At 61.0% G+C, this 55,493-nt stretch carries 57 protein-coding genes, 1 tRNA gene and 1 pseudogene (1 of these 59 only partly in view); 27 read left to right on the plus strand and 32 right to left on the minus strand.

The window, feature by feature from the left end; genetic code table 11:
* The first annotated feature begins 288 nt into the window (after positions 1 to 288).
* Both QA644_RS08685 and QA644_RS08690 read left to right on the plus strand, forming a co-directional pair.
* Positions 289 to 1,443, plus strand: coding sequence for an MFS transporter (locus QA644_RS08685; RefSeq protein WP_283071999.1), 1,155 nt, complete (start codon positions 289 to 291; stop codon positions 1,441 to 1,443).
* Positions 1,444 to 1,898: 455 nt separating this feature from the next.
* A complete protein-coding gene (locus QA644_RS08690; protein WP_074070265.1) occupies positions 1,899 to 2,708 on the plus strand; it encodes a methyltransferase domain-containing protein in 810 nt (269 codons plus the stop codon).
* Positions 2,709 to 2,734: 26 nt separating this feature from the next.
* Here QA644_RS08690 and QA644_RS08695 read toward each other — a convergent pair whose 3' ends face one another.
* Genes QA644_RS08695 through metG form a run of 3 tightly spaced genes read right to left on the minus strand, consistent with a single transcriptional unit; the run spans position 2,735 to position 5,909 of the window.
* The gene (locus tag QA644_RS08695) at positions 2,735 to 3,562 is read right to left on the minus strand and encodes an MBL fold metallo-hydrolase (protein ID WP_283072002.1); all 828 of its coding nucleotides are present in this window, start codon (positions 3,560 to 3,562) and stop codon (positions 2,735 to 2,737) included.
* 4 nt (positions 3,563 to 3,566) lie between these two features.
* A complete protein-coding gene (locus QA644_RS08700) occupies positions 3,567 to 4,349 on the minus strand; it encodes a TatD family hydrolase (RefSeq protein WP_283072004.1) in 783 nt (260 codons plus the stop codon).
* Between the two features lie 9 nt (positions 4,350 to 4,358).
* Complete coding sequence (gene metG, locus QA644_RS08705; protein ID WP_194729710.1) at positions 4,359 to 5,909, minus strand: methionine--tRNA ligase; 1,551 nt, start codon at positions 5,907 to 5,909, stop codon at positions 4,359 to 4,361.
* 238 nt (positions 5,910 to 6,147) lie between these two features.
* Between metG and QA644_RS08710 the strand changes: the two genes are divergently transcribed.
* On the plus strand, positions 6,148 to 6,948 hold the full coding sequence (locus QA644_RS08710) for a sulfite exporter TauE/SafE family protein (protein ID WP_194729711.1): 801 nt from the start codon (positions 6,148 to 6,150) through the stop codon (positions 6,946 to 6,948).
* Here the strand turns inward: QA644_RS08710 and QA644_RS08715 are convergent, their stop codons facing one another.
* From QA644_RS08715 to QA644_RS08730, 4 genes are all read right to left on the minus strand, one after another.
* Positions 6,949 to 7,974: a DNA polymerase III subunit delta' gene (locus tag QA644_RS08715; RefSeq protein ID WP_283072008.1), complete on the minus strand. Its 1,026-nt coding sequence runs from the start codon at positions 7,972 to 7,974 to the stop codon at positions 6,949 to 6,951.
* Positions 7,967 to 8,650: a dTMP kinase gene (gene tmk, locus QA644_RS08720; RefSeq protein ID WP_283072351.1), complete on the minus strand. Its 684-nt coding sequence runs from the start codon at positions 8,648 to 8,650 to the stop codon at positions 7,967 to 7,969. The genes QA644_RS08715 and tmk overlap by 8 nt, the downstream gene beginning before the upstream one ends.
* A gap of 135 nt (positions 8,651 to 8,785) precedes the next feature.
* Positions 8,786 to 9,979 carry a D-alanyl-D-alanine carboxypeptidase family protein gene (locus QA644_RS08725; protein ID WP_283072010.1) on the minus strand — a complete coding sequence of 398 codons (1,194 nt, stop codon included), beginning with the start codon at positions 9,977 to 9,979 and terminating at the stop codon, positions 8,786 to 8,788.
* A 72-nt stretch (positions 9,980 to 10,051) separates the two neighbouring features.
* Entirely contained in the window at positions 10,052 to 11,137 is a 1,086-nt protein-coding gene (locus QA644_RS08730; protein WP_283072011.1) for a septal ring lytic transglycosylase RlpA family protein, read from the minus strand.
* Positions 11,138 to 11,409: 272 nt separating this feature from the next.
* On the opposite strand from QA644_RS08730, the gene QA644_RS08735 reads away from it, so the two are divergent.
* Positions 11,410 to 11,499 (plus strand) — tRNA-Ser (locus QA644_RS08735).
* 276 nt (positions 11,500 to 11,775) lie between these two features.
* On the plus strand, positions 11,776 to 12,060 hold the full coding sequence (locus QA644_RS08740; RefSeq protein ID WP_074068146.1) for a hypothetical protein: 285 nt from the start codon (positions 11,776 to 11,778) through the stop codon (positions 12,058 to 12,060).
* Positions 12,061 to 12,168: 108 nt separating this feature from the next.
* Here QA644_RS08740 and QA644_RS08745 read toward each other — a convergent pair.
* Positions 12,169 to 12,633 (minus strand): annotated as a pseudogene (locus tag QA644_RS08745) (ATP-dependent DNA ligase); the annotation flags it as partial.
* A gap of 140 nt (positions 12,634 to 12,773) precedes the next feature.
* Between QA644_RS08745 and QA644_RS08750 the strand changes: the two are divergent.
* A complete protein-coding gene (locus tag QA644_RS08750; protein WP_239598784.1) occupies positions 12,774 to 13,244 on the plus strand; it encodes a cupin domain-containing protein in 471 nt (156 codons plus the stop codon).
* A 115-nt stretch (positions 13,245 to 13,359) separates the two neighbouring features.
* Here the strand turns inward: QA644_RS08750 and QA644_RS08755 are convergent, their stop codons facing one another.
* The gene (locus tag QA644_RS08755) at positions 13,360 to 13,647 is read right to left on the minus strand and encodes a DUF1236 domain-containing protein (protein ID WP_074068150.1); all 288 of its coding nucleotides are present in this window, start codon (positions 13,645 to 13,647) and stop codon (positions 13,360 to 13,362) included.
* A 488-nt stretch (positions 13,648 to 14,135) separates the two neighbouring features.
* Between QA644_RS08755 and QA644_RS08760 the strand changes: the two genes are divergently transcribed.
* From QA644_RS08760 to QA644_RS08775, 4 genes are all read left to right on the plus strand, one after another.
* Positions 14,136 to 14,285 carry a DUF982 domain-containing protein gene (locus tag QA644_RS08760; RefSeq protein ID WP_283072352.1) on the plus strand — a complete coding sequence of 50 codons (150 nt, stop codon included), beginning with the start codon at positions 14,136 to 14,138 and terminating at the stop codon, positions 14,283 to 14,285.
* 319 nt (positions 14,286 to 14,604) lie between these two features.
* Positions 14,605 to 15,183 (plus strand): hypothetical protein, encoded by a 579-nt coding sequence (locus tag QA644_RS08765; protein WP_283072016.1) that lies wholly within the window; start codon positions 14,605 to 14,607, stop codon positions 15,181 to 15,183.
* Between the two features lie 121 nt (positions 15,184 to 15,304).
* Positions 15,305 to 15,832, plus strand: a complete 528-nt coding sequence (locus QA644_RS08770; RefSeq protein ID WP_283072017.1) for a hypothetical protein — start codon at positions 15,305 to 15,307, stop codon at positions 15,830 to 15,832.
* A gap of 285 nt (positions 15,833 to 16,117) precedes the next feature.
* Positions 16,118 to 16,372: a GlsB/YeaQ/YmgE family stress response membrane protein gene (locus tag QA644_RS08775; protein WP_074068156.1), complete on the plus strand. Its 255-nt coding sequence runs from the start codon at positions 16,118 to 16,120 to the stop codon at positions 16,370 to 16,372.
* Between the two features lie 66 nt (positions 16,373 to 16,438).
* Here QA644_RS08775 and QA644_RS08780 read toward each other — a convergent pair whose 3' ends face one another.
* The gene (locus QA644_RS08780) at positions 16,439 to 16,720 is read right to left on the minus strand and encodes a hypothetical protein (RefSeq protein WP_039844924.1); all 282 of its coding nucleotides are present in this window, start codon (positions 16,718 to 16,720) and stop codon (positions 16,439 to 16,441) included.
* Between the two features lie 218 nt (positions 16,721 to 16,938).
* Between QA644_RS08780 and QA644_RS08785 the strand changes: the two genes are divergently transcribed.
* From QA644_RS08785 to glp, 5 genes are read left to right on the plus strand one after another with little or no spacing between them, the layout of a single operon-like run.
* On the plus strand, positions 16,939 to 18,831 hold the full coding sequence (locus QA644_RS08785; protein ID WP_283072019.1) for a peptidylprolyl isomerase: 1,893 nt from the start codon (positions 16,939 to 16,941) through the stop codon (positions 18,829 to 18,831).
* A 12-nt stretch (positions 18,832 to 18,843) separates the two neighbouring features.
* Positions 18,844 to 19,860, plus strand: a complete 1,017-nt coding sequence (gene trpD, locus QA644_RS08790) for an anthranilate phosphoribosyltransferase (protein ID WP_194729721.1) — start codon at positions 18,844 to 18,846, stop codon at positions 19,858 to 19,860.
* Positions 19,861 to 19,869: 9 nt separating this feature from the next.
* Entirely contained in the window at positions 19,870 to 20,682 is an 813-nt protein-coding gene (trpC, locus tag QA644_RS08795) for an indole-3-glycerol phosphate synthase TrpC (protein ID WP_239598776.1), read from the plus strand.
* 1 nt (position 20,683) lies between these two features.
* On the plus strand, positions 20,684 to 21,184 hold the full coding sequence (gene moaC / locus QA644_RS08800) for a cyclic pyranopterin monophosphate synthase MoaC (protein ID WP_194729723.1): 501 nt from the start codon (positions 20,684 to 20,686) through the stop codon (positions 21,182 to 21,184).
* Positions 21,181 to 22,404 (plus strand): gephyrin-like molybdotransferase Glp, encoded by a 1,224-nt coding sequence (gene glp, locus QA644_RS08805; RefSeq protein ID WP_283072023.1) that lies wholly within the window; start codon positions 21,181 to 21,183, stop codon positions 22,402 to 22,404. The genes moaC and glp overlap by 4 nt, the downstream gene beginning before the upstream one ends.
* Before the next feature lie 38 nt (positions 22,405 to 22,442).
* Here glp and QA644_RS08810 read toward each other — a convergent pair whose 3' ends face one another.
* From QA644_RS08810 to QA644_RS08835, 6 genes are all read right to left on the minus strand, one after another.
* A complete protein-coding gene (locus tag QA644_RS08810) occupies positions 22,443 to 23,093 on the minus strand; it encodes a 50S ribosomal protein L11 methyltransferase (RefSeq protein WP_239598768.1) in 651 nt (216 codons plus the stop codon).
* A 35-nt stretch (positions 23,094 to 23,128) separates the two neighbouring features.
* A complete protein-coding gene (locus QA644_RS08815) occupies positions 23,129 to 23,560 on the minus strand; it encodes a GNAT family N-acetyltransferase (protein ID WP_074070268.1) in 432 nt (143 codons plus the stop codon).
* 55 nt (positions 23,561 to 23,615) lie between these two features.
* On the minus strand, positions 23,616 to 25,514 hold the full coding sequence (locus QA644_RS08820; RefSeq protein WP_283072027.1) for a DEAD/DEAH box helicase: 1,899 nt from the start codon (positions 25,512 to 25,514) through the stop codon (positions 23,616 to 23,618).
* Positions 25,515 to 25,623: 109 nt separating this feature from the next.
* The gene (locus tag QA644_RS08825; protein ID WP_283072029.1) at positions 25,624 to 27,483 is read right to left on the minus strand and encodes an adenylate/guanylate cyclase domain-containing protein; all 1,860 of its coding nucleotides are present in this window, start codon (positions 27,481 to 27,483) and stop codon (positions 25,624 to 25,626) included.
* A gap of 7 nt (positions 27,484 to 27,490) precedes the next feature.
* Positions 27,491 to 28,018, minus strand: a complete 528-nt coding sequence (locus QA644_RS08830; RefSeq protein WP_133940448.1) for a FecR family protein — start codon at positions 28,016 to 28,018, stop codon at positions 27,491 to 27,493.
* A 141-nt stretch (positions 28,019 to 28,159) separates the two neighbouring features.
* Entirely contained in the window at positions 28,160 to 29,305 is a 1,146-nt protein-coding gene (locus tag QA644_RS08835; RefSeq protein WP_283072032.1) for a citrate synthase, read from the minus strand.
* An 83-nt stretch (positions 29,306 to 29,388) separates the two neighbouring features.
* Between QA644_RS08835 and QA644_RS08840 the strand changes: the two genes are divergently transcribed.
* Positions 29,389 to 30,474 (plus strand): citrate synthase/methylcitrate synthase, encoded by a 1,086-nt coding sequence (locus QA644_RS08840; RefSeq protein WP_283072034.1) that lies wholly within the window; start codon positions 29,389 to 29,391, stop codon positions 30,472 to 30,474.
* Between the two features lie 511 nt (positions 30,475 to 30,985).
* Here QA644_RS08840 and QA644_RS08845 read toward each other — a convergent pair.
* From QA644_RS08845 to QA644_RS08860, 4 genes are all read right to left on the minus strand, one after another.
* On the minus strand, positions 30,986 to 32,614 hold the full coding sequence (locus tag QA644_RS08845; RefSeq protein ID WP_022715652.1) for a CTP synthase: 1,629 nt from the start codon (positions 32,612 to 32,614) through the stop codon (positions 30,986 to 30,988).
* Between the two features lie 141 nt (positions 32,615 to 32,755).
* A complete protein-coding gene (gene secG / locus QA644_RS08850) occupies positions 32,756 to 33,232 on the minus strand; it encodes a preprotein translocase subunit SecG (RefSeq protein WP_039844937.1) in 477 nt (158 codons plus the stop codon).
* A 104-nt stretch (positions 33,233 to 33,336) separates the two neighbouring features.
* A complete protein-coding gene (gene tpiA / locus QA644_RS08855) occupies positions 33,337 to 34,107 on the minus strand; it encodes a triose-phosphate isomerase (protein WP_283072036.1) in 771 nt (256 codons plus the stop codon).
* Between the two features lie 135 nt (positions 34,108 to 34,242).
* Complete coding sequence (locus QA644_RS08860; RefSeq protein WP_283072038.1) at positions 34,243 to 35,127, minus strand: alpha/beta hydrolase; 885 nt, start codon at positions 35,125 to 35,127, stop codon at positions 34,243 to 34,245.
* Between the two features lie 216 nt (positions 35,128 to 35,343).
* On the opposite strand from QA644_RS08860, the gene parE reads away from it, so the two are divergent.
* Positions 35,344 to 37,401 (plus strand): DNA topoisomerase IV subunit B, encoded by a 2,058-nt coding sequence (gene parE / locus QA644_RS08865; protein WP_039844940.1) that lies wholly within the window; start codon positions 35,344 to 35,346, stop codon positions 37,399 to 37,401.
* 151 nt (positions 37,402 to 37,552) lie between these two features.
* Complete coding sequence (locus tag QA644_RS08870) at positions 37,553 to 38,689, plus strand: esterase-like activity of phytase family protein (protein ID WP_283072039.1); 1,137 nt, start codon at positions 37,553 to 37,555, stop codon at positions 38,687 to 38,689.
* 19 nt (positions 38,690 to 38,708) lie between these two features.
* Here QA644_RS08870 and QA644_RS08875 read toward each other — a convergent pair whose 3' ends face one another.
* Positions 38,709 to 39,164: an OsmC family protein gene (locus QA644_RS08875; protein ID WP_283072040.1), complete on the minus strand. Its 456-nt coding sequence runs from the start codon at positions 39,162 to 39,164 to the stop codon at positions 38,709 to 38,711.
* 233 nt (positions 39,165 to 39,397) lie between these two features.
* Between QA644_RS08875 and QA644_RS08880 the strand changes: the two genes are divergently transcribed.
* On the plus strand, positions 39,398 to 40,591 hold the full coding sequence (locus tag QA644_RS08880) for an AI-2E family transporter (protein ID WP_039844943.1): 1,194 nt from the start codon (positions 39,398 to 39,400) through the stop codon (positions 40,589 to 40,591).
* Here the strand turns inward: QA644_RS08880 and QA644_RS08885 are convergent, their stop codons facing one another.
* Complete coding sequence (locus QA644_RS08885; RefSeq protein ID WP_283072041.1) at positions 40,592 to 41,050, minus strand: GNAT family N-acetyltransferase; 459 nt, start codon at positions 41,048 to 41,050, stop codon at positions 40,592 to 40,594.
* A gap of 121 nt (positions 41,051 to 41,171) precedes the next feature.
* Between QA644_RS08885 and QA644_RS08890 the strand changes: the two genes are divergently transcribed.
* Positions 41,172 to 41,597, plus strand: coding sequence for a hypothetical protein (locus tag QA644_RS08890; protein ID WP_283072042.1), 426 nt, complete (start codon positions 41,172 to 41,174; stop codon positions 41,595 to 41,597).
* 1 nt (position 41,598) lies between these two features.
* Here the strand turns inward: QA644_RS08890 and QA644_RS08895 are convergent, their stop codons facing one another.
* The 3 genes from QA644_RS08895 to QA644_RS08905 all read right to left on the minus strand — a co-directional run bounded on the left by QA644_RS08895 (position 41,599) and on the right by QA644_RS08905 (position 44,047).
* Positions 41,599 to 42,738, minus strand: a complete 1,140-nt coding sequence (locus QA644_RS08895) for a DUF2336 domain-containing protein (RefSeq protein ID WP_283072044.1) — start codon at positions 42,736 to 42,738, stop codon at positions 41,599 to 41,601.
* A gap of 92 nt (positions 42,739 to 42,830) precedes the next feature.
* Positions 42,831 to 43,463 (minus strand): flavin reductase family protein, encoded by a 633-nt coding sequence (locus QA644_RS08900; protein WP_283072045.1) that lies wholly within the window; start codon positions 43,461 to 43,463, stop codon positions 42,831 to 42,833.
* Entirely contained in the window at positions 43,463 to 44,047 is a 585-nt protein-coding gene (locus QA644_RS08905; protein WP_074068193.1) for a nitroreductase, read from the minus strand. The genes QA644_RS08900 and QA644_RS08905 overlap by 1 nt, the downstream gene beginning before the upstream one ends.
* Positions 44,048 to 44,161: 114 nt before the next feature.
* Between QA644_RS08905 and QA644_RS08910 the strand changes: the two genes are divergently transcribed.
* Positions 44,162 to 45,259, plus strand: a complete 1,098-nt coding sequence (locus tag QA644_RS08910) for a hypothetical protein (RefSeq protein ID WP_074068195.1) — start codon at positions 44,162 to 44,164, stop codon at positions 45,257 to 45,259.
* Between the two features lie 4 nt (positions 45,260 to 45,263).
* Here the strand turns inward: QA644_RS08910 and QA644_RS08915 are convergent, their stop codons facing one another.
* The 5 genes from QA644_RS08915 to QA644_RS08935 all read right to left on the minus strand — a co-directional run bounded on the left by QA644_RS08915 (position 45,264) and on the right by QA644_RS08935 (position 49,844).
* The gene (locus QA644_RS08915; protein WP_283072046.1) at positions 45,264 to 46,091 is read right to left on the minus strand and encodes a lysophospholipid acyltransferase family protein; all 828 of its coding nucleotides are present in this window, start codon (positions 46,089 to 46,091) and stop codon (positions 45,264 to 45,266) included.
* A gap of 68 nt (positions 46,092 to 46,159) precedes the next feature.
* Complete coding sequence (gene thrS, locus QA644_RS08920; RefSeq protein WP_283072048.1) at positions 46,160 to 48,163, minus strand: threonine--tRNA ligase; 2,004 nt, start codon at positions 48,161 to 48,163, stop codon at positions 46,160 to 46,162.
* A 123-nt stretch (positions 48,164 to 48,286) separates the two neighbouring features.
* Entirely contained in the window at positions 48,287 to 48,823 is a 537-nt protein-coding gene (locus QA644_RS08925) for a DUF1697 domain-containing protein (protein ID WP_283072049.1), read from the minus strand.
* A gap of 10 nt (positions 48,824 to 48,833) precedes the next feature.
* Positions 48,834 to 49,277, minus strand: a complete 444-nt coding sequence (gene yidD / locus QA644_RS08930; RefSeq protein WP_283072050.1) for a membrane protein insertion efficiency factor YidD — start codon at positions 49,275 to 49,277, stop codon at positions 48,834 to 48,836.
* Positions 49,278 to 49,397: 120 nt separating this feature from the next.
* Positions 49,398 to 49,844: an iron-sulfur cluster assembly scaffold protein gene (locus QA644_RS08935; protein WP_283072052.1), complete on the minus strand. Its 447-nt coding sequence runs from the start codon at positions 49,842 to 49,844 to the stop codon at positions 49,398 to 49,400.
* A 306-nt stretch (positions 49,845 to 50,150) separates the two neighbouring features.
* Between QA644_RS08935 and folE the strand changes: the two genes are divergently transcribed.
* From folE to QA644_RS08950, 3 genes are all read left to right on the plus strand, one after another.
* On the plus strand, positions 50,151 to 50,765 hold the full coding sequence (gene folE / locus QA644_RS08940) for a GTP cyclohydrolase I FolE (protein WP_022715673.1): 615 nt from the start codon (positions 50,151 to 50,153) through the stop codon (positions 50,763 to 50,765).
* A 23-nt stretch (positions 50,766 to 50,788) separates the two neighbouring features.
* Positions 50,789 to 51,241: a phosphoribosyl-AMP cyclohydrolase gene (gene hisI / locus QA644_RS08945; protein ID WP_039844956.1), complete on the plus strand. Its 453-nt coding sequence runs from the start codon at positions 50,789 to 50,791 to the stop codon at positions 51,239 to 51,241.
* Between the two features lie 116 nt (positions 51,242 to 51,357).
* Positions 51,358 to 52,329 carry a patatin-like phospholipase family protein gene (locus QA644_RS08950; RefSeq protein ID WP_283072054.1) on the plus strand — a complete coding sequence of 324 codons (972 nt, stop codon included), beginning with the start codon at positions 51,358 to 51,360 and terminating at the stop codon, positions 52,327 to 52,329.
* 16 nt (positions 52,330 to 52,345) lie between these two features.
* Here the strand turns inward: QA644_RS08950 and QA644_RS08955 are convergent, their stop codons facing one another.
* Both QA644_RS08955 and QA644_RS08960 read right to left on the minus strand, forming a co-directional pair.
* The gene (locus QA644_RS08955) at positions 52,346 to 52,780 is read right to left on the minus strand and encodes a CBS domain-containing protein (RefSeq protein WP_022715676.1); all 435 of its coding nucleotides are present in this window, start codon (positions 52,778 to 52,780) and stop codon (positions 52,346 to 52,348) included.
* 103 nt (positions 52,781 to 52,883) lie between these two features.
* Positions 52,884 to 53,654 carry a rhomboid family intramembrane serine protease gene (locus QA644_RS08960; RefSeq protein WP_283072056.1) on the minus strand — a complete coding sequence of 257 codons (771 nt, stop codon included), beginning with the start codon at positions 53,652 to 53,654 and terminating at the stop codon, positions 52,884 to 52,886.
* Between the two features lie 267 nt (positions 53,655 to 53,921).
* Between QA644_RS08960 and QA644_RS08965 the strand changes: the two genes are divergently transcribed.
* From QA644_RS08965 to pip, 3 genes are all read left to right on the plus strand, one after another.
* Positions 53,922 to 54,569 (plus strand): PAS domain-containing protein, encoded by a 648-nt coding sequence (locus QA644_RS08965; RefSeq protein ID WP_283072353.1) that lies wholly within the window; start codon positions 53,922 to 53,924, stop codon positions 54,567 to 54,569.
* A 123-nt stretch (positions 54,570 to 54,692) separates the two neighbouring features.
* Positions 54,693 to 55,307, plus strand: a complete 615-nt coding sequence (locus tag QA644_RS08970; RefSeq protein WP_283072057.1) for a PilZ domain-containing protein — start codon at positions 54,693 to 54,695, stop codon at positions 55,305 to 55,307.
* Positions 55,308 to 55,370: 63 nt separating this feature from the next.
* Positions 55,371 to 55,493, plus strand: the start of a protein-coding gene (pip, locus tag QA644_RS08975; protein ID WP_283072058.1) for a prolyl aminopeptidase. It continues 846 nt past the right edge of the window; the window shows 123 of its 969 coding nt (coding positions 1-123); its start codon is at positions 55,371 to 55,373; the stop codon falls past the right edge of the window.

Consider the following 55,493-nt stretch of genomic DNA (forward strand, 5'->3'; position numbering starts at 1 on the left):
TTGCGTTAGCCGACACTGCGGGCGAACACGAACTACAAGCATCGATCGCTGCGGCCATTCACCGAAAGCGCGCTTAGTCCTCGGTTCCACAGCCACACCCAGAAGCCTCGGCAGTCGGCGGCAACGCTTCTTAGCGTCGCTCGCTTGCCTCTGCGTTTGAGATGCGTCGTGGCAACTAAACGCCACAAACCGTGCCTACACCACTTACGAGCGAGCATTCATGTTGTTATCGGGGGGCAGTTCTCCTAAAAGGAGGTCTCCCACCGTTCTAGACTCCGGAGCCACAACATGCACATCGGACCGCAGCAGCGGATTTATGTCTGCTTCTTCCTGTTCGCTGTTTCGATGGGCGCTATGCTGTCGCGTCTTCCGGACATTCAAGACGCTCTCCAGATTGACAAATCTGAGCTCGGTTTGACGCTGATTGGAGCCGCGGTCGGCGCGTTGGTTTCACTAACGTTTTCGTCCCCCATCGTTGCCCGCCTCGGAGCACGTACCACCGCTTTTCTTACCGTGTTGGCAACGTCCGCGTGTCTTGCTCTTGTGCCTTGGGTGAGTGCTGCTCCTTTGGTTTTCGGCATTCTTTTGTGCGAAGGACTGCTGGCAGGAGCGCTGGAGATCAATCTCAACGTCGAGATTGACCGCATTGAGGCGCAGCTTGGACGGGGCGTCATGAACCGGGCACATGGATTCTGGAGCCTTGGCTTCTTCGTCACAGCCCTGGTTTCGGCCGCAGTCCGCCAGGCCGGCGTATCAACGCAGCTTCATCTAGGATTGACGTTCGGGTTTGTCCTGATCGCCGGTACGATAGTAATCGCTGGCATGCGCAATGCCCCTGCAAGAGTGGCGCTTGATCATTCAGACGCGGGGCGTATCGCGCTTCCGACAGTTGCACTGCTTCCTCTGTGTGTCATTGGTATCGCCGCATTCCTGGTCGAGGGCGCGGGCATTGATTGGTCGGCGATCTATATGCGCGACGTCTTCCAATCCGAACCGTTCGTCGGAGGGCTGGGCCTCACGTTTTTCACCTTCTTCATGGCTTTGACGAGGTTATTTGCAGATCCGTTTGTCGATCGCTTCGGCTCCCGAACGGTCGCTTTGACACTGCTCCTCGTGTCAGCCGTTGGGCTTTGCGCGGTGTGGCTTGCTCCGCATCAATACATCGCCCTTGTTGGATTTGCGCTCATGGGCGGCGGTTGTAGCGTGGTATACCCCCTTGCCGTTTCTGCAGCGGCGCGGCGCTCGGACCGAGCCTCCCATCTCAATGTCGCGGCATTGGGCCAAATGTCGTTTGTCGTGTTCTTCCTCGCTCCACCGCTCCTCGGTTTTGTGGCGGAGCACGCTGGTATCAGGACAGCGTACCTTGTATGCCTGCCAGTCATACTTTCCGCTTTAATATGTGTTCGGTCCCTCTCCGCTCGCCGCCGACTGGCTGCTGCATAAAGCACTATGGAAACTGCTCCGTTGGCATTCACTGGGATATAAACACCTGTCCAGCCATACGGCCACAAACGGCGCGGCCGCCGCTCCGTCGACATCCCCTCTCCACGCCGGCGAATTCGTACGGGGCACCAAACGCAAGTCCCCGCCTGGTGGTGCGCTCATCGATCTCGGAGACACTAAACGGCAGAATGACCTTTGGGTCGTGTTGCCCTGCTGTCGAGACTTTGGATGCGTGGATCCGACCAGGATGCCGCTGCGAAGGACAACCCTCACAGTGTGGGACGTCCCGGTTGACCGTCGAGGTGTGGTCCTTACTAGGTCTTTTGGGCTAGTTGCCTTGGCTGTCGAGTGTGACACTTTACTCGGAACAAGGAAAGTATCGAGAGACAGCGCTCCGCTGTGTCATGCGTCGCTCGCTCGGCGCGATGCGCCGGCAAGCCAAGGAGAAGAAGATAATGACCGCGACCGATGCGCATTTCCAAGGAGACATTCCCGCGATCTACGAGCAGTTCCTCGTGCCGATCCTGTTCGAGGGATACGCCTCGGATTTGGCGGCCCGCGTCGCGGACTGCCATCCTGAACGCGTTCTGGAAGTCGCCGCAGGATCGGGTGTGCTGACACGGGCGATGGCGACCAGGCTTGCGCCGGAGGTCCAAATCGTCGCTACCGATCTGAACCAGGCGATGCTCGATATCGCAGCGAAGAAGGGCGTTGGCCGTCAGGTCGAGTGGAAACAGGCGGACGCACTCGAGCTGCCCTTTGACAGCGCAAGTTTCGATGTTGTCGCCTGCCAGTTCGGCGTGATGTTCTTTCTGGACAAGCAGCGCGGTTATGGGCAGATACTGAGGGTGCTGAAGCCTGGAGGGACGTTTCTTTTCAACACTTGGGCCTCGCTTGCCGAAAACGAAATTGCCCGCACCGTTTCCGAGGCAATCGTCGCGGCTTTTCCTGACGACCCCACGCGTTTTCTCGAACGAACGCCGCATGGCTATTACGAGCGAGAGACGATCGAGAATGATCTCAGGCACGCGGGCTTCCGGAAAGTGACGATCGATACGATAGACATGGCCGCGCATGCCCCCTCGCCGCGCGACGTCGCAATAGCATTCTGTCGGGGTACGCCATTGAAAATGGAGATCGCCGCGCGCGCTGCCGATGACGAAAAGGCTGTTCAAGCGGTCGCCGCAGCGTTCGAACAGCGCTTTGGCAGCGGACGGATTCATGGAAACCTACGTGCTCATGTCGTTGTCGCTGAGGTTCGCTAGCCGGTGCCGACCGTTCCCAGGTCGTGCTAGTCTGCTCGGAGCTCATCCACTTTGACCTCGAACTGCATCTGATCAAAGGCGGGTTCGACGTGTTCGGGCGTCTCGGCCATCACGGTGTCGTAGTCAAGCGGCGTATGCATATGCGTCAGGATCGCCCGCTTCGGCTTCAGCCGGCCGATCCAGTCGAGTGATTGCTCAAGCGACAGGTGGCTTGGATGATAGCGGTATTGCAGAGCGTCGATAATGAGGATGTCGAGATCCTGAAGCTTTGCGACAGTCTCGGGCGGGAAGTCACTGATATCGCTGCAATAAGCGACATCACCGATTCTAAAGCCAAGCGAATGTATGTCGCCGTGCTGCTGCAGATGCGGCCGGAATGAAATCGAGCCTCCAGCGCCGCTGATGGCGATAGGCGTCATATCCTCGATCAGGATCGGCTCGACGATCGGCGGATAATTGCTGCCGGGCGGCGTTTCGATGCAATAGCTGAAGACCTGGCGGATGCGGTCCATCGTGAACGGATTGGCATAGATCGGCACGCGCTGCTGTGCGTTGTGGAAATAGCCGCGCAGATCGTCGATGCCGTGAATGTGGTCGGCATGCGGATGCGTGTAAAGCACAGCATCGATGTGCTGCACCTTGGCGGCAATCATCTGCTCGCGGAAATCCGATCCGGTGTCGATGACGACGGTCGTGACCCCGCCGTTGTCGTCGTATTGCTGCACCATGAAGGCTGCGCGCGTACGGCGGTTCTTCGGATTGGCGGGATCGCAGGCGCCCCAATCGCCGGTAATGCGCGGCACGCCGGGCGACGACGCGCAGCCGAGAATGGTGAAGCGCCGCCGGTAGCTCACGCGGCTAGACCTTCGGCATCTTCGAGAAGAGCCGGAAAGCATTCTCGGTAGTGATCCGCGCCATCTCGGCATAGCTTGCGCCGAGCGTTTCAGCGAGAACCTCGGCGGTGTTCACTACATAGGACGGCTCGTTGCGCTTGCCGCGCCAGCGCTTCGGCGCAAGGTAAGGCGCGTCGGTTTCGACCAGCAACCGGTCGTGCGGGACTGTTTTTGCGATCGCCCGCAACTCCTCGGATTTCGGAAAGGTGAGGATGCCAGAGAAAGAAATGTAGCCGCCGAGTTCGACGCCGGTTCGGGCAAGCGCGGGACCGGCCGAGAAGCAATGGAGAATGAAGGGGAAGGCCCCCTTCCCAGTTTCTGACGTCAGGATTGCCGCCATGTCTTCGTCGGCACTGCGGCTATGGATCACCAGCGGCAACTGTGTTTCGCGAGCGGCAGCGATATGGCGCAGAAAGCCTGTCGTCTGGTTCTCCGGCGTCTGCGTGTCGTAGAAGTAATCGAGCCCGGCTTCGCCGATCGCGACGACCTTCTCATGTTTCTTGGCGAGGCGCACGAGATCTTCGGTCTGAATGTCGAGCTCCTCATCCGCATTGTTCGGATGCGTGCCGACCGAGCAGAAGACCGAGGGATATTTCTCGGTGATCGCGAGCAGCTTTTCGAGTTTCCGCACGCGCGTCGAGATCGTCACCATCTGCTTCACACCGGCCTGGTGAGCGCGCGAGACGATATCGTCTCGCTCCTCCTCGAAATCGGCGAAATCCAGATGGCAATGCGTATCGATCAGCATGGCAGACCCTCAGGTTTCCGGCGCCACATAGCGCGGGAAGACAGGCTTTGGTGCCTCCAGCGGCGTTCCGGGAACGAGGCGTCCGGCTTCGCCCAATGCCGCGAAACCGCGCTCATCGGCTGGCGCGGCAACGAGGTCGAGCAGCTTGCCCGCCGATTCCGGCATGAACGGCTGGAGCAGGATCGCGATCTGGCGGACGACTTCAGCGGTGACATAGAGCACGGTGCCCATCCGCGCCGGATCGGTCTTCTTCAGCGCCCACGGCTCTTGGCTTGCAAAATAACGGTCGGTTTCCGAAACGACGGCGATGATGGAAGCGAGCGCCCTGTGGATCATCTGCTTGTCCATGTCCTCGCGCGTCGACGCGAGCAGCGCATCGGCCTGCGCCAGCATCGCCTTGTCCTCGTCGGTCAACGGTCCGCATTCCGGTATCTTGCCGTCGCAATTCTTGACGATCATAGATAACGAACGGCTCGCGAGATTGCCGATGCCGTTCGCAAGATCGGAATTGATCCGCGTGCCGATCGCCTCTTCGCTGTAGCTGCCGTCCTGGCCGAAGGAGACTTCGCGCAGGAAGAAATACCGCACCTGATCGAGACCGAAATGGTTCACCAGATTGACGGGATCAACGACATTGCCGAGCGACTTCGACATCTTCTCGCCCTTGTTGAGCAGGAAGCCATGCGCAAAGACCCGCTTTGGCAGTGGCAGCCTGGCCGACATCAGGAAGGCGGGCCAATAGACCGCATGGAAGCGGATGATGTCCTTGCCGATGACATGAATGTCGGCCGGCCAGTACTTCGCTCTTGGGCCGTTCGGATCCTGGAGATAGCCGGTCGCTGTGATGTAGTTGGTCAGCGCGTCGACCCAGACATACATGACATGCGACGGATCGTTGGGCACCTTGATGCCCCAGTCGAAGGTCGTGCGCGAAATCGAAAGGTCCTTCAAGCCGGACTTGACGAAGGAAACCACTTCGTTGCGCCGTTCGGCAGGACCGATGAAATCGGGATTGTCCTCATAGTGCTTGAGGAGCTTGTCCTGGTATTCGGAAAGCCTGAAGAAGTAGCTTTCCTCTTCTACCCATTCGACGGGCGTGCCCTGCGGCCCGTAGCGCACGCCGTCGGCGCGGAGCTCCGTCTCGTTCTCCTGGTAGTAGGCCTCGTCGCGCACAGAATACCAGCCGGCGTAGGAATCTTTGTAGATGTCGCTGTTTTCCGCCATCAGCTTCCAGATGTCGCTGGAGGCTTCGTGGTGGCGGGGTTCCGTGGTGCGGATGAAATCGTCGTTCGAGGCATTCAGCAGCTGGGCCATCGCCTCGAACTCGCCGGAGTTGCGGTCGGCAAGCTCCTGGGCGGTAATACCCTCCGCGCGCGCCGTCTGCTGCATCTTCTGGCCGTGCTCGTCGGTGCCCGTCAGAAAGAAGACATCACGGCCATCAAGACGCTGGAAGCGCGCCATGGCGTCCGTCGCGATCAGCTCGTAGGCATGGCCGATATGCGGCTTGCCGTTCGGGTAGGAAATCGCGGTGGTAATGTAAAAGGGCGTCTTGTCTGTCATGGCGGCCATCGTGTCCGGCTTACTCTCTCGAAATATCAGCCGCTCTTAGCGCATGTCATGAAGAAGAGAAACACTAAGTTTCGAAAGCGCTTATGATTTGGCGGTTTGCCGAAGCGCTGAGCTTGACTCGCTTTCTGCCACATTCTAGGCCTTGCGAAACTGAAGAACAGGGCGCAACCGAAGTGAGATTTCCAGCAGCGGGCAAAAGCCGTTTCTCTGTCTGTCAGAGGTCCGTCGCTTGACGTTTCTCGAAAATTTTCAGCCTCTCTATTCACTTTCCGGCTTTTTCGTCGGCGCGCTTGTCGGCATCACCGGCGTGGGCGGCGGCTCGCTGATGACGCCGCTGCTCGTCCTGTTATTCGGCGTCCATCCGGCAACCGCGGTCGGAACCGACCTGCTCTATGCCGCCGTCACCAAGACGGCGGGCACGGCGGTCCATGGCATGCATGGCCGTATCAACTGGCGAGTTGTCGGTGCGCTCGGGGCGGGAAGTGTTCCGGCAGCGCTCCTGATGCTCTGGCTGATGGCAGGCGTCGACCGCAAGAGCGTCGAGGTTACCCATACGATTACCGCAGCGCTTGGCTGGCTGCTCGTCATGACGGCCGTGATGCTTGTCTTCCGCGCGCAGATTCTCCGCTTTGCTCGCCGGGTCACTGGCGAGCGCGCCCCGCCCCGTCCGGCGACGATTGCCGTTCTCACCGTCATCCTCGGGCTGGCTCTCGGCATCCTTGTCACACTGACATCGGTCGGTGCCGGTGCACTCGGGGTAACGATCTTGCTTGTGCTTTATCCGCGACTGGATGTCCGCGAAATCGTCGGCTCCGATATCGTCCACGCGGTGCCGCTGACGCTCATCGGCGGCATGGGCTACTGGATCATCGGCGAGATCGACTGGCTCCTGCTTTTGGCACTGCTGGTCGGCTCGATTCCGGGCATCATCGCCGGCAGCCTCCTGGCGCCGAAGCTGCATGAACGCACCATTCGCATCGTGCTTGCGCTCACGCTCGCGATCGTCGCCTGGAAACTGCTTGCCGGCTGATCAGAGGCCCGGCTGCTTGATGTCGCCGAGAATGCTGAGGATCGTCTGCTTGCGGTCGAGGTTGTAAGCGTCGGAAACGGCAAGCCGCTCGTTGATATCGGATTGCAGGCGTGCCAGCCGTTCGGCGGCGGAAAGCTCGCCTGCTTGCGCCGCGTGGCGCGCCCGGTGCATCAGGTCGTCACCGACATGGCTCACGAAGAATTCGAATATCGTGTCGCTATCCTTGCCGGACAAGGCCTCCGCCAAACGATGCATTGCCTTTCGAGCCGTCGGGCCTTGAGCCGACACGACCTCGTTGTATGCCGCGATGATCTCGCCGCCGCCGTAGTTCAGGAGCTTCAACGCCTCCCCGACGCTGCCTTTCGCGATCGATATCATCGAGGCATCGCTGCCGGTTACGCCGAGATTGGCGAGTGCCGCGCCCAGGGCGCCATTATCCAGCGGCGAAAGCTTAAGCGGCAGGCACCGTGAACGGATCGTCGGCAGAAGCTTTCCCGGCGCATGCGACAGCACGAGGAAAAGCGCGCGTTTGGGCGGCTCCTCCAGAATTTTCAGGATGGCGTTGGCCGCATTGCGGTTCATGTCGTCTGCCGGATCGATGATGACGATGCGCCAGTTTCCTGTTCCGGAGGTCTGCGAGAAGAAGCGTCCGGCGCGCCGCACCTCGTCCACCGTGATCGCCGACTTCACTTTGCCTGTCTTCTCGTCAACGGGACGCGAAAGATAGAGCAGATTATGCGACGCCCCGGAAGCGATCTGGCGGCTGACGGCAGAGGCCGCATCAGGATCGCCGATCGTTGCAGGCGCCGTTGCCGGATCGGGATTCGACAGAACGTAGTTTGCAAAGCGAAAAGCAAGGGTTGCCTTCCCGATGCCCTCCGGCCCCTCGATCAGGACCGCGTGATGGCCCTTGCCGGAGCGATAGGATTGGGAAAGAAAAGCCTGGGCTTCGTCATGCCCAAAAAGTTTCGTGTTTTCGGCCGGCCAGATGGCGCCGTCCAGAAGCCCCGGCCGCTCGTCACTCATGCGCGGCCTCCGGCATCTTGGCGACGGCAACAGGCCCAAGAAGCTGATTGACGATCGCAAGAATTTCCGCGGCAATCGGCTCTTCGTCCTGCGTCGCGTTGACGACGTGGCACCGCTCCGGTTCGCGCGCGGCTATGTCGAGATAGGCTTCGCGGCGTTTTTCGTGCGTCTCAAGTTCTTCCCTTTCGAAACGGTCCGGTCGGTCCGCCGTCGCCGCACTGCGCTTCTTTGCTCGCTCCAGACCAAGCCTTGCCGGAATGTCGAGGATCAGCGTGCAATCTGGTACGACGCCGTTGACGGCGATCCGCTGCAGCGTCTCGATGAAGTCCGCCTCGAGATTGCCCGTCACGCCTTGATAGACGCGCGAGGAATCCATGAACCGGTCGCACAGCACGATCTTGCCCTGGAGAAGCGCCGGGCGAATGACCGCTTCGACGTGATCGTTACGGGCTGCGGCGAAGAGAATGGCTTCCATGCGCGTGCCGAAGGCTTCCGCGCTACCGGACAGCAGCACGTGGCGCACGGCTTCCGCACCAGGCGACCCGCCGGGTTCCCGCGTCAGCAGAACCTCATGGCCGCGCGCCCTCAGCGCTTCCGCCAGCCGGCGGATCTGCGTGGATTTCCCAGCCCCTTCCCCGCCTTCAAACGTAACGAACAATCCCGTACCGGATGACAATGACACATTCCCGTATTCTTCAGCGCCCGCGCCACCGGGCTTTCTTCCTATCTATCCGAAGACAGGGCCAAGCGAAACCTTCAGGCTAGGCGCCTTCCGGTCCTTCCCCGGCAATTTAGGCAATGAATATGGCGATCAGGTGGGCTCGGCATTGTCCCAGAGCCACGAGAAGAACAGCGATTCGCCGAGTTCCAGAAGCGCGTCGACCGCCCGGCTCGTCAGCGAACCCTGCTCGACGCCATGCGCGGTGTAAAGTGGCACCTCGCGCAACACGCGGCCGCCCGCCGATATGACCAGCGTGCCCGCTTTGGCATCGGCAGCAACGGGCGCCATCAGCGGCCAGCGGTAAACGATCCGCGCCGAGAGCCTGTCAGGATTGCTGACCGGAATGTAGACGCTGACAGCCCCCTTCGCGACGAGGTCCACTTTTCCGGCCTGGCCGCCATAGACGCTGGCCGCGCCGACGATTTCCTCGTCCGCGAAAAGCTGCCGGTCCTCGAAGGCCGTCTGCCCCCATTCCAGGATGCGCTTTGCCTCCTCGGTCCGTTCCTTGTCGGAAGCAATGCCGCCGAGCGCCAGGAAGAGCCGCTTTCCATCTCGCTCCGCCGAGGCGACGATCGAATATCCCTCGCCCTCTGCAAAGCCGGTCGCCAGTCCGTCCGCGCCGAGTCCAAGGCCGAGCAAAGGGTTGCGGTTGCGCTGGAAAATCCTGTTCCACTCGAAATCGGGCTGCGCGAAATAATGATAATATTCGGGATAGGATTGCTGCAGATCGATCGCAAGCGTCACCAAGTCACGCGCCGATACCTTGCTCTTGCCGTCCGGCAGGCCGGTCGAGTTTCCAAAGACCGTTTTCGGCATGCCGAGCACCTCCGCCCGCCCCGTCATTGCGGCGGCGAAATTGCCCTCCGTGCCGCTCATGCCCTCCGCAAGGATGATGGATCCGTCGTTGGCACCCTGGATGGCGACGCCCTTGATCAAGTCCTCGACACGGATGCGGGATTTCAGCACGGCAAACATCGTTGCCGTCCGCGACGGAGCACCTCCCGTTCGCCAGGCATATTCGGAAACCGGATATTCGGTGTCGAGCGTGATCTCGCCCTTCTTCAACGAGCCGAAGACCAGATCCATCGTCATCAGCTTTGCGAGCGAGGCGGGTGAAAAACTCTGCTCCTCGTTCTTTGCAAGCAGCACCGTTCCGGTGGATGCCTCGATCATGTAGGCCTGTGCGGCCTTGGTTACAAAGCCGGCGGGCGCGGTTTCGGCAGCGTAGGATGGCGAAGCGAATGGCAGAAGGCACGCACAAAGACGAAGCAGACGCTTCAACATCGAGGCTCCATAGGATCGAAGGTTCGACTCCGGACGTTAGAGGCAGCGCGCGCTGCGCGCAATCGCTTCCAATCAGGGCGCGATCTGTTTTGCCTGCTGGCGCTTGAGGGAGGCGAGGATCGAATCCTGCGTCAGCCCGTCATTGCGGACCATGACGGCGTCGAAAGCAAGCTCTACGGTCACCGTCTTCACGTCCTCGTCCTGGTAGCCCATCGCGAGCGAACCGTCCTGCCCGTAACCATATGGACGCTCATAGGGAACGGGCCCGATTTCCGGAAGCACGACCATCTGCCCGAAAGCCTGTCCTGAATTTCCGAGAACGGGAGCTGGTGTCGCCACCGGTGCCGCATTGTAGCGAGCGCTCGGCGTCGAGCCGCCATAGGCCGTCGCAGACATCGGCACCGGCACACGCGATTGATCCACGGTCAAAGTCCCAAGGCTCTGCAGCTGATCGCCGGTGATCCGCTTGCTGTTCGACGCCACCATCACCCCGGTTGCGATCTGACCTCCCGGATTGACGCCCGGAATCCGGCTTCCCTTCGGCACGTAGGACGCCATCAGGTAAGGCATGTCGTGCCCGTCCATGCGCGCCTTGCCGACATACTGCACGCGCACCTTGCCGGTGCCGCTGTGCTGCAGGTCGATCATGTCCGCCGTTTTGTTGGAAAGATCGATGATGCGGCCTTCATGATAAGGGCCGCGGTCGTTGACGCGCACGACCACCGACGAGCCGTTTTCGAGATTTGTGACACGTGCGTAGCTCGGCAAAGGGAAAGTCGGATGCGCCGCGGAAAGATGCATCTGGTCGTAGACTTCGCCGTTTGCCGTCAACCGGCCGTGAAATGCGGAGCCATACCACGAGGCTACGCCCACCTTGTTATAGGCGAAGTCCTCCTTGGGATAATACCACTTGCCCTTGACCTCATAAGGGTTGCCGACGATGTAGCGCCCGCCCCCCTTCGGTATGTTGGCGCCACTGGCAACGCGCGGACTGGCTTTGACGCCATATTCTTTTTCGGAGAAATATTCCTTGCCGTGAGCGCGCTTCTTTGGCGCCTGCGAAGTCGTACCGCAAGCCGTGACGGTGGCGCACATCAACGCCAACGCCAGCCACCGCGTACCCGTTGCGAAAGAGGTCGCCCCGCATTCCAGTCTCATATGTCCCACGCCGCCCAAGATCGTATGGTTAAGAACCTGCCCGACAACGGGCCAGTCATGCCTACGCCCACTCACCTAACGAGACTTTAACTCGGCGGCCATCATGGCGAATTTGCGAATGATTTCGCGGTGATAGAAACAATTTTAATGATCATGGTTTACAAACCCCTAACGGCGCATCGCGCAATCGTCATCCAGCCGGGTCTTCCGGCGGCAGATTTTTACGCCCGACCCTTGCATTGGCCATATCCTTTGCGCCATAAGGCGCGCAAGGAAGAGTGTCCGAGTGGTTTAAGGAACCGGTCTTGAAAACCGGCGTGCGGGAAACCGTACCGTGGGTTCGAATCCCACCTCTTCCGCCATGAGCACTGTTTAGGCATTGCACTTGCCGGAAACGAGCGAGGCTGGATTCTCACCCGGAAATACCTACGAAACCGTTGCCAAAACCGCTGGTGACGTGTCGCCCATGCCGACCACAATGCTGCAATCAACATCCTGCGTCGGAACACGGCGTCTATGATCGTGGAGGAAGGGCAGCGGCTCTCCGTTGAAGCGATAACGATCGGCGGAGCTTCGCGCCCCCTCGGAAATCCCCCGCTTTCAAGCGGGGGAAGATGTTAAAGATGGAGAAAACTGCCATGACTCACGACCCGGAATTCCCTGATCGCAGATCAGACCCACGCACTACTCCGGTCCGCAGTCGCTCTTCGTGGGGCGCATGGGTCGCCATTATCGCGGTGGTTCTGGTGGCTGGCGTTGTATGGTTCGAGTGGGGTGGCTCGCCCGACACCGATCCGATCTCGACATCTTCGACGACGCCCTCCACGCAGCCTGCTCCAGCACCGGCAACGCCGACTGCGCCGACCAGCAACAATGTAACCCCGGCGCCGGCTTCTCCTCCTGCAGCTCCGGCGCAGCAGTAGAGCCTGTCTCTAGGCCACGCCTGCAAGACCGTTGTTATTGAGACGGATCGAGAAAGGTCGTTGCGAGTTTCGCTTGGCCTTTTTCGCCCTCTCGATCGGTGACCAGTCCTTGAGCATATGGCGCCGCGAAGAAGTTCGACTGCCTCGGGTCGCGCCCGTCGAAATAGAGGAGGTCGAAGGCCATGAAGATCGCTTCGCCGGAGGCCCGCTTGCCTTCCCGGCCGCCGAGCGATTGCTGCAGCAGTCCGAAATCGGACCGGCCCTGCTCGTCGAGCATGACCGCCTCGCCATCGAGAACCGCCGTCGCCACGCCGAGCTGCTTGGCGGGCCTGACCGATCGCCGGAAAGCGATGCGTCCAGTCATGCCCGCCCCATTTGATTTCGTAAACCCGCTGCTCGCCCCTCGGCGGCTTGATGCTTGAAAAGCGTCAGGCATAGGTCGATGCGGTCCGGCATGGGATCGAGGGGAAGGTTCGGCTGGGCCGGATCGCGTGGTTTTGTGGCTCTGGTACGGACACTTGCGGCCTCTTTGGCGAGGAGAGACTTCGTCGGCTTCCGAGGAGCTCTTGCCATCCCTCAGTCCATTAGGCAATTCTCAACTCCATTAGGGTAGAGCTTGCTTAGACGTGGTCCGCGGACGTACTATCTACGTTTCGCGAGCCTGCCCCTGCGCTCAGCCGAGGTAAAGGCCCGGCGAGAGAGGGAGGTTTGTCATGAGAGTTGCATCGATATTCGCAGCCGGCTTCATCGGATTATGCGGGATGGCCTCCTTTGCTGCGGCAGAGGGTGGACACACAATGGTCACTCCCGATGATGTTAAGTGGGGGCCGGCCCCCAAGGTGCTTCCTGCTGGAGCAGAGGCGGCGGTCCTGTTCGGCGATCCCAGTAAGGAAGGCCTGTTTGCCCTCCGGCTCAAGGTGCCGTCGGGCTATGCGGTCCCGCCGCACACGCATCCTGTGCATGAAGTGGTCACAGTCGTATCAGGGACTCTCAAACTCGGAATGGGCGAAACCGCCGATCCGAGCGCCACGAAGGCACTGCCTGCAGGCAGTTTCATCGCGTTGCCGCCCGGCATGGCGCATTTCGCTCGCGTCGACGAACCGACGGTCATCCAAATTACGACGACTGGCCCATGGGCCATCAAGTATGTCAACCCGGCGGACGATCCTCAGAAGTCGCAATAGCCAGCCGCTGCATCGATGTCTCAACAGCGGAAAGGACGACTAGTCTTTGAACTGGGAGGAAGGTGGATTGATGGAGAGGAATCGCAGGCCCGGGGGGGCCCGCAGTGCTTTCAAGTTATTCGACGACCTCAATCACCGCGCGGGTCTTCGGATTGACGAGCACGCGCTTTTTGTTGACGACCACATAACCGTAATCGGGCTGATCGGGGATCGTGTGGATCTCGACCGTGTCAGGAAGTGCCGTACCGATTGCAACATCACCTTCAAACGTGACCGATGGCGATTGCTGCTCAAGAACATAGGTTCTGACCTCGCCGGGAACGGTAACCGTCGCTGTCTGCGCGACCGCCGCCCCCCCGAGCGTCAGAAACAGCGATACGGCAGAGATGACCACTTTCTTCATGTTATCCTCCAGGATTTTCAGTGTGCCGGTAAAACGCTGCCGGCTAAGATATAGTTGCCCCGCTGCACGGAATGGAGCTACTATGGCTTGAGGAAAACAGCGCGATCACGCTCTGGTATTGTCGGAAGCATCAGCCGGCGGCACCCTCCGCTGGAGGTGCGCGACGGTGAAGGCAGGGGCTATTTCCACGTTACTCCGCCCAAGGAGCATGGCTGCCCTTCGCCGCGGTCATCAGCCGTTGGTAGGCGGGTATTCCCGTTTTAGCTATCTCACTGAGATCATGCCGCGCCCTGTTTCCGTCGTAGGCGCCTGTACACTTTTTCTCGGAACAGATTCTCGGAACAGACTTCATGGCTATCCGTTGACATGATCGCCAACGGAGATTGCATTACATGAGCTCGGACATCTGGGAACGCAGCATCGAGTTGATCGACTGCGACGATCATTTCCGCACCGTAAAAAATACGAGAGAAGCTGTTGAGTTTCTGATGACGTCCTGGCCCGGTCACAAGGGCCCCGCATATGCGGCAGCTCGGAAGGCCTGTCTGCGAGCCCTCGAGGGCAAAAAGCCGGACATAGATCCTCAGGCCGCTTTCATCGCAGCAGCAGCGGAATCTGGTATTCTGAGGGCCAACTGAAATATTCGCCCCCTGCTGCTCACAAGCTCCGGCGTGCAGTTCCGCGTATCGCTGGTGCATCCATTCGATTTCAGGGGATGGCGCGCAATTGTACCAACAGCTGCAGAGGCGCGCCAATCGCCTCCGGGGCGGCATGGCGGGGCAACACCATTTCCGGCGCCCGCCGCAGACGACGAAATCAGCGCCATTACGGTTCGCCGCTCCAGGATGAAACCGAACAGCGCGGCTGCCCACCGCGCCAGTCGCCGCGAATATCCACCGGACAGTTCATTCACTCGACCGGATCTCCGGCAGAAAGCGCGGCTTCAGGACGTCGCGTATGAAGGCGGCAGCGGCCGCGACGATGGCCCGCTTCTCCGTCCGGACCCATTTGCTGCGGACACACGTCGAACGTCGCCATGTCGTCAATCGTTTCCGAACCATTGCTGAACCCCTCTCGCAATACTGTTTTCCGCGACATCCGGAGCCAGAGGATTATGGCGTAGACACAGGACTCATATTGACCATTGGTGGTCGGCCAGAAACGACATTGTCCGACCCGAAGGCACGCCGTGGCGGGTATTGTCTGCTCTGGGTTTTCAGCAGACAGCAGAAACATCGATCTGCTTTGCCACGCCGCCCACATCCCTATATCTTACGATATCCGGACTCATTGACGCCCTATAAGGGTTGTATGTCCTTGAGCGCCTGGCGGGCGCTCGGATTTGGAGCGGGTCGTAGCATCGGCGGGGGCGCAAGCTTCGACCCGCTCTTTACTTTCCATCAACGGAGCGCGCCTATGTTTTGGGATTTCATCACGATCGCAGCGATCTTCGGCGCTTTCTTTTTTGTGCGAGAGGCACAAACCGTGCTCGCGAAAGCCCGCCTGTCGAACTGGCGCACCTTCACCTTCCGGTAAACGGACAAGGAAGCGACAACTTTCCTGAAACAGGATTCTGGAGGGAGCAGGTTGCTTTTCGGCCCATGCCGCGTGCAATCTGCTTGTATTTTCCAAGCTCCTGCTGCCTTCCGGATATACCATGATCAAGCGACTTGCCGCACTGCCGGTGATTTTCCTCGTTTCACTACCTGCGGCCGCCGGCAACTACCGGCCGGACAATGGCTGCACACTGGATTATCCGCAATCTGTGCTGAAGAATGGCAGCTTCAAGCTCGACAAGGAGAAAGGCTCCGGTTCGGAGAGCATAGCGCTCACCCCGAATATCGACTTGAGCGTCGAAAGCGGCGGCTGCGAATATTCGACGAGGACTTACCGCTTCTCGATCGTCCTGACAGCCGATGAAAATCAGACGTCAGGCATTGAATATGTGAAAGCCGTCGAGCTGCTTGCCGTGCTGGAGCGTCGCAAAGAACTGGCGCTGGATTTTTCCGGCGCCCGTAAAGCGCTCCAATCCTATATGGCGCTAGTTGTAGAGCCGAAGCTGGGAGAACAGCTGTATATTCGCAACGACACCGAGAATCAGTCTTCAGAGAAAGTCTGGATCGATGCCGATCGCGGCGCAGAGCCCGCGCGTATCGCGGTGACGTTATCCAGCGGTCCCTATTAGAGACAGCCGTTTTAATTCAAACTTCGCAGTTAACCGCCTGTTAATATTTAGCTTGCCCCGCAAAGCGAATGATCTATCCTCCAGAATCACAGGGCTGCATAGAAATGTGCAACGAGAGTTCCAGAATGCCGCCGGGTTTTGCTGTTCCTGCCCTCCCCGGCCTGTTTCTTTGTTGATAGCTTGTCCATTTCACAAGCCGGTAACACTGCTGCTACCCTGATCCGGCAAGGAACGTTTCTGCAGGTTTTGCGTTCATTTTGTTGCTTCTCTAGGAGGGAGATCACCATGGAAGGCGAAGGCGTAGGTTGGATTGCGGCGATCATCATCGGCGGTATCGCCGGCTGGCTCGCGGAAAAATTCATGCACAGCAATATGGGGCTGCTCATGAATATCGTTCTCGGCATTGTCGGCGCGATCGTTGCCAATTTCATTCTCGGCGTCCTGAACATCCATCCGCTCGTAGGCTGGCTCGGATACCTGATCACCGGTTTCGTCGGCGCCTGCATTCTTATTGCGCTCGGACGCCTTGTGCGGCGCTGATTTCAATCGCGCAAAAGCCGGGACTACAGCTCCCGGCTTTTTGCTGTCTTTTGTTGCCGCGTCGCTTCAGCGGCGGCTCATCAGGCCGAAGACGTAGGCAATGCCGGCGGTTACGGCGAGTGCGAAGATCGGCTCTTCACGCACTTTCTCGCGCACACGCTCGGTCATGACAGAAGCCTCGTCGGCAACGGCGGTCTTTGCGCCCTGCCCCAAGGCAACGACGCTCTCGGAAAGCCGTGCCAAATCCTCGCGCAATGCGGTGACTTGAGCCGAAAGATCGTCTGCTGCGATTTCCGCCTTCACGCGTGCGCCCGTCGTTTGTCCGGAGGCGGTCTTGAGTTCGGCCATTGTCTGCTCCTCTTTTTGCGGATGCGGCTTCAACGACGTGAGGGCCGAAAGGTTCCCTGAACCGCTTCATTTCTTAAACGTGGTCGCCTTCCGGGACCTTCGCCGGCACCTGCTATGTTTTCGCGCGCGGACGCTTCATTTCCTTACGCGTTTGTTCTAAGGAACGTCGAAAGCTTTGCCCGTGAAAGGGCGAAATATAATGCGAGGTTTGCGTTTCGATGTTCCATTTCCTGAGAAGAGCCGCCCGGACCTGGGTCGCCAAGCTCCTGATGCTTCTCCTGGTCGCTTCATTCGGTATTTGGGGCATCTCCAGTTCGCTGCTCACTGGCAGCAGCAGCACGGCCGTCGTCACCGTCGGTGACCAGCAGGTAGACGCCACCGAATTCCGCCTTGCCTACCAGCGACAGGTCGCAAGCCTCAGCCAGCAGTTCGGCATGCGTCTGACGCCCGAGCAGGCCAAGGCCTTCGGCGTCGAGCAGCAGGTGATCGCCCAGCTCGTGGCCGGCGCCTCGCTCGACCAGCTTGCCGCCGACATGAATCTCGGCCTTTCCGAAGATCGTCTAGCCCAGCTGATCGCTGACGATCCAGGTTTCAAGGCAGTCAACGGCCAGTTTGATCGCACGCTCTTCACCTCGCGCTTGCGCAACGCCGGCATCCGTGAGGCGGATTATATCAGCGAGCGCAGCAAGGTCGCTGTGCGCAGCCAGATCGTCGATGCGGTGTCGAACGGCTTCACCGCTCCTAAGACGCTCGTCGACGCGCTGAAGCTCTACCGTCAGGAAAGCCGCGACATCGACTACTTGCTGCTGACGAACGCGAACATCGAGCCCATCAAGGCTCCGGCCGAGGATCTGCTTTCGAAGTGGTTCGACGGCGTCAAGAGCCGCTTTCGCGCGCCGGAATATCGCAAGATCGCCTATCTGAAGCTCGAACCTGCCGACATTGCGGATGCCTCGACCGTCACGGACGATCAGATCCGCGAGGATTTCGACAAGCGTAAGGACAGCTATCGCACGCCGGAAACGCGCACGATCGAGCAGCTGACCTTTGCCAGCAAGGATCTGGCGACGGCTGCCGAAACGGCGCTCAAGAGCGGCACCAGCTTCGATCAGCTCGTGACCGACCAGGGCAAGACTGCAAGCGACGTGCTGCTCGGCGATTTCACCAAGGACAAGGTTCCGGACCAGGCCATCGCCGATGTCGCTTTCGCAGTCGCCAGGGACGGCGGCACGACGCCGGTCGTCGACGGTACTTTCGGCCCAGTCATCCTCCGCGTCTCCAACATCAAGCCGGAGAGCGTCAAGAACTTCGACGAGGTGAAGGAAGACATCCGCAAGCAGTTGGCGCTCGTCAACGCGTCGCAGGAGGTAATCAACGTGCACGATCGCATCGAGGATCTGCGCGGCTCCGGCCAGACACTTGAGCAGATTGCCGAACAGCTGAAGCTGAAGGCCGTCGTGATCGACGCCGTCGATCCGAGCGGGTTGGACAAGGACGGCAACGAGGTCAAGGACATCCCCGCGAAGCCGCAGTTGATCGGTGAAGCCTTCAAGACCGAATCCGGCATTCAGGCGCCGGCGCTGTCGCTCGGCAATGACGGTTATGTCTGGTTCGACGTGCGCGAAATCACGCCGGAGCGCGACCGCCCGCTGGCCGAAGTGCGCGACAAGGCCGTGCAGGATTGGACCGCCGAACAGCAGAAGCTCGAACTTGCCAAGAAGTCCGGAGAGCTGAAGCAGGAAGCGCAGAAGGGCAAGACGCTTGCCGACATCGCAGCTCCGCTCGGAATTGCCGTCGAAAGCAAGAGCGGCATCACGCGCGGCACCGAGGATGCCGTTCTCGGCCGCGCCGGCGTGACCGCTGCCTTCACGGGCCCGGTCGATACTGTTGCAAATGCCGTTGGCGGCGATCCCGGCACGCAGATCCTGCTGAAGGTCACCAGCGTCAACACGGAGCCGACGGGTGATGTGCTGAACAATCAGGATGCGCAGATCACTGCCATGGCGAACGCTGCCGGCGACGACATTCTTGACCAGATGGTGAACCTACTGCAAACGCACTACGGTGCGTCGATCAACCAGACGCTCGCCGATCAGGCAGCCGTTCGCTAGGAGCTGTAGCGCATGACCGATCTGAAGCCGCTTCTGGCCAAGGCTGCGAGCCGCGAACCGCTGACCCGCGACGAGGCCCGCGAGGCTTTCGAAATCCTGATGTCCGGTCAGGCGACTCCTTCGCAGATCGGCGGTTTCCTGATGGCGCTGCGCGTCCGCGGCGAGACGGTCGATGAAATCGTCGGTGCTGCGACGACCATGCGCTCGAAGATGCTGCGGGTGGAAGCGCCTGCCGATGCGATCGATATCGTCGGCACCGGCGGTGACGGCAGCGGCACCTACAATATCTCGACGCTGGCGGCGCTGATCGTTGCCGGCGCCGGTGTTCCGGTCGCCAAGCACGGTAACCGGGCACTGAGTTCGAAATCCGGAGCCTCTGATAGCCTGGCAGCTCTGGGCGTCAAGCTTGAGATTGCGCCTGAAGTGATCACGCGCTGCATCAATGAGGCAGGCGTCGGCTTCATGTTTGCTCAGCAGCACCATTCCGCGATGCGCCATGTCGGGCCGTCCCGGGTCGAGCTCGGCACCCGGACGATCTTCAACCTGCTCGGGCCGCTGACGAACCCGGCCGGAGTGCGCCGCCAGTTGCTCGGCGTCTTTGCGCCGCAATGGGTCGTGCCGATCGCTGAGGTCATGCGCGACCTTGGTTCGGAGAGCGTCTGGGTCGTGCATGGCGATGGCCTCGATGAGATCACCACCACCGGCAAGACCAGCGTAGCAGCGCTTGAAAACGGCAAAATCCGCACCTTCGAGCTTTCGCCGGCGGATTTCGGCGTTTCGCCCTGTGCACTTTCGGCGATCAAGGGCGGCGATGGCGTCGCCAATGCTGCTGCACTTCGCGAAGTGCTGAGCGGTGCGAAGAACGCCTATCGCGATATCGCCCTTGCCAACGCGGCTGCCTCGCTCGTCATTGCCGGCAAGGTGGAGACGATCGCCAACGGCATGAAGCTCGCGACCGAATCGCTTGATAGCGGCGCGACCGCCGTAGCCCTCGATAAACTGATCGCCGTTTCGAACGATATCGACTAGGATTGGCCGATGACCGATATCCTCAGAAAGATCGAGGCCTACAAGCGCGAGGAAGTCGCCGCCGCCAAGGCGAAGGTTTCGCTTGCCGACCTGAAGGCGATGCAGGCAGGGCAAACCGCGCCGCGCGGCTTCCACAAGGCGCTCGTTGCCAAGCGCGATGCCGGACACTACGGCCTGATCGCCGAGATCAAGAAGGCAAGCCCCTCCAAGGGCCTCATCCGCCCGGATTTCGATCCGCCGGCGCTCGCCAAAGCCTACGAAGCCGGCGGTGCCGCGTGCCTATCCGTCTTGACCGACACGCCAAGCTTTCAAGGCGCGCCGGAGTTCCTGACGGCTGCACGCGAAGCCTGCCCCCTTCCGGCGCTGCGCAAGGATTTCATGTTCGAGACCTACCAGGTGCACGAGGCACGCGCCTGGGGCGCGGATTGCATTCTGCTGATCATGGCCTCGCTTTCCGATGACGAGGCTGAACGACTGCAGGATGAAGCCTTTACGCTCGACATGGGCGTGCTGGTCGAGGTGCATGACGCCGCAGAAATGGAGCGGGCGCTGAAGCTCTCCTCACCGCTCGTCGGCATCAACAACCGCAACCTGCGTACCTTCGAGGTCAGCCTGAACGTCAGCGAAGAGCTTTCGGCGATGGTGCCGGACGATCGGCTGCTGGTCGGCGAGAGCGGCATCTTCACCCATGCCGACTGCAAGCGGCTGCGGGCGGCCGGCATCAACACCTTCCTCGTCGGAGAAAGCCTGATGCGCCAGGATGACGTGACGGCTGCGACCCGCGCTCTGCTCTTCGGCGAAGCGGCAATCGCGGCGGAATAACATGAGCGGCGAGAAGCCAGGACTTACCCATATAGCCGCCTCCGGTGAGGCCCACATGGTCGATGTCGGCGGCAAGGCCGATACGGTTCGCATTGCAACCGCGGAAGGCCATGTGAAGATGGCGGTAGAAACGCTGCGACTGATCCGTGAAGGAAACGCGAAGAAGGGCGACGTCATCGGCACGGCGCGACTGGCCGGCATCATGGCGGCCAAGCAGACGTCCAGCCTTATCCCGCTCTGTCATCCCCTAATGCTCACGAAGGTGAGCGTCGAGATCGAGGAGGATGTCGCCCTGCCCGGCCTGCGCGTCATCGCGACCGCCAAGCTCACCGGCAAGACAGGCGTCGAGATGGAAGCGCTAACCGCCGTGTCCGTCGCCTGCCTGACGATCTACGACATGGCTAAGGCCGCCGACAAGGCGATGGAGATCGGCGGCATCCGGCTGCTCGAAAAATCGGGCGGCAAATCCGGCGACTTCCGCCATCCGGAGGCTGGCCGATGAGCCTCCTTCCGGTCGCCGAGGCGCAAGGCAGGTTGCTTGGGCGCGCCAAGCCGATTTCCGATGTCGAGACCGTTTCGCTTGCCGACGGCGATCAGCGCGTGCTCGCGGCCGACTTGACGGCGCGGCTGACGCAGCCGCCCTTCAATGCGTCTGCGATGGACGGCTACGCGCTGCGCCGCGAGGATGCACCGGAACCCGGCGCTGAACTCAAGTTCATCGGCACATCTGCGGCAGGACACGCTTTCGATGGCACCGTGGGCAAGGGCGAAACGGTCCGCATCTTCACGGGCGTGCCGGTTCCCTCCGGCGCCGACAGCGTCCTGCTGCAGGAGGACGCTGAGAAAATCGATGGAGGCATCCGAACGAAATATCCCATCCGCCAGGGCCAGCATATCCGTCTCCGGGGACAGGATTTTAATGAAAACGAGGGGGTGCTCTCCGCCGGCACCGTCATGGATTTCACGCGACTGACAGTGGCCGCCGCGATGAACCATGCCTCGATCGACGTGCTGCGCAAGCCGCTTGTGGCGATCCTTGCAACCGGCGACGAACTACTGACGCCAGGAAGCGACCTGGGGCCCTCGCAGATCGTTGCGTCGAACACGTTCGGTATCGCGGCGTTGGTGCACAAGGCCGGCGGCGACGTGCTCGATCTCGGTATCGTGCCCGACGACAAGGTTGCTATCACGGCAGCGGTCCGCAGGGCACAGGCCGAAGGTGCCGATGTCATCATAACGCTCGGCGGCGCCTCCGTCGGCGACCACGACCTCGTGCAGGCCACACTGGTTGCGGCGGGCATGACACTCGATTTCTGGAAGATTGCCATGCGGCCGGGCAAGCCGCTGATGGTCGGCAGCCTCGGAAGTACGCACGTGCTCGGTCTGCCGGGCAATCCGGTATCAAGCCTCGTCTGCGCCTTGCTGTTCCTCGAGCCGCTGGTCCGCAAGCTCGCCTCGCTGCCGCCGGTCAAGCGCGACGCCATGGTGGAGGCGGCTGTCACCCTTGCCTCCAACGATCAGCGCCAGGACTATGTGCGGGCGAAGCTCGCCAAGTCCTCCTCCGGCAAGTGGCTGGCGGAGCCGTTCGACAAGCAGGATTCGTCGATGATGAAGGTCTTCGCCCACGCCGACTGCCTGATCATCCGCCCGCCCCATGCGCCGCAGCTTCCGGCGGGATCCCCCTGCCCGGTGACGCTGCTCCGGCCGGAGCTTCTCGGCTGACTTATGGCAGAAGTGCGATCCGTCGCGACTCCGCTGATCTAAAGCGAATACACCCCGCTCACATTCTCCATCTCCGCCCCGAAGTCTGCGACCGCGTATGTCGTCACCAGTCGAAGCCGCTCGCGGGGCAAAGGCGCCCTGCCCGGGTCGCCGATCAGGACGTCGATGCCAGCGGCGCGGCAGCGGGCGAGGAACGGCAGGACGCGGCTTGCAAGCCTTGCATCGTAGAACACGTCGCCCGCCAGGATGACATCGCAAGCGGGAGGCGAAGCGTCGAGGATATCAGCTTGAAGCGTTTCGATCTTGGTACCATTAGTAGCAGCGTTGAGGTCTATCGCGGCAATCGCATGAATATCGATGTCAATCGCGGTGACATGGGCAGCACCTGCATTCGCGGCAGCAATAGCGACCAGGCCCGAGCCTGAACCGAGATCGAGGACATGGCGATCGCTGACGGTCTGGGGCTGCGAGAGGATATGGCGGGCGAGCACCGCTCCGCCAGCCCAATGATAAGCCCAGTACGGCGCGGTGGAACCCGCGCGGTCAAGCCTTGTCAGTCGCCCCAGCCCGCTTCCCGAATGTGCTGTATAGAGCATTATCTCGGGAACTGACGGCACAGGCTGAAGGCGGAGGTTCTTGCGAATGAAATCTGCCGCTGCAAGATATTGCGGGCTGTCTTTGCCTGTCATTGGCGGCGCCCCCATGTCCACCGGCGCCCGCGGAATCAGTAGTTCTTCATGGCAAGGTGCGGCATGCCCCCGTCGAGAAATTCATCGCCGAACGCAGTAAAGCCGAACTTCTCATAGAGCGCGATCTTGTCGCTTTGAGCCGTCAGGTAAAAGCGGTTGCCGCGTGCCGTGTGATGCGCCTCCATCCCAAAGCGGATCATCGCGCTTGCGATCCCATGGCCGCGCCAATGCGCTCCGACGGCCACGCGCCCGATCTTCACGTAATCGTCGAGATAGACGACCCGAAGCGTGCCCGCAACTTCGCCGGCCTGGATGGCGACGATGTGGTGGGCGCTTAAGTCGGCTTCATCGAATTCCTCATCGGCAGGCACATTCTGCTCACCGATGAAGACGGAGCGACGCAACTTGAAAGCTTCGTTGCACAAGGTGCTGAAGAGCGGAACGGATAAAATCACGATCTCTGTCATGGCTGCCTCCTCGGAGAGCATAAACGGAAGGCGCCAATTGTCAGTCCGTCTCTCCTCAACCCTGCTTCTTCTTAGCGAACTTGCCCTTCGGCGCGAAGCCACCCTTGCCTTCGAATTTAGGTTTTCCCGCTGCTTTTCCCCAAGGCTTGGCGTCGCGTTTCTCACTGTGATCGCCGGTTGCGGGAGCTGCCTTACCCTTGAAATCCTTTTTGAAATTGCCTTTAGGGCGATCGTCATAGGATGTCTCGTCACGCCGCTCGCCGAACGTCTTCTTGCCGGCATAAGGCTTCGCAGCAACCGGACGGCTGAAATCCGGGGTGCCGTTCAGACGCGTCACGCGGATGCCGCGCTCCATCGTCTTGTTCGGCCCGACCGCTTGCAGGAAAGCTTCGGCGCTATCGGCAGAAATTTCCACATAGGTCTCTTCCGGCTGCATCTTGATCGCACCGATCTCCCGTTTCGTCAGATTGCCGTTGCGGCAGAGCATCGGGATCAGCCAGCGCGGTTCGGCATTCTGCTTGCGGCCGACGGAAACCGAGAACCAGACGCTCGGACCAAAGTCGTCACGCGGGCCCTTCTGGCTCGGCTCCCGCAGCTCAAAGGCATTATCGCGGCGCTGACGCTTGCGGTCGCCCTCGATCGAGACTTCGATCAGATCTTCCGGCGCCGATTGATTGGAGCGATAGAGGCGCACGAAGGCCGCGGCAAGCTTCTCTGCGCCGTGATTTGCAATGAGCTGGCCGACCAGTGCTTGATCTTCGTCGCGCCCGGCCTCGCTGAGGATCGGGTCGGCAAGCAGGCGCTCGTCGTCGCGGCGCATCACATCTTCGGCCGACGGCGGAAGAGCCCAGGTGGCGGCAATCCCAGCGGCATCGAGTATGCGCTCGGCCTTACGGCGGGCATTGAGAGGCACGATCAGTGCGCTGACGCCCTTGCGCCCTGCCCGGCCGGTGCGGCCGCTGCGATGCAGCAGCGTTTCCGGATTGGTCGGCAGGTCGGCATGGATGACGAGGTCGAGGCCCGGAAGGTCGATGCCGCGGGCGGCAACATCCGTTGCGATGCAGACGCGAGCGCGGCCGTCGCGCATCGCCTGCAGGGCGTGCGTCCGCTCGTTCTGCGTCAGTTCGCCGGAGAGTGCTACGACTGCGAAATTGCGGTTGTTGAAGCGGGCCGTCAGATGATTGACCGCAGCGCGCGTCGAACAGAAGACAATGGCGTTGGTCGCCTCATAGTAGCGCAGGACATTGATGATCGCATTTTCGCGGTCAGCCGGCGCAGCGGCAAGCGCGCGGTATTCGATATCGACATGCTGCTTCTCTTCTGTCTGCGTCGAAATACGCACGGCGTCGCGCTGGTAGCTCTTGGCGAGCTTGGCGATGGCGGAGGAAACAGTTGCCGAGAACATCAGCGTCCGGCGGTCGTCGGGCGCCGCGTCGAGGATGAACTCCAGATCTTCACGGAAGCCGAGGTCGAGCATCTCGTCCGCCTCGTCGAGCACGACGGCCTTTAATGCGGACATATCGAGAGCTTTGCGGCGGATATGGTCGCAAAGACGTCCGGGGGTGCCGACGACGATATGAGCGCCGCGTTCCAGTGCACGGCGCTCGCTGCGGATATCCATACCGCCGACGCAGCTGACGATCAGCGCACCGGTCATCTCGTACAGCCACTCGAGCTCGCGCTTCACCTGCAAGGCAAGTTCGCGGGTCGGCGCGATCACAAGCGCCAGCGGTTCGGCGGCGGGTGCAAAGCGCTCCTCGCCTTCGAGCAGCGTCGGCGCGAGCGCAAGGCCGAAGGCGACGGTCTTGCCCGAGCCGGTTTGCGCCGAAACCAGCGCATCCGAAGCGACAAGTGCCGGATCGAGCATGGCTTTCTGAACGGGGGTCAGCGCTGCATAGCCGCGCTTTGCCAACGCCTTGGCGATCGCCGGGACGACGCTGTTGAGATCTGTCATCTGTCTGTCTTTCGGAATATCGGGCGCAGAAGCGCCGTGGCCGGAACCTGCCGGCAGAACGGTTGGCGCGTTCCTACCCGCTAAGACGGCAAATGTCAAAGCGGCAATGTCAGCCGGCGCAGTGCCACAGCCAGACGTCAATGCTGCCGGAGCGGCCGCGGATTTTCGTCTCCAGCGGACCTTCGAGCGGACCGGCCGGCAACGGGCCGGCGCCGGCGGATGCTGCGCGGACAAGTGCCGCGCTGAAGGCGACCTCAGCGCCGCGACTGGCCGCAACTTCCATCAGGCGGCTGGCGACATTGACGGTGTCTCCGGTCGCGGTGATCTGCTGGCGATCGCCGGTGCCGAGCCGCGAGGCGACGACAGGCCCGCAATGGGCGCCGATCTTGAAGCCGATCTTCCGTCCCCCTTGGAGAGCTGTGTGCGAATCGAGCCAGGAGCGCATGCGATCTGCGAGCGCCAGCGCGCAGGCGGCGGCGCGCGAAGCGTCGTCTTCGGCCGGGTGCGGCAGCCCGAACAGGATCATCGCACCGTCCCCCATGAAGCTCGTGATCGCGCCGCCATGTGCCCGCGCCTCCTGATCGGCTATCTCGAAAAAGCCGCTCAGGACCTCGCGCACGGTTACCGCTCCGACCGCTTCACTAAGCCCGGTAAAGCCCGAGAGATCGATGAAGACCACCGCAGCATCCTGCCGGACTGGCTCGGCAAGGAAGGATGGATCGCGTGCGAGCCATTCTCCAAGGCCGGGTGCTTCGATGCGTTGCAGGAGCTCGCTTTGGGCAGCGAAATGGCGCGCCTGACGGCGTCCGAGAAGGAGTTGCGCTGCGCCGAAGATGAGAACCGGAGGCAACGCGGCGGCGATCGGCAACGCTGCGCTCAGCCAATAGCCTGCCTTGAACATGGCAAGATTGATGGTCGCCCAGACCACAAAAACGAGAGCGATCAAGACGAAACCGATCAGGCTGCGCCGCCAGGCTATCAGGCCGACGAGCGCAAGCGGCAGAAGCACCGCGACCGTGGCGTCAAGCCGGCGGATATTATGATCGCGGACGATGCTGTCTCCGGCGATCAGATGCGCGATCGCGGTCGAAATGACCTCGACCCCGGGGAGAACCGGGTCGAAAGGCGTCGGAAAAACGTCGCCACCGGCCGTGACGGTTGCGCCGATAACGACGACGCGGTTCTCGATTGCGTCTGCAGGCACCTTGCCATCGAGCGCATCCATCAGGCTGAAAGTCGGGATCGTCCGGCGCGGGCCGTAGAAGGTCAGCGGCAGGCGCTGACCAGTATCGGTCGGAATATGCCTGTCGGCAAAGGAGATGCTGCCCGGCTGGAAGGCCGGATCGCGATCGAGCGCCAGCGACGCCGCGCGTAGCGGAAACGATGGATCCACACGCCCGGCGCTGCGCGAGATCAGCGGAATGAAGCGGGGGACGCCCGTCTCATCCGTTGCGACATTAACGACGCCGGTAGCGGCGATATCGGAAAAACGCTTGAGAGGAAGGAGCAGGCTGTCGGCGACGGGAATGCCTGAAAGCGGATCGTTCGGATCGCTCGTCACCATCTGCTTGCTTTCCGGAAAGACGGCGGCAGCCGCGATGACGGAGGGCACAAGCCTGAGGGCCGATGCAAGTGCGCCATCGCCTTCCTCGGTGCCGGGATCGAGCAAGAGCAGATCAAGTGCGATCGTCTTCGGCCTCGACGCGGCAACGGCGGTGATTGCGCGGGCAAGCGTTGCGCGATCGATGGGAAAACCGTGCGAAGCTGCGGTGCGGTCGTCTATCGCAATGATCGCGACGGCAGGCGGCGGCGTCTTGCCGCCGATCAGCACGCTTCGAATATCGGTCAGCGAAGCTTCCATCCGGTCGAGGAATCCGGCGCTGCCAGTCAGATGCATGGAGCCCAGAAAGCCTCCCCAGAGTGCGGACAGAAGAAGGGCTGCAGTGATCAGAAATCGCTGGCGCGGCATGAGGGTTCTACTGGCCGAGGCGGGCAAGCAGGGCGGCGGCGCGGGCGGCCGGCCAGCGGCGCACCTCAAGCGCGCCTGTGCCGCTCACAACATCGACGCCCTCGCCGGGGCCGAGCACCACGGGATCGCCCGCAGGACGGCGCACGGCAACGGAGCCTTGGACCACAAGCACGGAGGTCCGGCCGCCTGCAACGTCGACGGCCCATTGCGTGCCGCGCACGGCAGCGATTGCCTGCGGCGTCACCACCTGAAAGCCACCTGTGTGGCGAGCGTCGTCGACATCGACCAGGATTGCCTTGCCACGCAGCGACACAACATCGGGGCTGCCATCGCGGTTGCGGTCATTCAGCCTGAAGGCGGCACCCGCCTCGGCCGTCACCGTTACCCCGTTCGGGCAGCGGAGAACCTCACGCCCGCCCGCTGCATTCTCGACAGTGCAGCCGCCCGTTTGGGCAAGTGCTGCGCCCGCCGGCAGCAGAAATGCCGCAAGGGCGGTTGCGGTAGAACCGCACAGGAATGCTGAGATTACGCTCATGATACGTCCCCACCTCGCGCAAGCACCCCACACCGGCATGGTGTTCGCCATGCGGTCAATTGCTTGTCCCGGCACCGTCACCATAAAACAAAACAAGGGCTTCGTATGCAGAAAAGCGCAGACTGGCAAGGCCGGCCGGCCTTATGCGCCAGAGGTTTCGATAGAGGGGCCGGTGTAACGGGCTCTTGGACGGATGAGATGGCCGCTCTCGACCTGTTCCATCGCATGCGCCAGCCATCCGCAGCTGCGGGCGAGCGCGAAGATGACGAGCGGCGCATCCCGTGGAAGCTCGAAGTGTTCCGCCATTGCCGTCAGCGCGAAATCGATGTTGACGCGCTCGCCGATCATCGCTTCGCCGGCCACTTGGATTTCGAGGAAAATCCCCGTTGGCGTGATATGCGCAAGCAGAGCTTCGGCGCGGATATCGCCGTCTGGATAGAGCGGATGACCGAAGGCCGGAAGCCGGCTGCCCTGCGCCAGGATGCGGCGGATGGCTTCCTTGGCGCCGATGCGCCTAGCCGTCTCGGAAAGCGTTGCCACGGCCTCCCAAGCGCCGCCGTGTAGCGGACCTGTCAGCGTTGCAAGTCCGGAAAGCACCGATGCGGAAAGGGTGGCGCCCGCGGAAGCCGTGACGCGTGCGGCGAAGGCCGATGCATTGAGTTCGTGATCGGCAAGCAGCACTAAGGCGCGGCGCACCGCATCGCTGGCTTCTGGCCGGCGCCAGCTTTTTGCAAGGCGCCGATGGAGAGGCTGGTCCGATGCGCCTGGCGCGAGCGCGGAAGTGATCGTCGTCATGATATCTTGCGCTTCGGCTCGCAGCGCCGGGAGCGAACGGCCGAGGCTCGGCAGGTCTTGAGGCACGCGGGCGGCGAGCGCCGAGAAAGCGGCAGCCACGGACGGAACGGATGGCACGCTCCCGCCGGCGGCGATGTTGATAGGCGTACCTTTGTTCCAAAGCAGTGCCGCCGTTTCTTCAAGCGTTGCATATTCGGAAAGTTTGGCGGCATCAACTCCGCGATAGTAAAGATGCCCATTGACGACGGTTGAAACCGCTGACGGAAGGACCGGATCGCCCCACTGTATCGCCTCCGCTGCGACAGTCTCGATCTTCCGCCGGCCTGCATGGCGCTCGGCAAGCCGGGTGACGTCCGCGGTGTAATAGAGGCTGCGGCGCGGGTCGGATGGATCGGGTTTGGCGCGAATGCGTCCCCGGCTGACATTGGCATAAAGCGTCTGCGGCTTGGTACCGAGACGGTTCAGCGCTTCCTCTGCAGTCAACCAGGACATTGAGCCTCATATTGATCAATTTCATCAAGATTGACGTCAATCAATCTAGGACCGATCTTCTTTTCCGTAAAGGAGAAATGCCTATGAAAAACGGTTTGGAAGACGTGGTTGCCGCGGAGACCCGGCTTTCGGATGTCGACGGTCCGGCCGGCCGGCTGATCATCCGCGGCGTGTGGCTCGATGACCTCGTTGCGGACGGCACCTATGAAAGCGTCGCGGCGCTGCTGCTCGACGGATTGATGGAAGCGCACGTCAATGCCGAGGGTTTGAAAGGCCGGCTCGGAGCGGCACGCGCAGAAGTCTACGCGCATGTCGTGGCCGACGCCACCCTCCTCGCCCTGCCACCGTTCGATGCGATGCGGGCACTGATTGCGCGACTGCCGGACGGCGAGGATTTCGAAACGGCGTTCAGGCTCCTTGCGGCCCCCGCCGTGTTCCTGCCGGCGGTTCTGCGGATGCAGCGCAGAGAAGCGCCTGTTCCGCCGGATGCCTCAATATCGCAAGCCGCAGACATCCTACGCATGATGACGGGCAGGCTGCCGAGCGTCGAACAAACGGCTGCGCTCGACGCCTATCTGGTGACGATCTCCGATCACGGGTTGAACGCCTCGACCTTCGCATCGCGGGTGATCGCCTCGACGCATGCCGGCCTTACGTCATCAGTGCTCGCGGCGATCAGCGCGCTGAAAGGTCCGCTGCATGGCGGCGCGCCGGGACCGGTTCTCGACATGCTTGATGCGATCGGCGCCGAAAGCCATGCAAAGACCTGGCTCGCGGCTTCCCTCGACCGCGGCGAGAGGCTGATGGGCTTCGGCCATCGCATCTATCGCGTCCGTGACCCGCGTGCCGACGCCTTGAAAAATGCACTGAAGCCGCTTGTCGCAACCGGCCAGGTCGATCGGTCGCGGATCACTCTGGCCGAGGCGATCGAAAAGGCGGCGCTCGCAATGCTTAAGGAACGCAAGCCGGATCGTCCCTTGGACGTGAACGTCGAATTCTATACGGCGTTGCTTCTGGAATCGCTCGGTTTCCCGCGCGAGGCCTTCACCGGCGTCTTTGCGATCGGCCGCACCGTCGGCTGGATTGCGCATGCGCGCGAGCAGCTGCTCGAAGGCCGGTTGATCAGACCGAAGGCTGTCTATGTCGGTCCTTTTCCGATCGCGGCTTGAACAGAGTTCCGGCGGCAGGTTCACGCCTGTCGCCGGATCTGCAAGCTTTTCGCTCGGCATTGTCGATACCGAGGAAACCGCCCGACTCCCGGGCCCAAAGGCCGGCATAGATGCCGCCCCGCGGATGGCGCGGGCAAGAGCGATGCGCTGACGCTGGCCTCCGGAAAGCTTCCCGCCGCGTTCGCTGACTAGGGCCGACCTTTTCGCCCGCTTCGACGCGCAGGGTGATGCCATCGAGCCCGCCGTGGCCGATCAGGCTCACCATCAGCAGGCTGCTCAGAAACACCATGCTGCTGTTAACCAGCATCTCGAGCTTCTGCGCCGAGATGAATGCCTGCCTAGCCGCATCGAGACGGATGCGGCTGTCGCGATCCTCGTACCGCTGCGGTTTGGGCGCAATCCCGCCGCCAGCAGGGAGTCGCGCCGCTTTCGCACTCGTTCATTGACATTGCCAGGCATTGTCGCCTCTTGGCTACAAGTAACATGGAGGCGACGTGTTTCAGAGGCGAAATCACACCAGCCGGCTCTGCTCGGTTGCGGCTTCGATGAAGCTTGCGAAGAGCGGATGCGGGTCGAGCGGGCGGGACTTGAGTTCCGGGTGATACTGGACGCCGATGAACCAGGGGTGATCCGGATACTCGATCGTTTCCGGCAAGACACCGTCCGGTGACATGCCGGAGAAGACGAGGCCGCAGTTTTCCAGGCGGTCCTTGTAGTCGACGTTGACTTCGTAGCGGTGGCGATGGCGCTCGGAAATGTCTGTCGAGCCATAGATTTCGGAAATCTTCGTGCCCTTCTTAAGCGACGCCTTGTAGGCGCCGAGGCGCATCGTGCCGCCCAGATCACCGGAAGCCGTGCGCTTCTCCAGCGCATTGCCCTTGATCCACTCGGTCATCAGACCAACGACCGGCTCCTTGGTGGGGCCGAACTCGGTGGAGGAGGCATTCTCGACGTCAGCAAGGTTGCGTGCTGCTTCGATGACCGCCATCTGCATGCCGAAGCAGATGCCGAAATACGGCACCTTGCGCTCGCGGGCGAAGCGGGCCGCATGGATCTTGCCTTCCGAGCCGCGCTCGCCAAAGCCGCCGGGAACGAGAATGCCGTGGACCTTTTCGAGGTACGGCGCCGGATCTTCCTTTTCGAATATCTCCGACTCGATCCATTCGAGATTGACCTTAACGCGATTGGCGATGCCGCCGTGATGCAGCGCCTCGATCAGCGACTTATAGGCATCCTTGAGACCAGTATACTTGCCGACGATCGCGATCGTGACTTCGCCTTCCGGCGTGCGGATGCGGTTGCAGACGTCTTCCCACGGTTCAAGACGCGGCTTTGGCGCCGGCTCGATGCCGAAGGCGGCGAGCACTTCGCTATCGAGGCCTTCCTTGTGATAGGCCATCGGCACATCGTAAATGTTAGCGACGTCGAGCGCCTGGATGACGGCGGACGGACGTACGTTGCAAAAGAGCGAGAGCTTGCGGCGCTCGGCTTCCGGAATTTCGCGGTCGGCGCGCACCAGCAGGATATCCGGGTGAATGCCGAGCGCCTGCAGTTCCTTCACGGAATGCTGCGTCGGCTTGGTCTTCAACTCGCCGGCAGCCGGAATGTAGGGCATCAGCGTCAGGTGGACGTAGATCGCAGTGCCGCGCGGCAGGTCGTTGCCGAGCTGGCGGATCGCTTCCATGAAGGGCATCGCCTCGATATCGCCGACCGTGCCGCCAATCTCGCAGATGACGAAGTCGTAGTCGTCATTTCCCTCGACCACGAAATCCTTGATCTCGTTGGTGACGTGCGGAATGACCTGGACGGTCGCGCCGAGATAGTCGCCGCGGCGTTCCTTGTCGATGATGTTCTTGTAGATGCGGCCAGTGGTGATGTTGTCGGTCTTGGTCGCCGAACGCCCGGTGAAGCGCTCGTAGTGGCCGAGATCGAGGTCGGTTTCCGCGCCGTCGTCGGTGACGAAGACTTCGCCGTGCTGGGTCGGGCTCATGGTGCCCGGATCCACGTTCAGATAGGGGTCGAGTTTGCGAAGCCGCACCCGATAGCCACGGGCCTGTAACAACGCTCCGAGAGCCGCAGCCGCAATTCCCTTGCCGAGAGAGGAAACCACGCCGCCAGTGATGAATACGTATCGCGCCATGGGAGTCACCGGATACCTTTTCAAAAACGATTCCACCAGCCCAAAAATTCTTTTCCAGAACTTTTGGTGCCAGCTTGGAATCCGAACAAAAGAAAACCGGCAGACCCAGGGGCCTGCCGGCGGTTTATTTGGTTGACCGGGTTATTGTCCCGTTGGGACGCCGGTTCCGTTTTGTGCCGGGGCTGCCGGAGTCGCAGGCGTTGCCGGGGCCGGCTGCGTCGCAGGTGCGGTCGCCGTCGGCGCCTGAGCGCCGGGAGCGGCTGCGCCGCCGTTCGGAACGCCGTTGCCGGCAGGCTGGTTCGCGGGCTGCTGCGGAGTGCCGCCGCCGAGCGAATCGAGAATGCCGTTGCCCTGCCCGCTCGTTGCCGGGATGCGATCGAGAATATCGGTCGGGCTGCCCTGATAGCGCGTCAGGATGCCGAGGCCGAGCGAGGTGATGAAGAACAGCGCTGCAAGGATCGCAGTCGTACGCGTCAGCGCATTGGCCGTTCCGCGCGCCGACATGAAGCCGGAACCGCCGCCGATGCCAAGGCCGCCGCCTTCCGAGCGCTGGATGAGCACGACGCCGACAAGCGCCAGCACGATCATGAGGTGGATGACAATCAATACTGTCTGCATGGGTCCAGTCCTGCCCGCATGCGGCGGGCATCGAATAAAATCTGGCGCTGTTTACATGAGGTGATCCGCTATTCCAAGCCCTTCGGCCCAGAATATATATGGCATCACGCGAGCAGCGCTTCGTATGCGCCGTAGATGGCGAGGAAATCGGATGCTTTCAAGCTAGCGCCGCCAATCAACGCGCCGTCGACGTTGGCGATGCCCATCAGTTCCTTGGCATTGCCGGGCTTGACGGAGCCGCCATAGAGAATACGGACTTTCCCGCCATTGGCGCCGAAACGGGCGACGAGTTCCGCCCGCATGAAGGCATGCGCCTTCTCGACGTCCTGCACCGTCGGCGTGAGGCCGGTGCCGATCGCCCAGACAGGTTCGTAGGCGATCACGGTGTTTTCCGGCGTCGCGATGTCTGGAACGGAGGCGGAAAGCTGTCGCTTGAGAATGTCAAGGGTCTGCCCGGCCTTGCGCTGGTTCGCCGTCTCGCCGATGCAGATGATGGCGGTGAGATCGGCAGCGAAGGCAGCCTCGGCCTTGGCGCGGACGAGATGGTCGGTCTCGGCATGGTCCGTCCGGCGCTCCGAATGGCCGACGATCACATAGGTTCCGAAGCAATCGGCGATCATCTCGGCTGAGATATCGCCGGTATGCGCGCCCGACGGGCTCTGATGGCAATCCTGCGCACCGATCGCAAGCGGGCTGTCGGTGCAGAGCGCGGTCGCGACATAAAGCAGCGTCGCGGGCGGGCAGATGAGCGCCTCGACCTTCTTGGCGAGGGGCGAATTCACGCCTTCCGCAATCGCCTTGACCTGATCGAGGGAGGCGCGCGTGCCGTTCATTTTCCAGTTTCCCGCCACGAGCGGGCGCACGTCAGGTGTCATGCCAGCCTTCCCAAATTTTTCCGTATTGAGCGGCCTTAGCAAAAGCATTCGGCATTGAAAAGCTTTTGAACCTTCACGTAACGGAAATAAGGCCGATTTGCCGCGCAAATGCTTAAAATTTGGCGGCGCAACTGTCTAAGAAGCGAGAATCCAGTTCAAAACCCTCCGCCAATCGATCATGCGGATCGGCGTGCCGTGGTTGCCGTCTTGAAAAAGCGTGAAATGGACAGGGTATTTCGCCTCATGAAGTTTTACGAAGAAAGCCTGCTGTCCGGCAGCGGCATAGACCGGATCGCGGCTGCCATGGACGAACCAAAGGGGCAGCTTCGCCTTGTAGAACGCGCTCTTTGTGAAGTCCGGATCGGTGACGCCGCTCATGACGACCATGCCCTTCAGCCATTTGACACTGACCGCATCGCGCGCAATGCCCCAGCAGACCTGGCTGCCCATGGAAGCACAGGAAAGGATCACCGGGCGGCCGCCGGATTTCTCGCTCGCATAGCGGATCAGCCCGGCGATGTCAGCCACGCCCTCGCCGTCGAACGTGCGCACTGTCGGCGAATAATAGACGCCGCCATTGGCCACGGCCAGGTTCTTGAGCCGATTAAAATTGCCGCCGAAGCTGTAGTCGTTGACGCCGAGCCGCCGGTCGCCGTCGCGCCCGTGGATAAAGATCACGGTGAATTGCGCATTGTCTGTCGGTCCCACCCTGGTGAGATCCACCCTGCGGCCATTGAGCGACAGTGTTTCGTCCTGCTGCTGCCTGCGGACAGCGAGCGACACGTATTTCTGCTGCGCGCGCTTTTGCGGGATCTGGTCGCGACCGTTGATGTCGCGCATCTCGTCATATTCGACGGCTTCGAAGGCGCCGCCATCGGCGGTTTGCAACACGTTCTGTCTGGAGAAAAGTTCGTCCTTGTAAGGCGGCAGCGTGTCGGCTGCGGCGCTGCCGATTCCGGCGGACAGGAAAAAGGTCGCAATTGCGGCGATAATCATGCAATGACTTGTGGACATTCTCATGCGGGCGGTTTCCTACACATCATGCCGCTTGCCATTCTAGGCCCGGCAACGCAAACCAATTCCATAGAATTCCGCCAAATCGGGCGGCGTCGCGTAACGAGACGCTTTCTGGCAGAATCTGCCTGATTCGCTAACGTGACATCAAATGCGGTGATTTTGGGTCTGGCCCTAAGCGTACGTGCGGCCCAAGACAGGATTGAAGATCTGAACGACTCCATGGATGACAGCAACGACCTCTTTTCCGGAATGCCCCTGATGCCGAAGCAGGAGGCGGCCGCAAAGCCAGCCGAAAGGCCTGCTGCGGCGGCCCCTGCGTTGCGCCCTGCCCCGGCAGCCTCGGGCCCGGACGACTACGGCGCGTCCTCCATCCGGGTTCTCGAAGGCTTGGAACCGGTGCGCATGCGCCCCGGCATGTATATCGGCGGCACGGACGAAAAGGCGCTGCACCACCTCTTTGCCGAAGTCATCGACAACTCGATGGACGAAGCGGTCGCCGGCCATGCAAATTTTATCGAGGTGCATCTCGACATCCAGGGCTATCTGACGGTCAGTGATAATGGCCGCGGCATCCCCGTCGAGAACCATCCCCAGGTTCCGGGCAAATCGACGCTCGAAGTCATCATGACCAAGCTCCATGCCGGCGGCAAGTTCGACGGCAAGGCTTACGAGACCTCGGGCGGTCTGCACGGCGTCGGCGTTTCGGTCGTCAACGCGCTGTCGGATTATCTCGAGGTTGAAGTGGCGCGCAACCGCAAGCTCTATCGCCAGCGTTTTTCGCGCGGCATGCCGCAGGGCGGTCTCGAGGAGCTAGGCGATGTGCATAACCGCCGCGGCACCCGCGTGCGCTTCCATCCCGATCCGCAGATTTTCGGCGACCATGCGAAATTCGATGCCGGGCGCGTCTTCCGCATGGCACGCTCGAAAGCCTATCTTTTCGGCGGCGTCGAAATCCGCTGGAGTTGCGATGAAGGCGTGCTCCCGGAAGGCTCGGAAATCCCGGATAGGGCAGTCTTCCACTTCCCCGGCGGGCTGAAAGACTACCTGCAGGCGACGATGGGCAAGGAGTTCACCGTCACCCGCGAAATCTTCGCCGGCAAGACAGAGAAAGCAAGCGGCCATGGTTCGCTCGAATGGGCGATCACCTGGTACGGCGGCGACCAGCAGATCCACTCCTATTGCAACACCATTCCGACGCCAGAGGGCGGCACGCATGAGGCAGGCCTGCGCATCGCGCTGACCAAGGGGCTGAAGGCCTATGCCGACCTGACGCAGAACAAGCGCGCAGCGCAGATCACCACCGACGATGTGATGATTTCGGCCGTCGGCATGCTGTCGGTTTTCATCCGCGAGCCGGAATTCGTCGGCCAGACCAAGGACAGGCTTGCGACCGTCGAGGCGCAGCGCATCGTCGAGAACGCGCTTCGCGATCCCTTCGATCATTACCTGGCGGACAATCCCAACGAGGCCGAAAAGCTGCTCGACTGGGTAATCGAGCGCGCCGAAGAGCGTCTGCGCCGCCGCAAGGAAAAGGAAGTCAACCGCAAGACGGCCGTGCGCAAATTGCGGCTTCCGGGCAAATTAGCCGATTGTGCGCAGAACACCGCTCAGGGCGCCGAACTCTTCATCGTCGAAGGCGACTCGGCAGGCGGTTCCGCCAAGCAGGCGCGCAACCGCGCCAATCAGGCGATCCTGCCTTTGCGCGGCAAGATCCTGAACGTTGCGAGCGCCGGCCGCGAAAAGCTCGGCGCCAACCAGCAGCTTGCGGATCTCGTTCAGGCTCTCGGCTGTGGTACCCGTTCCAAATATCGCGAGGAAGACCTGCGCTACGAGCGCATCGTCGTGATGACCGATGCCGATGTCGACGGCGCCCACATCGCGTCATTGCTGATCACTTTCTTCTATCAGGAGATGCCCGAGCTCGTGCGCGGCGGCCACCTGTTCCTTGCCGTGCCTCCGCTCTACAAGATCACCCAGGGTGCCAAGTCCGCCTATGCGCGCGACGACGCCCACCGGCAGGAGCTGATGGAAACGGAATTCAAGGGCAAGGCGAAGATCGAGATCAGCCGCTTCAAGGGTCTCGGCGAAATGCTGCCGGCGCAACTCAAGGAAACGACCATGGATCCGAGCAAGCGCACGCTGCTGCGCGTGGTGATCGATGAGGTCGATTTCGAAGGAACCCGCACCGCGGTCGACGACCTGATGGGCACGAAGCCGGATGCGCGCTTCCGCTTCATTCAGGAGCGTGCTGCCTTTGCCGAAAATCTCGATATTTGAGCTTCCGCTATTTCACGGAACTGACGAAGAACCGTAACAACTCCGTCAAATAACCGGTGCATGAGAAGCGCCGCGAGCGGCGCGCCGTTCCTTCGGGGATTGGCCGCGCGGTTCGTTCCGCTCTTCACCCCTTGCCAGCCGGATGTATGCCATGATCAAGCGTTTTCTCGCGATTGCCGCTTTTGCGCTCCTGTCCAGCGCCGCCACTCTCCACGCGACCGATATCGGCGCGACCTTCGAGACGTCCTGCCCCTTTGGCGACTGCGCGGCCGGCATCTCCCTCTCCTATCTCGGTGAATTCGTCATCCCGACAGGCCACGTGGAAAACGGTGTCGAATTCGGCGGCATTTCCGGCCTCGATTTCGACGCGGCAACGGGCCACTACATCGCCATCAGCGACGACCGCTCGGAAAAAGGCCCGGCGCGCTTTTACGAGCTCGCAGTCTATGTCGACGGCGCCGGCCTCAAGGGCGTTGCCGTCGTCAAGCAGGTGACGCTGAAGGACAAAAACGGCGAACCCTTCGCCAGGCGCACCGTCGATCCCGAGTCGATCCGGCTCGGCCGGGATGGCATCTACTGGGGCAGCGAAGGCGACGGCAAGGCGCTGATCGCCCCCTTCGTCCGCGTCGCTTCGCAGGACGGCGCCTTCATGCGCGAGTTCAAGTTGCCGGAAGGCTTTGCTCCGACAGCCGACAAGTCGACGGGCATCCGCGACAACCTCGCCTTCGAAGACCTTGCGATCGCGCCTTCCGGCGATGTCTTCGTTGCCATCGAGGCGGCGCTCTACCAGGACGGCCCGGCAGCTTCCCTTGTGAACGGCAGCCTTGCGCGCATCATCCGCTATGATGGGACGACCGGCGAACCGAAGGCGCAGTATGTCTATCCAATCTTGCCTATCCCACAGGCGGCGGCGAAGGCTGACGGCGGCAACGACAACGGCATGTCGGAGATCCTCGCACTCGACGGTCACCGGTTGCTCGCCGTCGAGCGCAGCTATGCCCAAGGCGTCGGCAACAACGTGAAGATCTTCATGATCGATCTCGACGGCGCTACAGACGTCTCGGCGATCGCCTCGCTTGCGAAGACCGATCAGCCTGTGGTTCCCGTCCGCAAGAGCCAAGTTCTCGATCTGCGTGCAGCCGGCCTGGTGCCGGACAATATCGAGTCCGTGGCGATCGGCAAGGCGAAGGACGGGAGCGACGCGCTGATCCTCGGCTCTGACAACAACTTCTCGACCAGCCAGAAGACGCAGTTCTACGCCTTCAAAATACTGCGCCGTCCGCAATAGCAACCGAGGGATTGTGCAGCTAGTCGAGGCGGACTTCGATTTTCGTCTTCACCGAGTTGGCGAGGAAACAGAGCTCATGGGCCTCGTGATGGAGCTTTTCCTCCATTTCGCGGCTCGGCGCTTCGTCCGCATAGACCACGGCCGGCTTCAGCTCGACGCGGCTCACGAGCATTTTTCCGTCGATCTTCTCCATGATCCCGGTCGCAGTATCGAGATAGCTGTCGACGACGACGCCCTTCTTCGAGGCAAGCCACAGGTAGAACAGCATATGGCAACTGGAGAGCGCCGCGACGTAGGCCTCCTCGGGATCGACGTTCTCGGCGATCGAGTACGGAAGCGGCACGTTGTGCGGCGATGCCGAAGCAGGCACCGAAAGGCCGCCATCGAAATTCCACATATGGCCGCGGCTGTACTTGCCGTCCGTGAAACTGCCCCCGCCGCGCTGCCATGATACTTCCGCTGAAAATTTCGTCATCGTCCGAACGATCCCTATGAATCCTGATGCCCAACGTGCGGCCATTTTCATGGGCTAGCAAGGTTCGGAAGAAAATTCCGTCACATTCCGTACAGAGGTTTAAGATATCCCGTTGCCCTGACGACTTGGCGCACCTTCGATTGGAAGAGGCCGGCCCTTAGACGATCGATATGCTTGCGTCCGGGCTCCCAATGGCGCATATCCGTGATTGAGAAGAAGGAATAAAAAGCGACGTGAGCCTCTCGAACAACAAGAAACTGCCTGGCGAGCCGCGGTGGCTTGGGCCTTCTGCGCCCACACGCACGCCGCTCATTCCCTCGATTTCCGCGGCCCGCTGGCTTTTGATCCTCATCGTTGCGGCAGGCGTCTATTTCTTTTACGGCTTCGTCGTTCCGGTTCTGGCCGCACTCGTCATCGGTTTTGCGAGTTGGCCCCTCTATCGCAGACTTCTTGCGCGCGTCGGCGGCAATACGACGATCGCGGCCACGATCGCGATCATCCTCATCGTGACCTTCCTCGTTATCCCGATCGGGCTTGCGATCACCTATACGACGGGCGAGGTGCGCGAATGGGTCGCCTGGATCATTCACGCCAACCGGCAGGGCGCGCCCACACCACAGTGGATCCTCGCTTTGCCTTTTGCAGGGCCTTATCTCGACGATCTCTGGACGAAATATATCGGCAGTCCCGGCTCTTTGGGTGAAGTCATCCAGGCTGTCAGCGGCGCCAATATCGGCAATATCTACCGCGCGGTTCTCGCAGCCGGCGGCGCGTCGTTCCACCTGCTCCTGACGCTGCTTTTCATGCTGATCGCGCTGTTCTTCGTCTATCGCGACGGCGCGTCCTTCTCGCGTCAGATCGACATGCTTGGCGAACGCATCCTGCCCAATCGCTGGGAGCGGATTTCGCGCGTCGTTCCGGCAACGATCAGTTCCACCGTTATGGGTATGACGCTGATCGCGATCGGCGAAGGCATCGTGCTCGGCGTCGCCTACTGGATCGCCGGCGTCCCCTCGCCTGTGACACTCGGCGTCCTGACGGGCATCATGGCATTGATACCCGGCGGCGCGCCGCTCTCGTTCACCTTGGTTTCGATCTATCTCGTCGCCAGCGGATCGCATGTCGCCGGGGTCGCGCTCTTCATCTGGGGCACGGTCGAACTCTTCATCGTCGACAAGACGCTGCGTCCGAAGCTTGTCGGCGGCCCGATCAAGCTTCCCTTCCTTCCGACTTTCTTCGGCCTCGTCGGCGGCGTGAAGACCATGGGCTTCCTCGGTCTCTTCATCGGCCCGGTCTTGATGGCACTGCTCGTCGCGATCTGGCGCGAATGGATGCACGAAGTGAAGACGAACGATCAGACCGCTCTCGGCCCGGAAGTCATGATCGACGAGCAGGCGCCGCCGGTGCAGCGCGCGGCCGACGGCTGATCATTTCAGCCGCTTCTCCATGAAGAGGCTGAGCGGGTCCGGCAGGTACGAGCCGAAGGGTCCGACGTCGGCATAGCCGTATTTGCGATAAAGACCGACCGCCTCCGGCTGATAGATGCCGGTCTCGAGCCGGATCGCATCGAGACCCAGCGCCCGGGCATGCTGCTCCAGCCGCTCCATCAGGCGGCTTGCGACCTTCAGTCCTCTCGCCTCCGGATCAACGAACATGCGCTTGATCTCCGCCGTACCGTCTCCCGCCTCCAGGAGTGCCGCACAGCCGACGATTTCTCCTGCATTCCGCGCCACGAAGAAGCTTGCGATGGACTTTTCCAGGGTCGAGAGATCGACCAGGTGATTGCTTTCGGCAGGATAAAGCGACTGCGTATAGGCATCCGAAAGGTCGAGCAAGCGGATGATCTCCGGCTGGCGCGGCGATTCAAGAGCGACGGTGACGGACATGGCATTCCCCGGTTTTGCGGGGCCTGTCGCGGCGCATGACGAAAGGTTAATGCAGCCGCCATCTTTCGGTTGGAATTGCCCCGTCTATGACAGTGGATTTCAATAACCAAAGGGTTCGATTATGCAAGCCATCCTCGTCGCCATGACCATTTTCGGGTGCAATGATTCGGTGACGCAATGCAATTATGTCGCAACGGTCGATAAGCACTGGGACACGGTGGCCATGTGCGATGCCGAGTCGGAAAAGCGGCTCAAGTCCTTCGCCGATGCCAACTACCCGACCGTGATCGCCGTCTGCGAAGCACCGAAGCCTGCGATCGCGCCGGAACAGCCCAAAGTCGCCGAAGCTCTGCCCGCCCCGGTGCCGTCCGTCCAGGAGACTGGCCAGGAGACTGGAAAGACAGGCATTCGCGCTTTCGCGATACGCATTGCCGATCAGGTTCACACACACCTGCCAACCGGCGAAAGCGTCAAGCATACGCTGGAGAAGCCGGTGCATTTCGTTTCAGATGGCTATTCCTGGGCGGTTCAGCGCTTCAAGAATTAAATTAGGCTGCCGCGAGCGCTGTCAGCGATGCGTAGCTGCGGGCCGATTGGCGTTGCTCAGCGATGTGAAGCTTCTCGACCAGATCGAGCAACTCGCTGACGGCGCCATGAATGCCGTCGTGGTGACGGAAGCGTTCGAGCAGCCTGCCGCAAACGTTGGCAAGCATTGTGCCTGCGGTCTTTTTGGAAGCTTCGCGCCAGAGAAGCGTCGCCTCGACGAACACTGTGCTGATCTCGCGGGTGAGCCCGGCCGCCTCGTAGAGGGCGCGTACCGCATGCATGCGGCCGGTGGCAAGGATGGAGCGCACGCGCTTTTCGGTGCAGCCGGTGAGATTGACAATGGCGCCGGCGAAGAAATCCACCTTGCCGGAGCAGAGGGCATGCATGAGAAAGGACGGCGTCAAATGGCCATTAAGACGCAGATGCTCGACGAGATCGGCGATCTGGCGCGGCTGGATATCGCCGACAAGCGACACGACGGCCGCCTGCGTCGCCTCGCGGCTGATGCGCTCCAGACGATTGAGGCCGATTGCGGCCTGCGCCAAGGGCAAGGCGACCAATGCATTGCTGACATGCTGCGTCAGCAGCTGACGGGCATCGACCGGCAGATCGGCGCGATCAAGCAGAAGATTGCGGATATCGCAACAGTCGCCTAGCCGCGCCGCAATGCGCTTCAGGGATACTGGAGCAATCGCGGCTCCCTCATTTTCGAGAAGGCAGAGAATATCCTCTTCGTCGCCGACCTCCGCAAGAGCGGCTGAAACAGCACGCGAGACCGATGCGCGTGCGGCGATCAAGATACGGGTGACGCTGCCGCCGCGGGCTGCGAGATCGACGAGATCGGCGTCCGAAAGAAGCGGGGAACACGTCACCGCATGGCAGGCGATCTCCGGCTGGTCTTCGGCGAGGGCAAGAATGAGGGCGCGCGGCGCTTCGTCAGACCAAGCGATCGCTTCGACCAGTGCCAGACGCACGCGCGGCGATGGATCGTCGAGCAGGAAGGTCATCGCCATTTCGGCGGCCCTGCGTTCCTCGGGAAGCATTTCGGATTGTAGATAGGCACGGCCAAGCGCGCTTGCGGCGCGAGCCCTGTCTCCGGCCTTGGCAGTTTCAACCCAGCGAAGAAAAGCCTCTACGATCACACTACGCCCCAACCTGCGAACGCGATTCCTTCGCGCTCTACCCTTGGAATGAGGCTACTGAGAAATGGTTTACGATTGGTTCATCATATTCATTAACCCTTGCCAGCCGCGATCAGATCGTTCGGCACTTGCGGGCGCAGCAGCTCGAAGACGTCGCTGCCTTCGCTGTAATCCATGTACCCCATGCGTGCGACAGGCCGCGCGATCGACATATCCAGGCGCCCCTCGCGGATGATCTGCTCGTCGATATGGATGCCGACGACCTCGCCGAGAACCATGACACTCTCCGAAGGCTCGCCCGAGAGGGTCTTGGGTTCGATCAGTTCGGTCACCTTGCATTCGAGCACCGCGAAAGCCTCACCGACATAGGGCGCATCGACAAGCTCACCCCGCTTTGCCGTCAGGCCCCCCAGCTCGAACTCGTTGATGCCGTAAGGCAGCGCCGCCGATGACAGGTTCATCTGTTCGACAAGGTTGCGGCTGACGAAATTGCAGGTGAAGACCCCGGTTTCCGCTGCGTTGCGCTGGCTGTGCTTGCGGCCGCTGGAGGAAAACATCACCAACTTCGGCCGGTCGGAAACGGCGTTGAAGAAAGAATAGGGGCCGAGGTTCAGCGAGCCGTCCCTGCCCTTCGTGCCGATCCAGCCGATCGGACGCGGCGCGACGATCGCCTTGAACGGATCGTGCGACAGGCCATGCCTGTTCGTTTCGGTCGGGTAGAACATCAAGCGTCCCCACCAACCCAAGTGACCGTTTCCGATATTTCCGGACGCGGTCGTTCAACTGCGGGAAAATTTGTCGAGCCGATATGGACGAAGCCGGCAACCCGTTCGCCTGGCTGGACGCCAAGCAGCCGATAGGCACGCTCGTCATAGGCGAACCACTCGGTCAGCCAGTTGGCCACCCAGCCATGGGCGTTGGCCGAGAAGATAATATTGAGGCAAACGGCGCCTGCCGACATGATCTGTTCCCATTCCGGAATCTTGAAATGCGGCCCGGCTTTGCTGACGACGGCGATGACGACCGGCGCGCGGGTGAATCGCGCACGCTCGACCTCGATCATGTCCTCGGAAAGATCGGGCTTGGCTTCGAGCGCCAACTTCAGAAGCTCCTTTCCGATATGGACGCGCTCTTCGCCGCGATAGACGATGAAGCGCCAGGGCGCGAGCTTGCCGTGGTCGGGAACGCGAGATGCCAGACGGAGGATTTCCTCGATCTCCGCCTTTTCCGGTCCCGGTTCGCTCATCTGGAATGCGGGGATGGAGCGGCGCACGGCGAGGTAATCGATCAGCTTGATATCGGATTTCATGCGGGAGAAACTTTCATTTTCATGACAGCGGGATGGATGGGTCTTGAATTTGCCATCGCGTTGGTCTTGAAGTGGCCTCTGTGATTTCAGAAGTCAATCTTGTTCAGGAAACACATGCCCGGCATTTTGCCTTTTGCGCGTATGGCTCTTGCGCTTGTTCTGGCGGCTTGGCTGCCCTTTGGCGCAAGCGCGCAGGACGCGTTCAAGGAATTCAAGCAGCTCGATACGACGGCGAAAATGCCGAAGCTCAACGCTTTCATCGCCCCCGGCAGCGCACCGCAAGGGACCGCGTTGCACGAGGTCGAGATCGAGGCGAAGCTGACGGCCGACGGCCAGCCGGTGGAAGACGGCCTTTCCTGGTACGTGTTCAGCCCGATCGCCGGCGCTGACGGCAAGCTGCCGCTGGTGGCGAGCGCCCGTGGCGGGTCGGCGGCTTTCCAACTGGCGCCGGGCGACTATCTGGTAAACGTGTCCTTCGGCCGCGCCGGTGTTACCCGGAAGGTGAATGTTCCCGACAGCGGCAAGCTCGACAAGCAGGTGATGGTGCTCGATGCGGGCGGCTTGCTGCTCAACGCTGTGTCCGGCTCCGACGTTCGCATCCGCCCGGATCAGTTGCGCTTCTCCATCTACTCGTCGGAAGTACGCGACGACGGCGAACGCGGATTGGTGACGGCAGACGTCTCGCCGAACACCGTCGTCAGGCTGAACGCCGGCACCTACCACATCGTTTCTGAATATGGCGACGTCAACGCCGTCATCCGCGCCGATATCCAGGTGGAAGCGGGAGCGCTCACGGAAGCGACTATTCAGCACCGTGCAGCACAGATCACCTTCAAGCTGGTTTCCGAAGCCGGCGGCGAAGCGATCGCTGATACGGCCTGGTCGATCCTGACGGCTGCGGGCGATAGCGTCGGCGAAAGCGTCAGCGCTTTTCCGACGATGGTGCTAGCCGAAGGCGAATATTCCGCCGTCGCGCGCAACAAGGACAAGATCTATCAGCGCGACTTCAAGGTCGAGGCCGGTAAGAATACCGATGTCGAAGTGCTGATGAAGAACGAGCAGCCGCAGGAACCGGCAAGCGCGGCGACGACGCTGCAGCAGGAACCGCAGCCATCAGCCGCCGGCGAGCCGCAGAGTTCCGCGCAGGCGCCGCTCCCTTCCTATGAGCAACTGCTGCCGGGCAGCGGCACGACGGGCGCCGATACCGATTGAATTTTCAGATGCGCTTTCGTTTGATGTCGGAACCCAACGAAAAGACCGCATCGTAAAGCGCTGCCAGCAGGGCCTTGCGGTCGTTCCTTCTCAGCTTTTCGTAAGGCAGGACCGGACCTGCGTGCGCTGTGATCGTCTTGCCTGACAGTCGGCGGAATTCGCGGATCAACAATGAGAGGCGAAGCGTCAGCGAGAAGCGGCTGACGATATGAAAGAGCCGCCCGTTCTGGCCCTCGAAATAGATGGGCAGAACGCTTGCACCGGCCGCCTGGACGAGCTTGGCAGGAAAAATCTTCCAGGGCAAATCCTCGGCGCGGCCGAAACCGTTCTTCGCGGTGGCGACGCCGCCGCCCGGGAAGATGATGACGACAACGCCATCCTTCAGAAGCCGGACCGCCTCCCGGCGCGTCTCCATGTTGAGGCCGACGGCCTCTTTCGTCTCATCGAAGGATACCGGAAGCGAATAGGCCGCCATTTCCGGAACCTTGAGCAATTCGTTATGGATGAGAACGCGGAATGGCCTTCCAAGCCGTTCGGCAAGCGCCAATACGGCAATGCCGTCTCCGATACCGAACGGATGGTTGGCGACGATGACAAGCGGCCGATCCGCGGTTAGTTGTGGTGGCCAGGCACCATTGATGTCGAGGCGGACATCTAGGAGATCAAGGAGTTTGCCGAATACGCCTTCGCGCGTCGGAACGATATCGCTGCGCCAGATATCGTAGAGCTGCACGTAACGATCGCGGCCGGAGAGCCCCTCGATCGAGCGGATCAGCCAGCGCTTGAGACGCGGATCGCTTTCCCTCGCATAAGATAGCTGTTTGAATCGCAAAGCCGTCCGGCCTCAGGTGGAAGACCGGACGGCTATATTTCAAAGCGATGACAATTGTCTGACAGAAATCAGGCAGCCTTCGCTTTCTTGGCTTCGATCTTGCGGCGGATATCCGGCGGCGTCGCTTCCCAGGCAAGGTTCTCGATTGCCGCCTCGAGCGGCATCGAGGTCTGCTCCGGGCTGCCTAGGCGGCGGATATTGACAGTCCGTTCCTCGGCTTCCTTCCGCCCGCAGACGACGATGACGGGAACTTTCGTAACGGAATGCTCGCGGATCTTGTAGTTGATCTTCTCATTACGGAAGTCGGTCTCGACGTTGAGTCCCGCCTCGCGCAGCGCTTCGGCAACTTCTGCGCCATAACCGTCCGCTTCCGAGGTGATCGTCGCGACCACGACCTGCAGCGGCGAGACCCAGAGCGGCAGATGACCGGCGAAGTTTTCGATCAGGATGCCGAGGAAGCGTTCCATCGAGCCGCAGATGGCGCGGTGGATCATCACCGGCTGCGTCTTCTCCGAATTGCTGTCGATATAGAAGGCCCCGAAGCGCTCCGGCAGGTTGAAGTCCACCTGGGTGGTGCCGCACTGCCATTCACGGCCGATCGCGTCCTTCAGCGTATATTCGAACTTCGGGCCGTAGAACGCGCCCTCGCCCGGCAGGATGCCGGTCTTGATGTCGTTCGACTGCTGCTGGATGGTGGTGAGCACGTCCATCATGACGCTCTCGGCGCGATCCCAGAGCTCATCCGAACCGACGCGCTTGTCCGGGCGCGTGGAGAGCTTGATGGTAATCTCGTCGAAGCCGAAGTCCTTGTAGACCGAGAGGATCAGGTCGTTGATCTTCAGGCACTCGGCGGCCATCTGCTCGTCGGTGCAGAAGATGTGCGCGTCGTCCTGCGTGAAGCCGCGCACCCGCATCAGGCCGTGGAGAGCGCCTGACGGCTCGTAACGATGGACCGTACCGAATTCTGCCAGGCGGATCGGCAGTTCGCGATAGGATTTCAGCCCATGCTTGAAGATCTGCACGTGACCCGGGCAGTTCATCGGCTTCAGTGCGAAGACGCGGTTGTCGGCTTCCTTGTCATCCGGATGCGTCAGCGCATGCGCCGATTTCACCGCGAACATGTTTTCCTGGTACCAGCCCCAATGCCCCGAGGTTTCCCAAAGGGAAGTATCAAGAACCTGCGGCGCGTTGACCTCCTGATAGTCGGCAGCGAGGCGCCGCCGCATATAGGCGACAAGCGCCTGGAAGATACGCCAGCCCTTGCCGTGCCAAAAGACGACGCCCGGGCCTTCTTCCTGGAAGTGGAACAGGTCCATCTCGCGGCCGAGACGGCGATGGTCGCGCTTCTCGGCTTCGGCGAGCATGTGGAGATAGTTGTCGAGTTCGGACTGCTCTGCAAAGGCCGTGCCGTAGATACGGGACAGCATCGCATTGTTGCTATCGCCGCGCCAATAGGCGCCTGCCACCTTCAACAACTTGAAAGCCGAACCGATCTGACCGGTCGATGCCATGTGCGGGCCGCGGCAAAGGTCGAACCAGTCGCCCTGATAGTAGATCTTCAGATCCTGGCCTTCCGGGATGGCATCGACGAGTTCGACCTTGTACTGCTCGCCCTTGGCGGCAAACACTTCCTTCGCCTTCTGACGCGACCACACTTGCTTGGTGAAAGGCGCGTTGCGGGCGATGATCTCCTTCATCTTCTTTTCGATCTTCGGCAGATCGTCGAGCGTGAAGGGTTCGTTCTTGGCGAAGTCGTAATAGAAGCCGTTCTCGATGACTGGCCCGATGGTCACCTGTGTACCGGGCCAGAGCTCCTGCACGGCTTCCGCCATGACATGCGCTGCGTCGTGCCGGATGAGTTCCAGGGCGCGCTCGTCGCTGCGAGTGATGATCTCGATTTTGCCCGCCGTCACGGGATCGGAAAGGTCGCGCACGGTGCCGTCGATCGCAATGGCGACAGCCTTCTTGGCAAGCGACTTGGAGATGGATTCGGCGACGTCGAGGCCGGTCGTGCCGGGCTCGAAGTTGCGTTGATTGCCATCGGGGAAAGTCAGGGAAACGGATTGGGACATATCGCTATTCTCCTTGTCCAGTCCCGCCAACGAATGCGGGTGGTTGCAATGAAGCGCTTCGTCGGCACGAATGCGCTGCCGCCTGATACCGAGATTTGGCGTGTGAGTAAAGGCAAGGCCTGATCAGCCGATCATTTCGGCAAGGCCTCGCACCGTGTTCCAATTGCGCAGCGTGCCGACGCCCATACGCCTGGTCGTGAGCGCCGAGAGCAGCTTCCATTCACTGGGTTTGCCGGCGAAATCGATCCAGAGATCGCCATTGGTTATCGCCAAGCGCTGGTTGGCTTCGACGTACTTCTGAAGCGTGGTTAAGGCGGACCGATCGAGCGGCTTGCGCATCACGCGCACGATCACTTGGCTACCATCGCCATCCGGAAACGGATTTGAATTCGCCAGTCTCAGCCAATCCGCGCCCTTGCGGACGATGATATCGACGGGCTTGCCGAATTTCGTTTTGAAGGCAGCTTCAATCTTGGCTTCGATGTCACCGAGCGGCGCACTGCCTGCTTCAAAGACGACATTGCCGGTCGAGACCAGCGTGCGCGGGTTGCCGTAGCCGAGTGCCGCGGCCATATCGCGAAGATCGGACATCACGACCCGGCGACCGGGCGCGAGCACAATGCTGTGAAGGAGCGCGACGTAGACGGTTTTACGTGGCATGGGTTTGCCGTCAGCCCGCTTTCCGTCCGAGCGCAAAATAGCGCCACGGCGTCCACCAAAGCAAGCGCTGCTCCAGTCCTTCAGGCACGGGATCGAGACCACTCGTTCCGCCCGGCCCGCAGCGCCCGACACGAAAGAGCGTCATCCACCCGCCGGCCCACAGGCCGTGGCGTGCGATCGCCTCGTAGCCATATTCTGAGCACGTCGGAATATGCCTGCATGAGTTGCCGATAAACCCGGATAAGGTCAGTTGATAAAGCCGGATCAATCCCATGCCGAGCAGCCGGTCAGGGGTCTTGCGGAAAGGGCCGGTATAGTTTCGGGAGTATCTGGCCACCGGCCCGGAATACCCCTCTTTGTCACTTCGCGACATTTCCGGCGAGATTATCCCGGACACCCTGCGTTTCGGCAGATCTTCGTCGTCGTCCTGCTGAAGAGGGCAAAATTCGCACATGGCCTAACCTCCGCGTCTTGAGGAGGCGCCGGCAGTGCCGCACGATCCCGATCTTCCCCCTTGTGGGGGAGATGTCACGAAGTGACAGAGGGGGGTGTTACATTGCGGAGCGCTCAATGTTCACGCCTCGGCCATTTCCGCGCGCTTTGCCTCGATCTGCCCAACCGCATCGACGACAGCGTCGAAAGTCAGCATGGTGGACGCGTGGCGAGCCTTGTAATCCTTGACCGGGCGCAGGTAACGCATGTCCTCGAAGCGGCCATCTGGACCTTCTCCGTCCGCTTTCAGCATGACGAGCATGTCTTCGCGGGCCTTGCGGAGTTCGCCGGCCGTTGCGCCGATCACGTGCCGGGCCATGATCGAGGAGGATGCCTGGCCGAGCGCGCAGGCTTTGACGTCATGGGCAAACGCGGTGACGGTATCGCCGTCCATCTTCAGCCAGATCCGCACTTTGGAACCGCAGAGTTTCGAATGCGCCTGTGCGCTTGCATCGGCATCGGCCAGGCTGCCTGTCAGCGGAATATTGCCTGCAAATTCGAGGATTTTGCTGTTATAGATGTCGTCCATGATGAATTCCGCTCCAGATTGCCGCGGATCGGCTTATTCGGCGGTCATTGTATCATAAACAAAAAACACACCGTGTCGTGGTAGCATACTTACATGAAGACGCCGTCTTCCTATATGTATGTCGTTCGAAGACCATGAAAATGCAATGGTCCTCGGGTAAGTTTGATTGGGAAACCGTGCCGGACGGGCTATAAGTTGCCCCGAAAGCCCCGGAGCCTGCCAAAGGTGCAACATTCCTGACAAGGGATACCAGTGGCGAGTCCGAAAGACGGTCCAAAAGTTCGTGGACCAGGAGACTTGAGCAGTATGGACGCCATCGTAAAGAATTTTCCGCAGACCAGCCGTGACGCCGAACGCCCCAGCCAGAAGGAAGCCGAAGACGCAATTCGCGTTCTGCTTCGTTGGGCTGGTGACGATCCGTCGCGCGAAGGGCTGATCGATACTCCTACCCGTGTCGCCAAAGCCTATCGCGAACTTTTCGCCGGCTACGAAATGGACCCGGAAGACGTTCTGGGCCGCACCTTCGAAGAGGTCGCCGGCTACGATGATATGGTTCTCGTGAAGGATATTCCGTTCTATTCGCACTGCGAACATCACATGGTGCCGATTATCGGCAAGGCACATGTCGCCTATATGCCTGACGGCAAGGTACTTGGACTTTCCAAGATCGCCCGCGTCGTCGAGATCTATGGCCGCCGCCTACAGACGCAGGAAACCATGACCGCACAGATCGCCAAGGCGATCGATGATACGCTGGCTCCGCGCGGCGTTGCTGTCATGCTCGAAGCCGAACATATGTGCATGGCGATGCGCGGCGTACAGAAACAGGGTTCCACGACGCTGACGACGACCTTTACCGGAATCTTCAAGGCCGAGCCCGCCGAACAGGCGCGATTCATGACCATGGTGCGGAGCCGCTGACACGGCTCCATTAAGAGAGCCGAATGATGCCTTTTGCATTCAATGCGCCGTCAGACGACAAATCCGAACTGGAAGATGCCGGCGATTTCACGCCCCGCTTCGATGATCGCGGCCTGATCACCGCGATCGTCACCGACGTGCATGACGGCGAAATCCTGATGGTTGCGCACATGAACGCGCAGGCGCTGGCGCTGACGATCCAGACGGGCAAGGCACATTACTTCAGCCGGTCGCGCGGCAAGCTCTGGATGAAGGGCGAAACCTCCGGCAACATCCAAACGGTGAAGGAAATCCGTACCGACTGCGATCAGGATGCAATCTGGCTTAAAGTAGAGGTCGCCGGCCACGACGCGACGTGCCATACTGGCCGCCGTTCCTGCTTCTACCGCACGGTGACGCTCCAGGACGGGAAACCAATGCTCGATATCGTGGATGACGAGCGGCATTTCGACCCGAAAGACGTCTACGGAAAATAGCGCGCGTGTCAGTTACCTGCTCGCTATTGAGACAGATAGCGCTGCTGTATACGATTTGGAAAGGGAACGGGGACACTATAACAAACTGAAATATTTCTGCCTGGAGGAGGCATACCATGCTGAACTGGAGTTTGCATCGTCAGAGCTCTGAAGCAGGCAGTTCAGGTTCCGGTGTCTCGACAGTTCCAGATATGACCGCTCCTCCGACGTCCGCCCTTCCCCCTAAAAGAGCAAAGATTGCGCTGGCGCTTGGCGGCGGTGCGGCGCGCGGCTGGGCGCATATCGGCGTGCTGCGCGCAATGGACGAGGCCGGCATCGAAGTTGGCATGATCGCTGGAACCTCGATCGGCGCGCTGGTCGGCGGCTGCTATCTTGCCGGCAAGCTGGATGAGCTCGAGGCCTTCGCCCGTTCGCTGACGATGCGCCGCATTGCCAGCCTGCTAGATCTTACCATCGGCGGCAGCGGACTTTTCGGCGGCATGCGCCTGACGAAGCGCATGCAGGAGCATCTCGAAGGTCTGAACGTGGAAGACCTCGACCGTCCCTTTGTCGCCGTGGCTGCGGAGGTGAACACCGGCCACGAGGTCTGGATTTCCAGCGGCTCGCTGATTACGGCGCTGCGTGCATCCTATGCCCTGCCCGGCATCTTCGAGCCAGTTCGCAGCAACAGCCGCACGCTGGTCGACGGCGCGCTGGTCAATCCGGTGCCGGTTTCCGTTTGCCGCAGCTACGAACAGCAGCTCGTCGTGGCTGTCAATCTGAACTACGACCTCTTCGGCCGGTCCGCAGTCGTCAAGCACAATGCGACCTTGACGCTTCAGGAGATGCAGAAGCAGGAGGAGGCCCCCTATGCGCGCCTCGGAATGACCGGCGTGATGGTGCAAGCCTTCAACATCATCCAGGACAGAATTTCGCGCGCGCGCCTTGCCGGCGATCCGCCGGACATTTCGCTGCATCCGCGTCTCAGCGACGTCGGCCTGTCGGAATTCCACCGGGCTGGCGAAGCAATAGAGCGCGGATACGAGGAAGCCAGAGCGCGGCTTCCCGAACTCCGGCGGATGCAGGAAGCGTTCGCCACCCAGGCGTGATGGTGGGCCGAACGCCTCAGCCCGCGATATAGGCCTTGATTTCTTCTGCCTCGCGCTCGACTTCTGCGATGCGCGTCTTCACGACGTCGCCGATTGAGACGATGCCGACGAGCTTTCCATTTGTTTCAACCGGCAGATGGCGGAAGCGCCGGCTGGTCATCAGTTCCATCAATTCGTTGACGGTCGTGTCCTCGTGGCAACGGAAGACCCTGGATGTCATCAGCGAGACAACCGGCTGATCGAGGCAGTCCTTGCCGAACTTTGCAACGGCATTGACAAGATCGCGTTCGGTGAAGATCCCGGCAATACGGCCTTCCACGCCGACAATGACAACGGCACCGATCTTGCGGCTGCTGAGCACTTTCGCCGCTTCGCCGGCGGTCGTGTTCGCGCCGGCCGTGACGACGTTGCGGCCCTTCAGGTCGAGGATGGCTTTTACGGTGTTGGACATTCGAAACCTCCCATGTCTAAAGTGAAACACTTAACTGAACAGAGGCACCTGCGAAGGGCTGTTCGTCCCAACGCGGATCAGCCCGAATGGTGCACTCCAAAGCTCAAGATTGCAATATATCCGGCTCTTCCGAAACCTCAGGCTCCGCAGGAATATTCCGGTCGAAGAGCGAGAAAAGGAAGAATCCGAAAACGAAACCACCGATATGTGCGTCCCAGGCGATCGGCTGGTTCGGGTCGCCGATCAGTGGAATGCCGACGGCGATCAGCCCGTTGCCAATCAGCCAGAAGAGCGTGAATACCACCACCGTGCGGCTGCGAAAGGACTCGGCCACCGACAGGCGCGGATTGAGATGTGCCGGACGCGTCACCTTCCGCTCCGGTGGAAACGCAAAACGGCAGGCCGCTCCCATGAGCCCGGAAACGACACCGGAAGCGCCGATGAGCAATGTCGGATCGCCCCAGTTCAATCCGGCGTGAAGCGCTGCCGAGGCGACCGATGAGAGAATCCAGAAGATGACATAGCGCAAGCTTCCGATGCGGCGCACGACCGGCGCGCCGAAAGCCATCAGCCACAGCCCATTGAAGAGGATATGCTCCACGCTGCCGTGCAGCAGAGAATAGGTCACCGGCGACCAGAGCCATTGCAGCCCCTGCTCCGAGAACGGGATCACATAGCGTACCGGAATGAAGCCGAAAGTGATGAAAAGCCAGTCGACTGCGTTTGCGGAGAGGATGAACGACTGGACCGCATAGATCGCGCCGAGCAGACAGAGTGTCGCCAAAAGGATGCCGGGCAGATTGAAAACCGGCGTCCGGTTCTTTTCAATCGGGATCTCCTTAACCGTTTCCGGCTCCGTCCTGTGATCGTCCATATGCGTCCTCGCCGGATTGAGGTCTCAGCCTTACAGGAGCGAAGATCAAAAAAAAAGCCGCCCGGATAAACCGGACGGCTTGCCGAGCATGCCCCGAGAATGACCCCGCGCCCGATCAGTGAAGTGCTGAACTTCGTTTCCGAAGCGATACCCAACAGTTGCACGGCATGTCACCGGCCGCAATCGAAACCTTTCCTTAACCTTAACTGCCCGCAGTTGGCATGAAATCCGCTTGGTAAGCATCAGAAGAGCCGTTCGGGCTTGAACTTGAACCGAAATGAAACAGGTTGGTGTGCCGTGCGTCATCAGACGATCATCGATATTTACGATTACTGGAACCGCCTGCGCGGTGCCAGCGATGCACCGCTGAAATCGCAGATCGAACCGTCGAGCCTTGGCCACCTTCTGCCGAGCCTCTTCATCCTTGAGAAAAACGACGACCTGGGCGCCGTCACCTTCCGGCTTGCCGGCACCAGAATCTGCGATCTCTTCGGGCGGGATCTGCGTGACGAGAGCTTTGCCGAACTCTTCGGCGACGGCCATGCCGATGACATTGAGGCAACGCTTCTGGGTGCGATGCATCACGTCATCCCGACGCTGCTCAACGCGACCGGCTACAGCACGGCGGGGCATCAGGCCACCTTCGAGATCATCGTCATGCCGCTGCGCTGTGAAAACGGCTGCCGCGCGCGGCTGCTCGGCGCCATTGCGCCGTCCGCTGCGGCAAGCTGGCTGGAAATCGTGCCGCTCGATTTTCTGGCGCTCGACCGTAGCCGCCTGCTGCGCGATAAGCCCGGGCAGAACGGCGGTGGGAGCAACTGGCCATACACAGCTGTCGCCGAGCCTCCGCATGGCTTTAGTGTGGTCCTCGGCCGCATGATGTCTTCATTGTTTTCCGGGGTGGCACCGCGCTGACCGTCTCATTCCGGCACAGCCTTATCCTATGCTGCAAGGTGTAATCGCGCCCTTCAGGACAACCTTCTGTTAAGGGATTGCGGGTAATGATTGTCGTATAACATTTTATGAAGAAGCGCTTTCATGCACTCATTCCAGCAAGCCCAGACGCAACGGACAACAGTGCCGCGCCCTGAGCAGGGTGTCTTCCAGCGCGTGCCCATCAATATGCAGGGCCGCCTCATGCTTGCGAACTACGAGGAATACGAATGCACAGTGATCGACATGTCGCCCGGCGACATGTATGTCACCTGCGCCGGCCGGCCGCGCGCCAATGAGCGCGTCGTCGCCTGTATCGATCATCTCGGCCGTGTCGAAGGCAACGTTCTGACCGTCGACGTGCGTGGCTTCACGATGTCGATCAACGCAACCGAGCGCAAGCGGGAGAAGCTTGCCGCACAGCTCACCTGGCTTGCCAACAAGCATGAGCTCGGCCTGCCGGAAGACCGGCGTCATGATCGTCTGACCCCGCGTGAGACGAAGACAGAGCTAACGCTTGAGGATGGCACGCGCTACACCTGCCGCATCATGGACTTGTCGTTGTCGGGTGCTGCAGTTGACGTGGAGGTGCGCCCCGCTCTCGGCACGCCAGTCCGCCTCGGCAACATGCGCGGCCGCGTCGTGCGCCATTTCAGCGAGGGCGTCGCGCTAGAGTTCCTCTCGCTTCAGTCCCGCGAGACGTTGCGCGAATTCCTCTAAGCGGCTGCTCATTTCAACGTCATGGATATGACCGATGAAGGCCGCCCGAACAGGCGACCTTTCATGTCTTCGCTTTATCCTGAAATCGAGCCCTATGACACAGGATTCCTGGAGACCGGAGACGGCAACCGGATCTACTGGGAATGCTGCGGCAATCCCGTCGGCCAGCCTGCGCTCGTTCTCCAC

This window comes from Rhizobium sp. CC1099, assembly GCF_029714385.1.
Taxonomy (GTDB): Bacteria; Pseudomonadota; Alphaproteobacteria; order Rhizobiales; family Rhizobiaceae; genus Rhizobium.

Bases quoted from the DNA above. Each gene is read 5' to 3' on its own strand.
- QA644_RS08770 (WP_283072017.1), top strand. From the start codon at position 15,305: ATGATCAAGCGACTTGCCGCACTGCCGGTGATTTTCCTCGTTTCACTA.
- QA644_RS08750 (WP_239598784.1), top strand. From the start codon at position 12,774: ATGAGAGTTGCATCGATATTCGCAGCCGGCTTCATCGGATTATGCGGG.
- QA644_RS08925 (WP_283072049.1), bottom strand. From the start codon at position 48,823: ATGCCACGTAAAACCGTCTACGTCGCGCTCCTTCACAGCATTGTGCTC.
- QA644_RS08910 (WP_074068195.1), top strand. From the start codon at position 44,162: ATGCCCGGCATTTTGCCTTTTGCGCGTATGGCTCTTGCGCTTGTTCTG.
- QA644_RS08840 (WP_283072034.1), top strand. From the start codon at position 29,389: ATGAAAAACGGTTTGGAAGACGTGGTTGCCGCGGAGACCCGGCTTTCG.
- QA644_RS08815 (WP_074070268.1), bottom strand. From the start codon at position 23,560: ATGACAGAGATCGTGATTTTATCCGTTCCGCTCTTCAGCACCTTGTGC.
- QA644_RS08870 (WP_283072039.1), top strand. From the start codon at position 37,553: ATGATCAAGCGTTTTCTCGCGATTGCCGCTTTTGCGCTCCTGTCCAGC.
- folE (WP_022715673.1), top strand. From the start codon at position 50,151: ATGGACGCCATCGTAAAGAATTTTCCGCAGACCAGCCGTGACGCCGAA.
- QA644_RS08950 (WP_283072054.1), top strand. From the start codon at position 51,358: ATGCTGAACTGGAGTTTGCATCGTCAGAGCTCTGAAGCAGGCAGTTCA.
- QA644_RS08820 (WP_283072027.1), bottom strand. From the start codon at position 25,514: ATGACAGATCTCAACAGCGTCGTCCCGGCGATCGCCAAGGCGTTGGCA.
- QA644_RS08960 (WP_283072056.1), bottom strand. From the start codon at position 53,654: ATGGACGATCACAGGACGGAGCCGGAAACGGTTAAGGAGATCCCGATT.
- QA644_RS08725 (WP_283072010.1), bottom strand. From the start codon at position 9,979: ATGTTGAAGCGTCTGCTTCGTCTTTGTGCGTGCCTTCTGCCATTCGCT.
- QA644_RS08955 (WP_022715676.1), bottom strand. From the start codon at position 52,780: ATGTCCAACACCGTAAAAGCCATCCTCGACCTGAAGGGCCGCAACGTC.
- hisI (WP_039844956.1), top strand. From the start codon at position 50,789: ATGATGCCTTTTGCATTCAATGCGCCGTCAGACGACAAATCCGAACTG.
- QA644_RS08700 (WP_283072004.1), bottom strand. From the start codon at position 4,349: ATGCTGATCGATACGCATTGCCATCTGGATTTCGCCGATTTCGAGGAG.
- QA644_RS08785 (WP_283072019.1), top strand. From the start codon at position 16,939: ATGTTCCATTTCCTGAGAAGAGCCGCCCGGACCTGGGTCGCCAAGCTC.
- trpD (WP_194729721.1), top strand. From the start codon at position 18,844: ATGACCGATCTGAAGCCGCTTCTGGCCAAGGCTGCGAGCCGCGAACCG.
- QA644_RS08690 (WP_074070265.1), top strand. From the start codon at position 1,899: ATGACCGCGACCGATGCGCATTTCCAAGGAGACATTCCCGCGATCTAC.
- QA644_RS08765 (WP_283072016.1), top strand. From the start codon at position 14,605: ATGAAGGCGGCAGCGGCCGCGACGATGGCCCGCTTCTCCGTCCGGACC.
- QA644_RS08760 (WP_283072352.1), top strand. From the start codon at position 14,136: ATGACGTCCTGGCCCGGTCACAAGGGCCCCGCATATGCGGCAGCTCGG.
- QA644_RS08905 (WP_074068193.1), bottom strand. From the start codon at position 44,047: ATGAAATCCGATATCAAGCTGATCGATTACCTCGCCGTGCGCCGCTCC.
- moaC (WP_194729723.1), top strand. From the start codon at position 20,684: ATGAGCGGCGAGAAGCCAGGACTTACCCATATAGCCGCCTCCGGTGAG.
- glp (WP_283072023.1), top strand. From the start codon at position 21,181: ATGAGCCTCCTTCCGGTCGCCGAGGCGCAAGGCAGGTTGCTTGGGCGC.
- QA644_RS08810 (WP_239598768.1), bottom strand. From the start codon at position 23,093: ATGACAGGCAAAGACAGCCCGCAATATCTTGCAGCGGCAGATTTCATT.
- QA644_RS08890 (WP_283072042.1), top strand. From the start codon at position 41,172: ATGCAAGCCATCCTCGTCGCCATGACCATTTTCGGGTGCAATGATTCG.
- QA644_RS08900 (WP_283072045.1), bottom strand. From the start codon at position 43,463: ATGTTCTACCCGACCGAAACGAACAGGCATGGCCTGTCGCACGATCCG.
- QA644_RS08740 (WP_074068146.1), top strand. From the start codon at position 11,776: ATGACTCACGACCCGGAATTCCCTGATCGCAGATCAGACCCACGCACT.
- QA644_RS08830 (WP_133940448.1), bottom strand. From the start codon at position 28,018: ATGAGCGTAATCTCAGCATTCCTGTGCGGTTCTACCGCAACCGCCCTT.
- metG (WP_194729710.1), bottom strand. From the start codon at position 5,909: ATGACAGACAAGACGCCCTTTTACATTACCACCGCGATTTCCTACCCG.
- tpiA (WP_283072036.1), bottom strand. From the start codon at position 34,107: ATGACACCTGACGTGCGCCCGCTCGTGGCGGGAAACTGGAAAATGAAC.
- trpC (WP_239598776.1), top strand. From the start codon at position 19,870: ATGACCGATATCCTCAGAAAGATCGAGGCCTACAAGCGCGAGGAAGTC.
- QA644_RS08825 (WP_283072029.1), bottom strand. From the start codon at position 27,483: ATGCCGCGCCAGCGATTTCTGATCACTGCAGCCCTTCTTCTGTCCGCA.
- QA644_RS08685 (WP_283071999.1), top strand. From the start codon at position 289: ATGCACATCGGACCGCAGCAGCGGATTTATGTCTGCTTCTTCCTGTTC.
- parE (WP_039844940.1), top strand. From the start codon at position 35,344: ATGGATGACAGCAACGACCTCTTTTCCGGAATGCCCCTGATGCCGAAG.
- QA644_RS08780 (WP_039844924.1), bottom strand. From the start codon at position 16,720: ATGGCCGAACTCAAGACCGCCTCCGGACAAACGACGGGCGCACGCGTG.
- QA644_RS08845 (WP_022715652.1), bottom strand. From the start codon at position 32,614: ATGGCGCGATACGTATTCATCACTGGCGGCGTGGTTTCCTCTCTCGGC.
- QA644_RS08835 (WP_283072032.1), bottom strand. From the start codon at position 29,305: ATGTCCTGGTTGACTGCAGAGGAAGCGCTGAACCGTCTCGGTACCAAG.
- QA644_RS08775 (WP_074068156.1), top strand. From the start codon at position 16,118: ATGGAAGGCGAAGGCGTAGGTTGGATTGCGGCGATCATCATCGGCGGT.
- QA644_RS08935 (WP_283072052.1), bottom strand. From the start codon at position 49,844: ATGGACGACATCTATAACAGCAAAATCCTCGAATTTGCAGGCAATATT.
- QA644_RS08755 (WP_074068150.1), bottom strand. From the start codon at position 13,647: ATGAAGAAAGTGGTCATCTCTGCCGTATCGCTGTTTCTGACGCTCGGG.
- QA644_RS08730 (WP_283072011.1), bottom strand. From the start codon at position 11,137: ATGAGACTGGAATGCGGGGCGACCTCTTTCGCAACGGGTACGCGGTGG.
- QA644_RS08715 (WP_283072008.1), bottom strand. From the start codon at position 7,974: ATGAGTGACGAGCGGCCGGGGCTTCTGGACGGCGCCATCTGGCCGGCC.
- thrS (WP_283072048.1), bottom strand. From the start codon at position 48,163: ATGTCCCAATCCGTTTCCCTGACTTTCCCCGATGGCAATCAACGCAAC.
- QA644_RS08875 (WP_283072040.1), bottom strand. From the start codon at position 39,164: ATGACGAAATTTTCAGCGGAAGTATCATGGCAGCGCGGCGGGGGCAGT.
- QA644_RS08885 (WP_283072041.1), bottom strand. From the start codon at position 41,050: ATGTCCGTCACCGTCGCTCTTGAATCGCCGCGCCAGCCGGAGATCATC.
- secG (WP_039844937.1), bottom strand. From the start codon at position 33,232: ATGCAGACAGTATTGATTGTCATCCACCTCATGATCGTGCTGGCGCTT.
- QA644_RS08970 (WP_283072057.1), top strand. From the start codon at position 54,693: ATGCACTCATTCCAGCAAGCCCAGACGCAACGGACAACAGTGCCGCGC.
- yidD (WP_283072050.1), bottom strand. From the start codon at position 49,277: ATGTGCGAATTTTGCCCTCTTCAGCAGGACGACGACGAAGATCTGCCG.
- QA644_RS08860 (WP_283072038.1), bottom strand. From the start codon at position 35,127: ATGAGAATGTCCACAAGTCATTGCATGATTATCGCCGCAATTGCGACC.